At 72.3% G+C, this 52577-nt stretch carries 51 protein-coding genes; 30 read left to right on the top strand and 21 right to left on the bottom strand.

Annotated elements, in window-relative coordinates; all coding sequences use genetic code 11:
- Nucleotides 1-273: 273 nt before the first annotated feature.
- Nucleotides 274-1203, bottom strand: a complete 930-nt coding sequence (locus VK611_07390; GenBank protein ID HMG41138.1) for a DUF4349 domain-containing protein — start codon at nt 1201-1203, stop codon at nt 274-276.
- 82 nt (nt 1204-1285) lie between these two features.
- Here VK611_07390 and VK611_07385 point away from each other — a divergent pair, with 82 nt between their 5' ends.
- Nucleotides 1286-2302 (top strand): M48 family metallopeptidase, encoded by a 1017-nt coding sequence (locus VK611_07385; protein HMG41137.1) that lies wholly within the window; start codon nt 1286-1288, stop codon nt 2300-2302.
- A gap of 79 nt (nt 2303-2381) precedes the next feature.
- Here VK611_07385 and VK611_07380 read toward each other — a convergent pair whose 3' ends face one another.
- From VK611_07380 to VK611_07365, 4 genes are read right to left on the bottom strand one after another with little or no spacing between them, the layout of a single operon-like run.
- Nucleotides 2382-3416 carry an ATP-binding protein gene (locus VK611_07380; GenBank protein ID HMG41136.1) on the bottom strand — a complete coding sequence of 345 codons (1035 nt, stop codon included), beginning with the start codon at nt 3414-3416 and terminating at the stop codon, nt 2382-2384.
- Nucleotides 3417-3429: 13 nt separating this feature from the next.
- Nucleotides 3430-4098: a response regulator transcription factor gene (locus VK611_07375; GenBank protein ID HMG41135.1), complete on the bottom strand. Its 669-nt coding sequence runs from the start codon at nt 4096-4098 to the stop codon at nt 3430-3432.
- 52 nt (nt 4099-4150) lie between these two features.
- Nucleotides 4151-5695 (bottom strand): hypothetical protein, encoded by a 1545-nt coding sequence (locus VK611_07370; protein HMG41134.1) that lies wholly within the window; start codon nt 5693-5695, stop codon nt 4151-4153.
- Entirely contained in the window at nt 5692-6204 is a 513-nt protein-coding gene (locus tag VK611_07365) for a sigma-70 family RNA polymerase sigma factor (GenBank protein ID HMG41133.1), read from the bottom strand. The genes VK611_07370 and VK611_07365 overlap by 4 nt, the downstream gene beginning before the upstream one ends.
- 98 nt (nt 6205-6302) lie before the next feature.
- On the opposite strand from VK611_07365, the gene VK611_07360 reads away from it, so the two are divergent.
- Nucleotides 6303-6974, top strand: a complete 672-nt coding sequence (locus tag VK611_07360) for a DUF2461 domain-containing protein (protein ID HMG41132.1) — start codon at nt 6303-6305, stop codon at nt 6972-6974.
- 100 nt (nt 6975-7074) lie between these two features.
- Here VK611_07360 and VK611_07355 read toward each other — a convergent pair whose 3' ends face one another.
- Nucleotides 7075-8772: a DUF885 domain-containing protein gene (locus tag VK611_07355; protein HMG41131.1), complete on the bottom strand. Its 1698-nt coding sequence runs from the start codon at nt 8770-8772 to the stop codon at nt 7075-7077.
- Between the two features lie 95 nt (nt 8773-8867).
- Here VK611_07355 and VK611_07350 point away from each other — a divergent pair, with 95 nt between their 5' ends.
- From VK611_07350 to VK611_07335, 4 genes are all read left to right on the top strand, one after another.
- Complete coding sequence (locus VK611_07350) at nt 8868-9110, top strand: DUF2630 family protein (protein ID HMG41130.1); 243 nt, start codon at nt 8868-8870, stop codon at nt 9108-9110.
- Between the two features lie 200 nt (nt 9111-9310).
- A complete protein-coding gene (locus VK611_07345) occupies nt 9311-11206 on the top strand; it encodes an acyltransferase (GenBank protein ID HMG41129.1) in 1896 nt (631 codons plus the stop codon).
- Between the two features lie 23 nt (nt 11207-11229).
- A complete protein-coding gene (locus VK611_07340) occupies nt 11230-11634 on the top strand; it encodes a gamma-glutamylcyclotransferase family protein (GenBank protein HMG41128.1) in 405 nt (134 codons plus the stop codon).
- A gap of 46 nt (nt 11635-11680) precedes the next feature.
- The gene (locus VK611_07335; GenBank protein ID HMG41127.1) at nt 11681-13165 is read left to right on the top strand and encodes a class I adenylate-forming enzyme family protein; all 1485 of its coding nucleotides are present in this window, start codon (nt 11681-11683) and stop codon (nt 13163-13165) included.
- A 37-nt stretch (nt 13166-13202) separates the two neighbouring features.
- On the opposite strand, the gene VK611_07330 is transcribed toward VK611_07335, so the two are convergent.
- Genes VK611_07330 through VK611_07315 form a run of 4 tightly spaced genes read right to left on the bottom strand, consistent with a single transcriptional unit; the run spans nt 13203 to nt 18133 of the window.
- Complete coding sequence (locus VK611_07330) at nt 13203-13838, bottom strand: hypothetical protein (protein HMG41126.1); 636 nt, start codon at nt 13836-13838, stop codon at nt 13203-13205.
- 18 nt (nt 13839-13856) lie between these two features.
- Nucleotides 13857-14546, bottom strand: coding sequence for a response regulator transcription factor (locus tag VK611_07325; GenBank protein ID HMG41125.1), 690 nt, complete (start codon nt 14544-14546; stop codon nt 13857-13859).
- Between the two features lie 49 nt (nt 14547-14595).
- Nucleotides 14596-15690, bottom strand: a complete 1095-nt coding sequence (locus VK611_07320; GenBank protein HMG41124.1) for an ATP-binding protein — start codon at nt 15688-15690, stop codon at nt 14596-14598.
- A 22-nt stretch (nt 15691-15712) separates the two neighbouring features.
- The gene (locus VK611_07315) at nt 15713-18133 is read right to left on the bottom strand and encodes an amino acid permease (GenBank protein ID HMG41123.1); all 2421 of its coding nucleotides are present in this window, start codon (nt 18131-18133) and stop codon (nt 15713-15715) included.
- 210 nt (nt 18134-18343) lie between these two features.
- On the opposite strand from VK611_07315, the gene VK611_07310 reads away from it, so the two are divergent.
- The 3 genes from VK611_07310 to VK611_07300 are packed head-to-tail and all read left to right on the top strand — an operon-like array spanning nt 18344 to nt 21261.
- On the top strand, nt 18344-19744 hold the full coding sequence (locus VK611_07310) for an alkaline phosphatase PhoX (protein HMG41122.1): 1401 nt from the start codon (nt 18344-18346) through the stop codon (nt 19742-19744).
- Nucleotides 19745-19802: 58 nt separating this feature from the next.
- Nucleotides 19803-20486, top strand: a complete 684-nt coding sequence (locus tag VK611_07305) for a hypothetical protein (GenBank protein HMG41121.1) — start codon at nt 19803-19805, stop codon at nt 20484-20486.
- A gap of 22 nt (nt 20487-20508) precedes the next feature.
- Nucleotides 20509-21261, top strand: a complete 753-nt coding sequence (locus VK611_07300) for an SOS response-associated peptidase (protein ID HMG41120.1) — start codon at nt 20509-20511, stop codon at nt 21259-21261.
- On the opposite strand, the gene VK611_07295 is transcribed toward VK611_07300, so the two are convergent.
- Nucleotides 21258-21686 (bottom strand): HIT family protein, encoded by a 429-nt coding sequence (locus VK611_07295; GenBank protein ID HMG41119.1) that lies wholly within the window; start codon nt 21684-21686, stop codon nt 21258-21260. The two genes, VK611_07300 and VK611_07295, sit on opposite strands and share 4 nt — an antisense overlap.
- 36 nt (nt 21687-21722) lie before the next feature.
- Between VK611_07295 and VK611_07290 the strand changes: the two genes are divergently transcribed.
- From VK611_07290 to VK611_07250, 9 genes are all read left to right on the top strand, one after another.
- A complete protein-coding gene (locus tag VK611_07290; GenBank protein ID HMG41118.1) occupies nt 21723-22337 on the top strand; it encodes a CDP-alcohol phosphatidyltransferase family protein in 615 nt (204 codons plus the stop codon).
- Between the two features lie 10 nt (nt 22338-22347).
- Nucleotides 22348-24837 (top strand): sugar phosphate nucleotidyltransferase, encoded by a 2490-nt coding sequence (locus VK611_07285; GenBank protein ID HMG41117.1) that lies wholly within the window; start codon nt 22348-22350, stop codon nt 24835-24837.
- Between the two features lie 152 nt (nt 24838-24989).
- Entirely contained in the window at nt 24990-25370 is a 381-nt protein-coding gene (gcvH, locus tag VK611_07280) for a glycine cleavage system protein GcvH (protein HMG41116.1), read from the top strand.
- Between the two features lie 3 nt (nt 25371-25373).
- The gene (locus tag VK611_07275; GenBank protein ID HMG41115.1) at nt 25374-25862 is read left to right on the top strand and encodes an FHA domain-containing protein; all 489 of its coding nucleotides are present in this window, start codon (nt 25374-25376) and stop codon (nt 25860-25862) included.
- Nucleotides 25859-27148, top strand: a complete 1290-nt coding sequence (locus VK611_07270) for a MerR family transcriptional regulator (GenBank protein ID HMG41114.1) — start codon at nt 25859-25861, stop codon at nt 27146-27148. Before VK611_07275 ends, VK611_07270 begins: the two co-directional genes overlap by 4 nt.
- A 190-nt stretch (nt 27149-27338) precedes the next feature.
- Nucleotides 27339-27830 (top strand): bifunctional nuclease family protein, encoded by a 492-nt coding sequence (locus tag VK611_07265; protein HMG41113.1) that lies wholly within the window; start codon nt 27339-27341, stop codon nt 27828-27830.
- A gap of 99 nt (nt 27831-27929) precedes the next feature.
- On the top strand, nt 27930-28415 hold the full coding sequence (locus VK611_07260; GenBank protein HMG41112.1) for a MerR family transcriptional regulator: 486 nt from the start codon (nt 27930-27932) through the stop codon (nt 28413-28415).
- Nucleotides 28416-28503: 88 nt separating this feature from the next.
- Nucleotides 28504-29556 (top strand): glycine cleavage system aminomethyltransferase GcvT, encoded by a 1053-nt coding sequence (gcvT, locus tag VK611_07255; protein HMG41111.1) that lies wholly within the window; start codon nt 28504-28506, stop codon nt 29554-29556.
- A gap of 107 nt (nt 29557-29663) precedes the next feature.
- Nucleotides 29664-30902: a class I SAM-dependent methyltransferase gene (locus VK611_07250; protein HMG41110.1), complete on the top strand. Its 1239-nt coding sequence runs from the start codon at nt 29664-29666 to the stop codon at nt 30900-30902.
- 69 nt (nt 30903-30971) lie between these two features.
- Here the strand turns inward: VK611_07250 and VK611_07245 are convergent, their stop codons facing one another.
- Nucleotides 30972-31883 carry an LLM class flavin-dependent oxidoreductase gene (locus VK611_07245; GenBank protein HMG41109.1) on the bottom strand — a complete coding sequence of 304 codons (912 nt, stop codon included), beginning with the start codon at nt 31881-31883 and terminating at the stop codon, nt 30972-30974.
- Nucleotides 31884-31931: 48 nt separating this feature from the next.
- Between VK611_07245 and VK611_07240 the strand changes: the two genes are divergently transcribed.
- Together VK611_07240 and VK611_07235 are read left to right on the top strand one after the other, a co-directional pair.
- Complete coding sequence (locus tag VK611_07240; GenBank protein HMG41108.1) at nt 31932-32327, top strand: helix-turn-helix domain-containing protein; 396 nt, start codon at nt 31932-31934, stop codon at nt 32325-32327.
- A gap of 26 nt (nt 32328-32353) precedes the next feature.
- Entirely contained in the window at nt 32354-33175 is an 822-nt protein-coding gene (locus tag VK611_07235) for a 5'/3'-nucleotidase SurE (GenBank protein ID HMG41107.1), read from the top strand.
- 57 nt (nt 33176-33232) lie between these two features.
- Here VK611_07235 and VK611_07230 read toward each other — a convergent pair whose 3' ends face one another.
- From VK611_07230 to VK611_07215, 4 genes are all read right to left on the bottom strand, one after another.
- A complete protein-coding gene (locus VK611_07230; GenBank protein ID HMG41106.1) occupies nt 33233-33943 on the bottom strand; it encodes an acetoacetate decarboxylase family protein in 711 nt (236 codons plus the stop codon).
- A 13-nt stretch (nt 33944-33956) separates the two neighbouring features.
- Entirely contained in the window at nt 33957-34376 is a 420-nt protein-coding gene (locus VK611_07225) for an ester cyclase (protein HMG41105.1), read from the bottom strand.
- Between the two features lie 198 nt (nt 34377-34574).
- Entirely contained in the window at nt 34575-35336 is a 762-nt protein-coding gene (locus tag VK611_07220; protein HMG41104.1) for a class II aldolase/adducin family protein, read from the bottom strand.
- A complete protein-coding gene (locus VK611_07215; GenBank protein ID HMG41103.1) occupies nt 35333-36859 on the bottom strand; it encodes a carboxylesterase/lipase family protein in 1527 nt (508 codons plus the stop codon). Before VK611_07215 ends, VK611_07220 begins: the two co-directional genes overlap by 4 nt.
- A 140-nt stretch (nt 36860-36999) precedes the next feature.
- Between VK611_07215 and VK611_07210 the strand changes: the two genes are divergently transcribed.
- On the top strand, nt 37000-38103 hold the full coding sequence (locus VK611_07210; GenBank protein ID HMG41102.1) for a winged helix DNA-binding domain-containing protein: 1104 nt from the start codon (nt 37000-37002) through the stop codon (nt 38101-38103).
- Here VK611_07210 and VK611_07205 read toward each other — a convergent pair.
- From VK611_07205 to VK611_07195, 3 genes are all read right to left on the bottom strand, one after another.
- Entirely contained in the window at nt 38100-39374 is a 1275-nt protein-coding gene (locus VK611_07205; GenBank protein HMG41101.1) for a threonine/serine exporter family protein, read from the bottom strand. The two genes, VK611_07210 and VK611_07205, sit on opposite strands and share 4 nt — an antisense overlap.
- A 127-nt stretch (nt 39375-39501) precedes the next feature.
- The gene (locus tag VK611_07200) at nt 39502-40125 is read right to left on the bottom strand and encodes a DUF1772 domain-containing protein (protein HMG41100.1); all 624 of its coding nucleotides are present in this window, start codon (nt 40123-40125) and stop codon (nt 39502-39504) included.
- Nucleotides 40122-40970, bottom strand: a complete 849-nt coding sequence (locus VK611_07195; GenBank protein HMG41099.1) for an NmrA family NAD(P)-binding protein — start codon at nt 40968-40970, stop codon at nt 40122-40124. Before VK611_07195 ends, VK611_07200 begins: the two co-directional genes overlap by 4 nt.
- 149 nt (nt 40971-41119) lie before the next feature.
- Here VK611_07195 and VK611_07190 point away from each other — a divergent pair, with 149 nt between their 5' ends.
- On the top strand, nt 41120-42115 hold the full coding sequence (locus VK611_07190; GenBank protein HMG41098.1) for an AraC family transcriptional regulator: 996 nt from the start codon (nt 41120-41122) through the stop codon (nt 42113-42115).
- Here VK611_07190 and VK611_07185 read toward each other — a convergent pair.
- Nucleotides 42068-43291 carry a low temperature requirement protein A gene (locus VK611_07185; GenBank protein HMG41097.1) on the bottom strand — a complete coding sequence of 408 codons (1224 nt, stop codon included), beginning with the start codon at nt 43289-43291 and terminating at the stop codon, nt 42068-42070. The two genes, VK611_07190 and VK611_07185, sit on opposite strands and share 48 nt — an antisense overlap.
- 86 nt (nt 43292-43377) lie before the next feature.
- Between VK611_07185 and VK611_07180 the strand changes: the two genes are divergently transcribed.
- The 3 genes from VK611_07180 to VK611_07170 are packed head-to-tail and all read left to right on the top strand — an operon-like array spanning nt 43378 to nt 46369.
- Nucleotides 43378-44988, top strand: coding sequence for an MFS transporter (locus VK611_07180; protein ID HMG41096.1), 1611 nt, complete (start codon nt 43378-43380; stop codon nt 44986-44988).
- A gap of 15 nt (nt 44989-45003) precedes the next feature.
- Nucleotides 45004-45606 (top strand): TetR/AcrR family transcriptional regulator, encoded by a 603-nt coding sequence (locus tag VK611_07175; GenBank protein HMG41095.1) that lies wholly within the window; start codon nt 45004-45006, stop codon nt 45604-45606.
- Between the two features lie 10 nt (nt 45607-45616).
- Nucleotides 45617-46369, top strand: coding sequence for a maleylpyruvate isomerase family mycothiol-dependent enzyme (locus tag VK611_07170; protein ID HMG41094.1), 753 nt, complete (start codon nt 45617-45619; stop codon nt 46367-46369).
- 175 nt (nt 46370-46544) lie between these two features.
- On the opposite strand, the gene VK611_07165 is transcribed toward VK611_07170, so the two are convergent.
- The gene (locus VK611_07165; protein ID HMG41093.1) at nt 46545-46925 is read right to left on the bottom strand and encodes a hypothetical protein; all 381 of its coding nucleotides are present in this window, start codon (nt 46923-46925) and stop codon (nt 46545-46547) included.
- Between the two features lie 288 nt (nt 46926-47213).
- On the opposite strand from VK611_07165, the gene VK611_07160 reads away from it, so the two are divergent.
- The 5 genes from VK611_07160 to VK611_07140 all read left to right on the top strand — a co-directional run.
- Entirely contained in the window at nt 47214-48158 is a 945-nt protein-coding gene (locus tag VK611_07160) for an ABC transporter ATP-binding protein (GenBank protein ID HMG41092.1), read from the top strand.
- Between the two features lie 2 nt (nt 48159-48160).
- Entirely contained in the window at nt 48161-49090 is a 930-nt protein-coding gene (locus VK611_07155) for a hypothetical protein (protein ID HMG41091.1), read from the top strand.
- On the top strand, nt 49087-50073 hold the full coding sequence (locus tag VK611_07150; GenBank protein HMG41090.1) for an ABC transporter ATP-binding protein: 987 nt from the start codon (nt 49087-49089) through the stop codon (nt 50071-50073). Before VK611_07155 ends, VK611_07150 begins: the two co-directional genes overlap by 4 nt.
- The gene (locus VK611_07145) at nt 50070-50843 is read left to right on the top strand and encodes a hypothetical protein (protein ID HMG41089.1); all 774 of its coding nucleotides are present in this window, start codon (nt 50070-50072) and stop codon (nt 50841-50843) included. Before VK611_07150 ends, VK611_07145 begins: the two co-directional genes overlap by 4 nt.
- A gap of 135 nt (nt 50844-50978) precedes the next feature.
- Nucleotides 50979-52577, top strand: a 1599-nt coding sequence (locus VK611_07140; GenBank protein HMG41088.1) for a glycine dehydrogenase (aminomethyl-transferring), incomplete at its 3' end; no start/stop codon positions are given.

Genomic DNA, 52577 nt, shown 5'->3' with positions numbered 1-52577 from the left:
CGACGTCACCGACCGCGACGTCCTCTTCAAGGCCCACCGCCGGGCGGTGCGGGCGGCCGAGACGGCGATGCGCGAGGAGTTCGGGCTGGTCCCGACGTTGCCCTAGCCGTAGCCGGCTGGTTCCCCGGCAGGCTGGCGAGTTGTCTGTGGTCGTTCGGTTGCTCTCGAGTCGCTTGTGGTCGGTCTCCGACGACGAATGACTCGACTGTTGGTTTGTGACCACAGATGACTCGGGACGGGACGGTCCGGAAGCCCTGCCCGAGCCCCGCCACGTCAAGCGTCGGCGGGCGCTGGGGGAGGGGCGGGTGTGGGGCGGCGGCGGACGACCCACCAGCGCAGCGGGATGCCGACCAGCAGGGCCGGCAGCGCGAACGGCAGCAGGAAGCCGAGGACGGCCAGCGCCGCCCGGCCGCCGTCGACGAACGTGACCCAGCCCTGCCGCATCCCGTCGCGGAAGCCGGCGGCGTCGTCGTCGGGCGTGGGGGCCTCGTCCTCGGACAGCTGGACGGTCAGCGTCGCCAGGCTGACCTGGTCCTGCAGCAGCCGCTGCTGACCCAGCATCGCCTCGAGCTCCTGCTCCCGCCGTGCCAGCTCGCCCTCGACCGTCGACAGCTGGATCACGTCGCCGGCCGCGCCGAGCATCCCCTGCAGTCGGTCCACGGACTTCTGCAGCGACTCGATGCGGGTCTCGACGTCGACCATCTCGGCGGTCACGTCCTGGGCCTCGACCGTCTGCTCCACGACGTCGCCCAGGTCGGCGATCTGGGCCCGCACGCCGTCGAAGTCGTCGGTCGGCACCCGCACGGTGATCGACACCTCGGCGTCGGCGGCGTGCTGCTGCTCGTCGGCGACGAACCCCTCGGCAGCGCCGGCGATGCGACGGACCTCGGTGGCGGCGTCGGCGACGTCGTCGACGCTCAGGTTCAGCACGCCGGTGCGGATCACCTCCCGGTCCTGCGCCAGCGCCACCGTGTCGACGGCCAGCTCGGCCCCGTCTCCGGTGCCCTCGCCCGCACCGCCGGCCTCCTCGGCCCGCGCCGCCTGGTCGTCGCCGAGCTCCAGTGCGCCGCCGTCCGCGCCGCCCGACGACGCCTCGCTCGAGCTCTCGTCGGAGTTGGAGCTGCACCCCACCACCAGCGCCACCGGCACCACCATCGTCGCGAGCAGCGACCAGCGGGCCCGCCCACCTCGTCGTCGTATCATGCCCGTGAGACGCTCGTCACCCGCCCCGGAGTTCCCACGAGCCGCGGTCCCCACGCCGGCGAGGGCGCCTACGTTGGGGACCGTGACGGATGACCAGCTGGCGCGCACCCGCGTCGCCCTCACGGAGATCAGCTCCCGAGCCTGGGAGCACCCGGCCGACCGGGGCGCGCTCAACGCCCTCCGCCAGCTCCGGGGCTTCGACTTCGTGGTCAAGAAGCTGTTCGCCCTCTGGAACGAGCGGGCGCTGCGGCTCGTCTACGTCGGCTCGGCCGTGCGGGTCGACCACCGGCAGTTCGCCGGCGTCTACCAGCGCTACCTGGAAGCTGCGGCGGCGCTCGACGTGCGCGACCTCCCCGACCTCTACGTCTACGCCGACCCCAACCCGCAGGGCATGACGATCGGCCTCGACAAGCCGTTCATCGTGATCACCAGCGGCATGGTCGACCTGCTCGACGACGACGAGCTGCGCTTCGTGCTCGGCCACGAGCTGGGCCATGCCGTGTCGGGCCACGCCCTCTACACGACGATGCTGCTGCGGCTGCTCAACATGTCGGGCGCCTGGTCGTGGATCCCGTTCGGGGCGCTGGGGCTGCGGGCGATCGTCGCGGCGCTGTTCGAGTGGCAGCGGAAGGCCGAGCTGTCGGGCGACCGGGCCGGCCTGCTGGCGACGCAGGACCCCGCGGCGGCGCTGCGCTGGCACATGAAGCGGGCCGGCGGCGGGCACCTCGACGACCTCGACATCACCGCCTTCCGGGCCCAGGGCGACGAGTACCTGGCGTCACCCGACGTGCGTGACAGCGTCCTCAAGCTGCTCCTCCTGGAGGCCCGCAGCCACCCGTTCATGGTGGTGCGGGCCGCCGAGCTGCAGCGCTGGGTCGACGACGGGGACTACACCCGCATCCTCGGCGGCGACTACCCGCGCCGCGGCGACGACGGCCAGCCGACCATCACCCAGGACGTGAAGGACGCCACCGACCACTACTCGTCGGCGTTCGCCCGCTCGCAGGACGCCCTGGCGTCGCTGCTGCGCGACGTCGGCGGCGGGCTCGCCAGCGTGCGCGACTGGGCCACCGGCATCTTCACCGGCCGCTCGAGCTGAAGCGGGGTCAGTCGAGCCGAAACTTGCACGGAAACGCACGGAATCCGTGCGCCACGGTGCACATTTCGCCGGGGTGGGCTCAGTGGCGGGGGAGGCGGCAGACCACGCTGCAGCCCGACGGGGCGTTGGCGCGGGCGCGGATGTCGCCGCCGTGCAGGTCGACGATCCAGCGGGCGATCGACAGCCCCAGCCCCGCGCCGCCCGACGACCCGGGGCGCACCGAGTCGGCCCGGTAGAACCGCTCGAACACCCGCTCGGCCTCGGCGTCGGGGATGCCCGGCCCCTCGTCGCTCACGGTCAGCACCACGTGGCGGTCGGCGGACGCGGCCGCCAGGCGCACCGGACGGTCGGCGGGGCCGTGGCGCAGGGCGTTGTCGGTGAGGTTGGCCAGCACCTGGTGGACCCGGTCGGGGTCGGCCAGCACCCACAGGTCCGCCGGATGGACGGTGGTCTCGATCGCCCGGCCCGGCGCCTGCAGGCGGGCCTCGGCGGCCACGGCGTCGAGCAGCGGCGCCACCTCCAGCAGCTCCCGCCGCAACGGCACCGCCCCGGACTCCAGGCGCGACAGGTCCAGCAGCTGCGCCACCAGGCGACCCAGCCGCTCGGTCTGGTCGAGCATCGACCGCAGCAGGTCCTCGTCCGGGGCCTCGACGCCGTCGACCATGTTCTCCAGCCGGGCCTGCAGCGCCGAGATCGGGGTGCGCAGCTCGTGGGAGACGTTGGCGATCAGGTCCTTGCGCATGCGGTCGACCACGGCCAGCTCGGCGGCCATGGCGTTGAAGGCCCGGGCCAGCTCGCCCACCTCGTCGGCCGACGTGTCGGTGACCCGGCCGCGCCAGTTGCCCTCGGCCATGTTGCGGGCGGCGGCCGCCATCTCCCGCAGCGGCGACGTCATGCCCCGGGTCAGCACCTGGACCAGGGCGAGGGCGATCACCATCGAGATCGACAGGCGCACCCACACCGGCCAGTGCCAGCGCAGGCCGACCACCGACACCGCGCTGCTCACGAACACGCCCAGCGCGATGGTGAGGCCCAGCTTGAGCTTGATCGACCCGATGCGGTCGAGTGGGCGGAAGTCGGCCCAGGCCTGGCGGGCCCGGTTCCACCGGGTCACGGGCGCCACCCGGTCACCGGTCGACGGAGCCCAGCGAGTAGCCCACGCCGTGGACGGTGCGCACGATCCCGTCGCCGAGCTTGCGGCGCAGCGACCGCACGTGCGAGTCGACCGTGCGAGGGCCGGCGCCGTCGGCGTAGCCCCACACGTCGAACAGCAGCTTGTCCCGGGAGAACACCACGCTGGGGCGGGCCAGCAGGTGGGCCAGCAGGTCGAACTCGATCGGCGTCAGGTGAACCTCGGCGCCGGCCCGCTGCACCCGGCGGCTGGCGTGGTTGAGCTCCAGGTCGCCGTGGCGCAGGAGGGTGCCCTCGGCGGCGTCGGCCACCCGGCGCAGCACCGCCCGGATGCGGGCCACCAGCACCCGGGGGCTGAAGGGCTTGGTGACGTAGTCGTCGGCGCCGACCGAGAGGCCCACCACCAGGTCGGTCTCCTCGTCACGGGCGGTCAGCATCACGACCGGCACCCGGCGGTCGGCCTGGATGCGGCGGCACACCTCGAGGCCGTCGAGGCTGGGGAGCATCAGGTCGAGGACGACCAGGTCGGGGCGCAGCTGGCGGCACAGCTCGACGGCCCGCAGCCCGTCGCCGACCGACCGCGCCTCGAAGCCCTCGCTCCGGAGCCGCTGCACCACCGCGTCGGCGATCGCCGGCTCGTCCTCCGCCACCAGCACTGTTGCCACCCCGCCACCGTAGAGACGATCGCGCCGCTGTGCTCGGCAGGTGTGCGTCAGGTCACGGGACGGTGCCGGGGATGGTGTCCTGGGTGGGCCCCGACCCGGCCGCCACCCGGCCGACCTCCTGGCCCGCAGCGTCGACGAAGACCGCCTCGGTGGGCACGGGACCTCCGTCGAGCGTGATCGCGTAGACGGTGGTGGTGCCGTCGTTCGACTGGCTGGTGGACACTCCGGACGCTCCGCTCGGGACCTGGACGTCCGTGGCGCCGTCGGGGAGGGCGCCGTAGACGACGAGCGGCGTGCCGTCGTCGTCGGTGAGGATCTCGGCACCACCGGGCGGCGACCCCGGCGAGCCGCACGAGGACGTGCCCGACGAGTCGGCATTGATGCCCGCGCACAGCGACCCCTCGGCGTCGACGTACACCGCCCAGGTGCCGCCGTCGTACTCGCCCTCGATGACGGCCGAGGCGTCGGGCTCGGCCGCCGAGTCGGCCCGGTCGCCCAGGGCACCCCACTCGGCCTCGCTGGCGGGCCGCAGGCTGTCGGCCGCGGCCCGCAGCTCGTCGACTCCGAAGCCGTCACCGTCGCCCGTGCCCCGCAGCACCACGTAGACCCCCGGCGCCTCCTCCCACACCAGGGTGCGGGTCGTGCTGGTGAAGGTCTCCTCCTGGGTGCCGCCGTCGCTCGATCCGCTGCCGGAGCTGCCGCTGGTGAACTCCTGCGCTCCCGTCCACCCGGCGTGGCTGCGCACCTCGACGGGCTCCTGCGCCCCGGTCATCCAGCGGACGACCTCGGCGTCGTCGTCCGAGCCCGCGAAGGTGGTGAGCATCACCGTGCGCATGCCGTCGTCGCTGTCGGACTGGTAGCCGACGGTGTGACCGACAGTGGAGGTCGGCACCGGGATGCCGCTCCACATGTCGACGTCGTCGACCGCGGCCCGAAGGCTCGGCGGGTCGACGCCTGCCCCGGTCGGGCCCGGCGCGAACCCGTCCGACGATGCCGTCCCGGCGTTCGCCGTCGCCAGCAGCTCCTCGCGGGCGCCGGTGTCACGCGTGGCGAGCACGTACGACCGGCCATCCTCGTCCTGCCAGCCGACCGACAGACCGAGCAGCGGGTCTTCCGTGACCCGACCGGACACCCCCTGCACGGTCACCGGGTCACCTTCGGACACCTCCATCGTGGCCCCGTCCTCGGCCGCCGGCAACGTGAGGAGCAGCACGTCCAGCGAGCCGCCCGGCCGGGTCGGCGCGGGGGCGTCGAAGAGGGCGAGGTCGGCGGCACTGCCGAGGCCGCCCTCGTCGGAGGCGAGGGGCAGGTCGATTGCGCCGGTCGCCGGTAGGCCGACCACCGCTTCGTCGAGCACCAGCCGGGGCACGACCTCCGGGTCGGTGGTGACGTCGGAGTCGCTGTCGTCGCGGAGCGCCAGGGCGACGGCGGCGAGTGAGACGACCAGCAGGACGGCGGCCGCGGCCGCCAGGAGAGGCCTCCGGTCGGGGCGGCCGGCACCCGACGGAGCCGCGCCGGGGTCGAGCGGATCGACCGCCCGGTGCAGCGAGGTGCCGGCGGACCGCAGGCGGGTGTCGAGATCGCTCGTGCCGCTCATCGGGAGGCCTCCTCGTCGTCGGCGACGGATAGGTCGAGGGTCTTGGCGAGGGTCTGGCGGGCCTTGTGGAGCTGCGCCCGCACGGTCCCCTCGGCGCAGCCGAGGACGGCGGCGATGTCGGCCGTGGAACGGTCGTCGACGTAGTAGAGGGCCACGACCTGGGCCTGGCGGTGGGGCAGCGCCCGGACGGCCCGCCACACCGCCTCGTCGGGCTCGGGCAGCTCGTCGGGGAGGGCCCGCTGGCCGCCCAGCCGGGTCAGCGCCCGGCGCTCGGCCGCCCGGCGCCGCAACGCCGACACCGACCGGTTGAGGACCACCCGGCGCAGCCAGGCCGACGGGTTGTCGTAGCCCCCGATCTTCCGCCAGTCGCGGTGGGCGGCCACGAAGGCCTCCTGCACCAGCTCCTCGGCCGCCGCCCGGTTGCCCGACAGGCCGTACGCCAGTGCCACCAGCGGGTGGAACTCGCGTCGGTACAGCTCGTCGAACCGGGATGCCTCGTCCGCTCCCATGTCCGGCCCTCTCGTCGCCAGCGTGTCGACCACGCCTGTCTACTCGCAGCACCGGCCTCCGCCGCTTACCGGGACGACGACCCCGTAGAGTCGGCGTCATGGCCTTCACCGGGTTCGGGCCGGGCGCCGCCACCTTCTTCGACGACCTGGCCGCCGACAACACGCGGGTGTGGTGGCTCGCCAACAAGGCCCGCTACGAGGCCGAGGTCCGGGCGCCGCTGGAGCACCTCCTGGCCGACCTGGCCGACGAGTTCGGCGAGGCCAAGGTGTTCCGCCCCAACCGCGACACCCGCTTCTCGGCCGACAAGTCGCCCTACAAGACGGCGGCCGCGGCGTCGATCGGGTTCGGCACCTCTGGTGGTCTGCTCTACGTGCAGATCGCCGCCGACGGCCTGCTGCTCGGCGGCGGTGTGTACCACCCGGCGAAGGACCAGCTCGGCCGCCTGCGGGAGGTCATCGCCGACGACACGACGGGCGCCCGCCTGGAGCGCATCGCCGCCGACCTCGAAGGCGCCGGCGGCAGCATCGAGACCCGCGACGCGCTCAAGACCGCTCCACGGGGCTACCCGGCCGACCACCCCCGCATCGAGCTGCTCCGCATGAAGGGCATCATCGGCACGTTCTCGTACCCGCCCGAGCCGTGGCTGCAGACCGACAAGGCCCGCGACGTGGTCGCCGACGGCTGGCGCCACCTCGGCCCGCTCAACGCCTGGCTCGAGCAGCACGTCGGCCCGAGCCACCTCCCACCCGAGACCCGCGGCCGCCGCTAGTCGTCACTCCGGCGCGGTCCGAGCCCGCGCCCGAGCCCGAGCCGAAACTTCGACAGAACTGGTCGCCATGGCGCCAGCTGTGTCGAAGTTTCGGGCGGGGTCACTCCGGCGTGGTCCAGGTGGCGACGACCTCGCGGAGGACCGGGAGGCTCAGCGAACCGGAGCCGAGGACGACGTCGTGGAAGCCCTTCAGGTCGAACCCGCCGTTCGACGCCGACGCCGCCTCGGCCGACGCCCGCAACCGCTGGATCTCCAGCTGGCCGACCTTGTAGCTCAGCGCCTGGCCCGGCATGGCGATGTAGCGGTCGACCTCCACCTCGATGTGATCGATCCCGGCGGGCACGTTGGCGACCATGAAGTCGATCGCCTGCCCGCGGCTCCAGCCCAGGGCGTGGAGGCCGGTGTCGACCACCAGCCGGCACGACCGCCACGAGTCGCCCGCGAGCAGGCCGAGGCGGTCGAGGTCGTCGTCGTAGAGGCCCATCTCGTCGGCCAGCCGCTCGGTGTAGAGGGCCCAGCCCTCCTCGAACGCCGTGTTCGAGAACGAGAAGCGCTGGAAGCTCGGCAGGTGGGTCAGCTCGCTGGCGATGGTGAGCTGCAGGTGGTGACCGGGGATGGCCTCGTGGTAGGCCAACGAGGCGGTCTCGTAGCGGCCCCGCTCCTGGGGTGCGTGCAGGTTGACGCAGTAGGCACCGGGCCGGGAGCCGTCGGCCGCGGGCGGGAAGTAGTAGGCGGCCGGGGCGTCGGCGGCCAGGAACTCGGGCACCGGCTGGATGTCGCAGGGGGCCTCGGGCAGGCGGCCGAACCAGTCGCCCATCAGCGACCAGGCGCTGTCGACGCAGTGGTGGACGTAGGACAGGATCTGGTCGGCGTCGTCGTAGCGCAGCGCCGGATCGCCCAGCAGGCGGGCGAAGACGTCGGTCTGGTCGGTGGTGCCGAACAGCCGCCCGCCCACTTCGGCGTACTCGTCGGCCAGGCGTTCGACCTCGGCGAGGCCGATCCGGTGGATCTCCTCGGGGCCGAGGTCGGGGAGGGTGGTGTGCTGGCGGACCGCGGCGTCGTAGAGGCTCCCGCCGTCGTCGCCCAGCCACGAGAGGCCGGCACGGTCGTCGGGCCGGGCCACCGGGAGCAGCTCGTTCTCCAGCACGTCGCGGTACCGCCGGAAGCCGGGCCGGATGACGTCGCGGGCCACCTCGGTGAGCTGCTCACGCCAGGCCGCCTCGCCGTCCCAGCCGCCGGGCGGGCCGGCCAGCGCCACGAACGGATCCGTGCCGAGGTCGGACGCCAGGTAGTTGTCGAGCTGGTTGATCGACCGGTCGATGACGATCCTCGCGGGCGTGCGTCCGGCGGCGAGCCCGGCCCGAAACCGCTCGACGGCCTGGTCGAGCATCCCGCCGATCTGCCGGTGCCTCGCCACCAGCGCCGTGGCGCTCCCGGGCGTCGGGGCCGTGACCTGGGGAGCGCGGGTGAGCAGGCCGGCGTGGACGCCCTCCATCTGGTCGGACGCCAGCTCCAAGCGCCGCAACCCCAGCTGCTCGACGCCCAGCTCCAGCTCGGTGCGGAGGAGGCCGTGGGTGACCCGCCCGTCGGCGTCGAGCCCTGCGACGTCGAGCGCCTCGACCCGGGTGAGCAACTCCTGCCAGGTGGCCCGGAGCCGGTCCTCGGCCTCGACGGAGACGTCCTCGATGCGGTCGTCGAAGCGGTGGTCGCCCAGCAGCGTGGCGAACGTGGGGAAGGTGGTGAGCACGCCCTCCCAGTACTCGGCGGCCAGGTCGTGCAGCTCGGGGCGGGGCGTCACCCGCAGAATGATGCCGCGGAAGCCGGCCGATCCGGTGGCAGGATGCGAGGGACACGAGGGCGGGTGGCCCGCAGACGCAGACCCGAGGACGAGCCATGAACGACGAGACCCTGATCGAACGCATCGGCGCCCTGGTCGAGGAGGAGCACGCCCTCGAGCGGACGCTGGCGCAGGACCCCGAGACGCCCGAGGCCGACAAGCGCCTGCAGGAGCTCGAGGTCGCCCTCGACCAGTGCTGGGACCTGCTGCGCCAGCGCCGCGCCCGCCGCAACGCCGGCGTCGACCCCGACGAGGCGCAGGCCCGCCCGGGCGACGTGGTGGAGCACTACCAGCAATAGCGGCCCGGGGTGGGCACGGCCCCTGGACGTCAGCACGGGCCACCCCGTCCGGTTCACCGGCGCCGGACGAGCGAGAAAAGTTACTAAGGGACATTTAATGGCAGAGTAGGGGAATGGCGGGGGTTGCCGGGGTAGGCGTCGCGGAGCGGGGGGCTCCGGAGGATGGCGATGGCGGTGCGCCCGCGACCCGGTCCCCGCTGGTGCACGAACCGGCGCTCGACGGGCTGCGGGGCGTCGCCGTCATGGCGGTGGTCGTGTTCCACATGAACCGCCTGCCGGGCGGGTTCCTGGGCGTCGACCTCTTCTTCGTCCTCTCCGGCTTCCTGATCACCTCGCTGCTGCTGCACGACAGGATCGCCCTCGGCGCCTTCTGGGCCCGGCGCGCCCGCCGGCTGCTCCCGGCCCTGTGGCTGCTGCTGGTCGGGGTGTCGGTGCTGCTGCTCCTCTACACGCCCGACGCGGAGCGCAGCCTGTTCCGCGACGACGCCCTCGCCACCCTCGGCTACGTCACCAACTGGCAGCGCATCACGGCCACCACCTCCTACTGGGACCTCTTCAGCCAGAAGTCGCCGCTGGAGCACATGTGGAGCCTGGCGATCGAGGAGCAGTTCTACGTGGTGTGGCCGCTGGTCGCCGCGCTGCTGCTGCGTCGTCACCGAAGGATCGACCGGGTCCGCAACGTGGCGCTCGGCGGCGCCGCCGTGTCCCTCGCCTGGATGGCCCTCACCTACAACGAGAGCGACACCAACTGGGCCTACTTCTCGACGCCGACCCGCCTCGGCCCGACGCTGCTGGGCGCGGCCCTCGCCACCTTCACGCTGAACCGCACCCGCCGCACGCAGCGCCGGGCCCCCGAACGGGACATCCTCGCCCTGGCGGCGCTGTTCGTGATGACGATGCTGGTGCTCTCGCTCGACGGCACGGAGGGCCTCTACTACCGGGGCGGCCTCGCCGTGTTCGCGCTGGCGTCGTGCGCGGTGATCTGGGCCGCCACCGGCGGGCCGCCCGGCCTGGTCGCCCGAGCGCTGTCACTCCCGCCGCTGCGCTGGCTCGGGCTGATCAGCTACGGCATCTACCTGTGGCACTGGCCGATCTTCGTGTACATCTCGACCGACCGCCTGCGCCTCGACCGCTGGGAGGCCGACGCCCTGCGGCTCGCCACCACGCTGGCCGTCGCCGCGGCGTCGTACGTCGGGCTGGAGCGTCCGATCCGCCGTGGCGCCCTGCCCGGCCGCCGGGCCTGGGTGGCGTCCGGCGTGGCCGTGGCCGTGACCCTGGGAGCGGTGCTGATCGCCACCGACGGCCCCACCCGGTCGGCCACGCTCGACGACGCCGCCGAGCTGGCGGACGACCTCGAGGACCAGGCGCGGCAGCAGGCGATCGACAGCCCGATCCTCTACCTGCCGGCGCCGCGCGACATCCCGGACGACGCCGCGCGGCTGCTGCTCGTGGGCGACAGCGGCCCCGGCGCCTGGGGCCCGGAGCTGGTCGACGTGGCCGAGCGCGACGGTGGCGCACCGCCGATCGACGTCGCCTGGGCGTCGCAGTACGGGTGCTCGATCGTCAACGCCGACGGCCCAACCGTGGCGCCCGACGAGACCGTCATCGAGGACGAGCCGTGCCACGGGGTGCGCCGCCGCATGTGGCGCCAGCTCGTCGAGCGGTACGACCCCGACGTGGTCGTCTACTACCTGGCCAACGCCGGCTTCACCCACGACCACCTGGTGGACGGCCGGTGGGTGCCCGAGTGCGACCCCCGCTACGACGCCTACCTCGAGCAGGCCCTCCGCGACGAGGCCGAGCTGCTCACCGCCGGGGGCGCCGCGCTGGCGTACGCCACCAGCCCCTACACGGCCACGTTGCTGCCGGGCACCCGGGAGGCCGTCGACTGCCGCAACGCCACCAACGTCCGGGCCGCGGCGACCGTGCCCGGCGCCCGGGTGCTCGACCTGAACGCCTACGTCGAGTCGCTCCCCGACGACGGGACCGTGTTCGCCGACTCGGTCCACCTCGCCCCCTCCGGCGGCCGGCGCGCCGCCCGCTGGCTGCTGCCCCAGGTGCGGGACTGGCTCCGCGCCGCCGCACCCGCGCCCTGACCGAGGAACGGGAGAATGCGGCCGTGCTGTTCGTGTACGGGACGCTGCTGTTCCCCGACGTGCTGCAGGCCGTGCTGGGCCGGGTGCCGATCATGACCCCGGCGTCGCTCCCGGGCTGGCGGGCGGCGGCGCTGCCCGGGCGGGTGTACCCGGGGCTGGTGCCGGCGACCGATGGCTCCGGCCGAGGGGCGGCGGGCCAGGTGCTGACGGGGCTGTCGGCGGGGGAGTGGGCCGTGCTCGACGCCTTCGAGGGCGACGCCTACGACCGCCGTGAACTGGTCCTGGGCGACGATCGGCAGGTCTGGACCTACGTCTGGTGCGACGGCGCCGCCGTCGCCGCCCACGACTGGGACCCGGCGTGGTTCGCCCGCACGGAGCTGCCCACGTACGTGGACGGCTGCGTGTCGTGGCGTGACGACTTAACCTGACGGAGTACGTCAGGGGCACGGCGGCCCGGGCGACAGGGAGCGGGCAATGAACGACCGGACCAACCTGGCGCGGTATCTCCTGGCGGAGGGATCCGACGACGCTCCGGTGCTGGTGTCGCCCACCGAGGGAACCCAGAGCCGGGGGGAGCTGCGGGCGGCCGTGGCCGGGCTGACGAGGGCGTTCGCCGCCGAGGGCCTCACCGGCACCCGGGTCGGCCTCGACATCGGCCCCCGCTTCGGTGCCGTGGCCTCCTACCTGGCGATCCTCGCCGCCGGCAACACCGCCGTGCTGGCCCGCCGCATCGACCAGCCGCCCTGGCCCGCCTACCTCGACGCCGCCGACCTCTCGGCGATCGTGCAGGCCGGCGACGGCGTCGTCGTGGTCCGCCGGGGTCGCGACGAGACGACGATCGCCCTCCCGACCGGGCCCGCCGACCCCGACGGCGGCCCCAACGGCATCGACTTCGCCGACCCGACCCGGCCCGCGGTCGACCTCTTCACCTCCGGCACCACCGGCCGCCCCAAGATGGTGGAGCTGAGCCACTCGGCGCTGGTGCACAGCGCCGAGGCCATCCTCGACCGGGTGCCCGTGCGCCCCGACCACCGCACCGCCCTGGTGCTCTCGCTGGCCCACAGCTTCGGCCTGTCGGTGCTCAACACCCACCTGCGGGTGGGCGCGTCGCTCTACTGCGTCGAGCGCGCCGAGTTCCCCGGCGACGTGCTGCGGGCCTTCACCGAGGGCGGGGCCAACGCCATGGCGGGAGTGCCCACCCAGCTGCGGTCGCTCACCGCCAGCCTCGCCCGCACCCCGGGACGCACCCTCGCCGTCGACCTGGTGCTCCAGGCCGGCGGGCGCCTCGAACCGGACGACGCCGCGGCCCTGGTGGCGACCCTGCCCCCCGACTGCCGCCTGTTCCCGATGTACGGCCAGACCGAGGCCGCGGCCCGCATCGCGATCCTCCCGGCCGACGCCTACGAGAAGGCCCCCACCTCCGTCGGCACGCCGATCCAGGGGCTGACGGTGCGGATCCTCGACGACGCCGGCGCCGAGGTGCCCGCCGGCCACGAGGGCGAGATCGTGGTGCGGGGGACCACCCTGATGGACGGCTACTACGGCGACCCGGCCGCCACCGCCGAGGTGCTGCGGGACGGCTGGCTGTTCACCGGCGACTTCGGCCACGTCGACGAGGACGGCTACCTCTACATCAGCGGCCGCCGCTCCACGTTCGTGAAGCTCGACGGCGAGCGGGTCTCGCTGGAGGCGGTGGAGCACGCCGTGCTCGCCGCGCACCGCGACGAGATCGCCGACGCCCTGGCCCGCCCGGTGAAGACCGACCGCGGCTGGGCCATCGCCCTCGACGTGCTGCCCGCCCCCGGTGTCGACCTCGCCGCCACCGGCCTCCCGCGTCAGCTCAAGGAGGCGGTGCGCCTGGCGGTCGGCAAGAAGGCCGTCCCCGCCGCCGTCCGGGCCGTCGACGCCATCCCCTACACCGACAACGGCAAGAAGTCCCGCCCCGACATCGTCTACTGAGCGTCGCCACCCACCGAAACCTCGACAGAAACGGTCGCTAGAGCGCCACCTGTGTCGAAGTTTCGGGTCCGGATCCCTCGGCGGCGTCGGCGATCGGGCGCCCGACCGTGAGGACGTCGCGCAGCTGCGGGTCGAGCGACCGGAAGGCGCTGTCGGCGAGCGAGCCGGTGGCGTCGAGCACCTTGCTGAAGAAGCAGCGCAGCGACGCGGCGAGGATCACGTCGAGGATGTCGGTGTCGCTGCAGCCCAGGTCGCGGAGCCGCTGGATGTCGCCCTCGGTCACCGAGGCGGCGTCGGCGGCGACCTTGCCGGCGAGGTCCATCACCGCCACGTCCACCTCGGCGAGGCCCGAGCCGGCGGGATCGACCACCGCCGCCCGCGCCGCGTCCGGGCCGTCGAACACCTGCTCGGCGAGGATCTTCCCGTGCGCCAACGAGCAGTAGCTCGACCGCAGCTGCTGCGCCGCGGCCACGGTGGCCAGCTCGTAGGCCCGCAGCTCCATGCCCGACCGCACGGCACCGGCCAGCCCGTCCCAGGCCTGCATCACGTTCGGCCGCAGCGAGAACGCCTTCGTGTAGTTGGCGACGTACCCGAGGTTCGAGCGGTCGGTCTCGTACATCTCGGCGACCTCACCGTCGGCCGCGTCCTCGGGAACGGTATGAATGAAGGCCATTCACGGTTCCTAGCAGGGTCAGACGGGCGTGTCGCGATCGATGAGGCGGTAGCCGACGCCCGGTTCGGTGACCAGACGGGGGCGGGCCGGGTCCTCCTCCAGCTTCTTGCGCAGCTGGCTGGCGTAGACCCGCAGGTACTCGCTCTCGGTGCCGTACTCGGGCCCCCACACGTCCTGGAGGATCATGCGGTGGGTGAGCACCTTGCCGGCGTGGCGGGCCAGCACGGCGAGGAACCCGAACTCCTTCGGCGTCAGGTCGAGCCGCCGCCCCGCGACCGAGGCCGTGTGGTGCGGGAGGTCGACCCGGACGTCGCCCACCTCGAGGATCGGGGGATCACCGGGGTCCGCGTCACCCGACGCCCGCCGCCGGTGCCGCAGCGCCACCCGCAGCCGGGCCAGCAACTCGGGGGTGGAGAAGGGCTTGGTGACGTAGTCGTCGGCGCCGTCGTCGAGCGCCTCGATCTTGCGGTCCTCGGCGCCCTCGGCGGTGAGCACCACCACCGGCACCTCCGACCAGCCCCGGATGCGCCGCAGCACCTCGATGCCGTCGATGTCGGGCAGGCCGAGGTCGAGCACCACCACGTCGGGCGACACGAGGGCCGTGCGCTCCAGCGCCTCCTGGCCGCTGGTCGCCACCTCGACCCGGAACGCTCGGGCCTTCAACGCCGTGCTCAAGGCCCGCAGGATGGCCGGCTCGTCGTCGACCACCAGGACCAATGGCCCGGGAGCTCCCGCCGGCCCCGACGGCCTCGACGGCTCAGCCATCGGCGGGCTCCGGCCGGGCCCAGTGGACGGGCAGGGTGAAGGCGAAGCGGGCGCCCTTGCCGTCGACGCTGTCGCCCACCGTGATGTGCCCGCCGTGCGCCTCGACGATCGCCTTGCAGATCGCCAGGCCGATGCCGCTGGTGTGGCTGCTCTTGCCGCTGCGGAACGGCTCGAAGATCCACTGGCGGTCGGCCGGCCGGACGCCACCGCCCTGGTCGCTCACGGCCACCTCGACGCTGTCGTCGCCGCGTAGCTCCCGCACGTCGATGCGGATGGTGCTGTGGGCGGGGGCATGGCGGGCGGCGTTCTCCAGGAGGTTGGTGAGGACCTGGTCGAGCAGGGTGTAGTCGGCATCGACCAGGGGGAGCACCTCGGGGGCGTGGGTCTCCACCTTCACGTCCTTCAGGATGCGCGGCAGGCGCCGCACCCGGTCGGCGAGCAGCTCGTCGAGGTCGACGGCCTGCAGGTCGGGCGCCAGGGCCCCTGCCTCCACGCGGCTGAGGCTCAAGAGGTTGGCGACCAGGCGGTCGAGGCGCTCGGCCTCGTCGCTGACCATGTCGAGCAGCTCATGACGGGTGGTCTCGTCGTAGGCGGCGGAGTCGTCGCGCAGGTCGGTGGTGACGGCCCGGATGGCGGCGAGCGGCGTGCGCAGGTCGTGCGACACCGACCGGAGCAGCGCCTTCTGGGCGTCGCCCGCCTGCTCCATGGCGACGAGCTCGGCGGCGTGGCGCTCGGCGAGGCGACGCCGCTCCGTGGCCATGGTCAGCAGCGTGGCGACCGTGAGCGCCACCGCCACGAACGTCACCAGGGCCACCACGTCGTCGACGACGTGGACGTCGAGGGTCCCGTAGGGCTCGATGAAGGTCAGGTCGAGGGCGAGGGCCGCGGCCGTGGACGTGACCAGCGCCGCCAGCCGCCCGCCCAGCAGCCCGGCCACGATGCCCGGCACCACCAGCAGCAGCGCGGGGGTGGCGACGCTGACGTCCTCCCGGACGGGCAGCAACGCCGCGGTGAGCAGCCCGACCAGCGCCAGCCCGGCGAGCGCGGCCAGCACCCGGCGGGCGGGGGGCGGCGAGTCGGCGAGCACTCCAGGAGTCTGCCTCCCGGGGTCACTCCTGCCGATGCACGAGGAGCGCGTAGGCCGGGTTGAGGATGGCGAGCTTGCCCTTCCACTCGGCGGCGGTGCCTTGGGCCCGGATGCGGGTGCCGACCTCGAGGCCGCCGATGTGGCGCCGGCCGACGAACACGATCGACATGGCGCCCGTGCCGTCCTCGACGACGCACTCCACGGTGCTGCTGCCCGCGCTGGGCTTCACCCGCAGGGTCTGCACCCGACCCTCGATCGTCACCCGCTGCCGCCAGCGCACGTCGACGATCGGGGTGATGCCCTCGGCCGGCGCCGTCCGCCGGGGGGCCGGCGACGACGGCTCCGACCGCTCCGGGACCTCCGCCACCGGCGGCACGCCCGGGTGCTTGGGGCCGGCGGCGGCCGACCCACCGTTGCGCGACACCGGCAGCGCGTCACGGCTCGTCCGGAAGCCACCCACCGGCTGTCCGTCCGGGCCGAAGTGGAACGGCACGGTGGTGACGTTGGCGTGCGGCAGCTGCGACACGTCGCGCTCGATGGCCTCGGCGGTGCGGTCGTGCAGGATGCGGTTCCAGAAGCCCTTGAACTTCCGGTCCGGCAGCAGGACCGACACCTCGGTCTCGCCGTCGGCCAGGTCGCGGGCCACCAGCTCGACCGCGGCCCGGGTCAGGCGCCGGTCGGGGCACGCCACCAGGTCGAGGGGCACCCGTGACATGCCCGCCTCGGCCCAGCGCTCGCCCAGCTCCTCGGCCGCCTGGGGGTCGAGGGCGAAGTGGACCGCCCGCAGCTCGTCGGGCGTCAGCGTGCGGGCGTACTGGATGGCCCGCGCCGTCGCCGCGTCGAGCTTGTCGACGAACACGAGCACCACGTGGCGCCGCATGATCGGGACGTTGATCGCCAGCGGCACGTCGTGCTCGAGCTGGGCGTCCTCGGCCATGTACTGGCGGTGCACCCGCAGGAAGATGAGCACGAGCACCGGCAGGATCACGAGGATCAGCCAGGCGCCGTGGCTGAACTTGGTGACGGCGATGATCACCAGCACCACGGCCGACAGGAAGCAGCCGAACCCGTTGATGGCGATGCCCCGCTTCCAGCCCTCCTCGCGCAGCCGCCAGTGGTGCTTGGTCATGCCCGCCTGCGACAGCGTGAACCCGGTGAACACGCCCACCGCGTAGAGGGGGATGAGCTGGGTCACCTTGGCACCGGTGGCGACGACCAGCACCGCGGCCGCCGCGCCCAGGGCGACGATGCCGTTGGAGTAGACGAGCCGGTGGCCCCGCTTGGTGAGCTGGCGGGGCAGGAACCGGTCCTCGGCCTGGAAGCTGGCGAGCCGGGGGAAGTCGGCGAAGCCGGTGTTGGCCGCCAGGATCAGGATCAGCATGGTGCCGGCCTGCAGCGAGTAGAAGAGCACGTCGCCCAGCAGGCCGCCGCCGAACACCGCCTCGCCGATCTGGGCGATCACGGTCGGGGTGCCCGACTCGTAGGGGGCGACCTTGATCTGGGATGCCAGGAACGACAGGCCCAGGAACATGGCCCCGAGGCTGACGCCCATCACCACCAGGGTCTGGCGGGCGTTGCGCCACTCCGGCTTCTGGAAGGCGGGCACGCCGTTGGAGATCGCCTCGACGCCGGTCACCGCGGCGCCACCGGAGGCGTAGGCGGTCAGGACCTTGTAGAGCGAGGCGCCCATCAGCAGGCCCATTCCCTGGTCGCCGAACTCGATCATCCCGGGGAGGTGACCGCCACCCTCGGGGAGGTCGCCCAGCAGGTGGCGGACGACGCCCACGACCAGCAGCAGCACCATGTTGGCCATGAAGAAGTAGGTGGGCACGGCGAAGATCCGGCCCGACTCGCGCACCCCCCGCAGGTTCCCGAGGGCGACGACGGCGATGAACACGAGTGAGATCGGCACCCGGTATGGCGCCAGCGCCGGGAACGCCGAGACCAGCGCCGCCGTGCCCGCCGACATCGACACGGCGACGGTCAGCACGTAGTCGGTCAGCAGCGACGCCCCCGCCACCTGGGCGAGGCCCTCGCCGAAGTTGTCGCGGGTCACCAGGTAGGCGCCGCCGGCCGACGGATAGGCCTTGATGGTCTCCCGGTACGAGAGGATCAGGAACGCCAGCACCACCAGCAGCGCCAGCGTGATCGGGACGACCAGCGAGAACGCGGCGATGCCGACCGCCGGCACCAGGATGTGGAGGATCTCCTCGGTGGCGTACGCCGACGACGACAGGTTGTCGGAGGCGAACACCGCGAGGGCCGTCGGCTTGCCCAGCCGCTCGTGCTCGAGCTGCTCGGAGTGCATGGGCTTGCCCAGCAGCCGACGCTTCAGCCGGTAGCCGACGCTGTCGGGCGGCAGCAGCTCGACCGGCGGCTCCGCGGGGAGCGGGGCCGGCGCCTCGAAGGTGGTGGCGAAGTCGGAGGAGGCGGGAGCCGTCATCGCTCGGGACGGTACGGGTGGGCCTGCAAAGGGCACGTAAAGAAGCCCAGGTCAGGGGCAAAGAACTCATAAAGATCGTGATCGGGGCCAGGTCACCGAGCGTTCATCTGCCGGCGGCCCGACCGTCTTCCCGTCCTTCCCGGGAGGTCGATCGGGCCCCGTACGGTCGCCTCCGGAGTTGGGTGGAAACCGACCTGGAGGAGACGGGGAATGACTGAGTTGACATCGACCGGCGTGGGGCGCCGGTCGCTCCTGAAGGGCGCGTCCGCACTGGCCGCGGCCGGTGTGACCACGGGTCTGGGCATCGACGTGCTGGGGGCGACAGGCGCCGGCGCCAGCACCCGCGGCGGGTCGCACCGCCCGGTGTCGCCGCCCGAGCTGGTGCCGGTGAAGGACCGCGCCACCGGCCTGGAGCTCATCAAGCTGCCGAGGGGCTTCGACTACACCACCTACGGCTGGACCGGCGACCCGATGGGTGACGGCATCGCCACGCCGTCGGCCCACGACGGGATGGCGGCGTTCCGGGTCCGCAACGGGCGGGGTGGTCACGACCGCCGGCGCGGCCGCGACCGCGAGCTGGTGCACATCGTCCGCAACCACGAGCAGGGCAGCCTCAGCGGCGCGTTCGCCGAGGGCATGACCTACGACCCGATGGCCAACGGCGGCACCAGCACACTGGTGTTCGACACCGACGACGGCGAGTTCGTCGACTCCTGGGCCAGCCTGTCCGGCACCATCCGCAACTGCGCCGGTGGCCCGACGCCGTGGGGCTCGTGGCTGTCGTGCGAGGAGACCACGCTGGTCAACGGCGCGGTGCGCCACGGCTACGTGTTCGACGTGCCCGCCGACGGCACGGCGACCGGTGAGCCGCTCCGGCAGATGGGCCGCTTCTCGCACGAGGCGACCGCGACCGACCCGGAGACGAACATCACCTACCTGACCGAGGACTCCACGCCCTCGGGCCTGTACCGGTTCGTCCCCAAGTACCGCCACCGGCCCACCGGCGACGGGAAGCTGCAGATGCTGGCCATCGGCGATACCTCGTACGTCACCTACGCCGATGCCGGCCCCCGCGACTACGGCCGGGTGCACTGGGTCGACGTCGACCAGCCGGACCCGGGCCCGGGTGAGACCTCGACGGTCCAGCAGGGCATCGTCGCGGGCGGCGCCCAGTTCGAGCGGCTCGAGGGCATCTGGTACCACGACCGGAAGATGTACTTCGTCACCACGTCGGGCGGCCCGTTCAACGGCCAGGTGTTCAGCCTGTCGCTGCGCACCGGCCGGTTGGAGCTGATCTTCTCCAGCCCCGGCCCCGAGGTGCTCGACGCGCCGGACAACATCTGCCTCAGCCCCCGCGGCGGGATGATCCTCTGCGAGGACGGCAGCGGTGTCGAGTACCTGCACGGCCTGACCCAGCGGGGCCAGATCTTCCGCTTCGCGGAGAACGCCGCGGTGCTGAACGGCGAGCGCGGCTTCGTCGGCGACTTCTCCGGCTCCGAGTGGTGCGGCGCCACGTTCGAGCCGAAGCACGGCCAGTGGCTGTTCGTGAACCTGCAGAGCCCGGGGATCACGTTCGCCATCACCGGTCCCTGGCACAAGCTGGGACTCTGACCCGACGTGCGCCGGTCGCGCCGAACGGTCGGCGCGACCGGCACTACCGTCGGCTGCCATGTCGACGAGAAGATCACGACCGGTCCGGTTCTCGCTGCTGGTGGCACTCACGGTGGCACTGGCGGGCGTGGCGTGCTCCGGTGACGACGACGACAGCGGCGGGCGCGTCGACGAGCCGGACGGCGCCAGCCTCGTCGAGCCCTTCAACGCTGCGGCCGAGGAGGCCTACGAGGCAGCCGGCAGCGACCGGCAGGAGGACTTCACGCGGGGCGTGGCGGAGACGGGCTGCTTCGTGCTCGACGAGGCGGGGGCCGTCGCCGTCGCCGACGCCCTGGGTGTCGACGATCCCGACGGCGCCGAGCTGGCCGGCGACGGCTTCATCAGTGGTCCGCCCGACGACCGTGAGCTGCTCGTCTGCCCCATCAGCCTTGCCGGCGTCGACGAGAACGTCGGCGTGAACGCCGGCACCCTCGACGGCGACCGGGCCGAGGTGCTCCAGGACATGCGCCGGGGCGCCGAGCTGAACGACGACGAGATCGAGGAGGTCGACGGCGAGGCGCCGGGCCTCGACGGCGATCACGTGCTCGCCGTCGCCCGCGACGGTGCCACCCAGCTCGTCTGGGTCGACGGCGGCTTCGGGGTGTCCCTGACCGTGCCCGACGACGTGGCCGACGCGGAGGCCGGCTTCCGGGCGCTCCCCGTGCTGGTCGACGCCGTGGCCGCGTCGCTCGCCGGTTCCTGACGGCCCGGTAGGGTCCGGAGCCATGTGTGGCCGCTTCGTCTCCGCCTCGCCGCCCGACGAGATCGCCCGGTACTTCGACGCCGAGGGGCCGGACATCGACCTGGAGGCGTCGTTCAACGTGGCGCCCACCAACGACATCTACGCGGTCACCGAGGACGGCGGCATCCGCAAGGTCGAGGCCTTCCACTGGGGCCTGGTGCCCAGCTGGGCGAAGGACCCGAAGATCGGCTCCAAGATGATCAACGCCCGGGCCGAGGGCATCGCCACCAAGAACGCCTACCGGGCGGCGTTCAAGCGGCGGCGCTGCATCATCCCGGTCGACGGCTTCTACGAGTGGCAGAAGATCGAGGGGCAGAAGCGCAAGCAGCCCCACTACATCCACAACCCCAACGACGAGCCCCTGGCCTTCGCCGGCCTGTGGGAGGTGTGGCGGCCCAAGCGCGAGAAGGTCGAGGGCGACGCCGCCCCGCCGACGACCACCGAGGCGGACGAGTCGCCGCTGCGGTCGGCCACCATCATCACCACCACGCCCAACGAGACGATGGCGAAGATCCACGACCGGATGCCGGTGATCCTGCCGGCGTCGAAGTGGGCGGAGTGGCTCGACCCGGCCAACGACGACGTCGAGACGCTGGGCCAGCTGCTGGTGCCGGCCCCGACGTCGATCATCACGATGCACCCGGTCTCCACCGAGGTGAACTCGGTGCGCAACAAGGGCCCGGAGCTGATCGACCCCTACGAGCCCTCGGCCGACGACGACCCGCCGCTACTCTAGGCGTCCGGCACGTGCTCGCCCCGGCCGGCGGTGCGGAGCGACTCCCGCAGCCGCGCGGCCGCGTCGTCGAGCGCCTCCGGGGCGGGGGAGTGGTCAGCCTTGGCGAACGACAGGTCGGCCTCGGAGTCGATCGGCACCAGGTGGAGGTGGCAGTGCGGCACCTCCAGGCCGGCGACGATGAGCCCCACTCGCTTGGGGGAGAACGCCGCCATCTGCGCCTGGCCCACCACCTGGGCCACCTGCATGAGGTGCGCGGCCAGGTCGGGCGACAGGTCGAGCCAGTGGTCGACCTCCTCGCGCGGCACCACCAGCACGTGGCCGGGCGTGATCGGGGCGATGGTCAGGAACCCGACCGCCGCCTCGTCCTTCCACACGAAGCGCCCGGGGATCTCGCCGTCGATGATGCGCGTGAACAGGGTCGGCATGGTTGGACACGTTATTCCTGCGTAGTCTCCCGCCCGATGCAGGACGGGCCCGCCATCGAGCCGACGGAGTCGACCGAGTCGACCGATCGTCTGATGACGCTGCCCAACGTCGTCACCGTGGTGCGCCTGGTCTGCCTGCCGGTGTTCCTCTGGCTGCTGTTCGGCGCCGAGGACCGGCTGGCCGCCGCCCTGCTCCTGGCTGCGCTCGGCATCACCGACTGGGTGGACGGCTACCTGGCCCGCCACCTGCACCAGACCAGCGAGCTGGGCAAGGTCCTCGATCCCGTGGCCGACCGCCTGCTGTTCTTCCTGGGCGCGGGCGGGATCCTGATCGACGGGTCGGTGCCCACGTGGTTCGCCGTGGTGGTCCTCACCCGCGAGCTCCTCGTCGGCGGAGCCACGATTCTTCTCGCCGCGCTGGGCGCGAAACGCATCGACGTGACCTGGTTCGGCAAGGCCGGGACCTTCGGGCTGATGGTCGCGTTCCCGCTCTTCCTCGCGTCCGAGTCGACCGTCTCGTGGGCCGACACCGCCTTCGACCTGGCCTGGGTCGCCGGGATCCCGGGTTTGGCGTTCAGCCTCTACGCCGCCGCCCTGTACGTCCCGCTCGCGCGGAGCGCGCTCTCGGAGGGAAGGGCAGCAAGGGGGTAGGTTCCTTCCCATGAAGGCCGTGATCATGGCCGGAGGTGAGGGCACCAGGCTCAGGCCCCTCACCTCGAACGCGCCCAAACCGATGATGCCCGTGGCGAACCGCCCGATGATGGAGCACATCGTCAACCTGCTCAAGGAGCACGGGGTCGACGAGATCGTCGTGACGGTCGCCTTCCTGGCGAACCACATCCGCAACTACTTCGGCGACGGCTCCGAGCTGGGCGTGCGCATGTCGTACGCCACCGAGGAGACGCCGCTGGGCACGGCCGGGTCGGTCCGCAACGCCATGGACGTGCTGACCGAGCGCTTCCTGGTGATCTCCGGCGACGTCGTCACCGACATCGACCTGGGCTCGATCATGGCGTTCCACGAGGAGAAGGGTGCGCTCGCGACCATCGGGCTGACCCCGGTGGAGAACCCGCTCGAGTTCGGCATCGTCATCACCCGCGAGGACGGCAGCATCGAGCGCTTCCTGGAGAAGCCCACGTGGGGCCAGGTGTTCAGCGACACCATCAACACCGGGATCTTCGTGCTGGAGCCGGAGGTCTTCGACTACATCGCGCCCGACCGCTCGGTCGACTTCTCCTCCGAGGTGTTCCCCAAGATCCTGGAGGCCGGCAAGCCGCTGTTCGGCGCCGTCGCCGAGGGCTACTGGGAGGACGTCGGCACCCTCGAGGCCTACCAGCGGGCCCACAAGGACGTGCTCGACGGCAAGGTGACGATCGACGTCCCCGGCTTCGAGATCAGCGACGGCGTGTACATCGGCGAGGGCGCCGAGATCCACCCGGACGCCGAGGTCGTCGGCCCCGCCATCATCGGCGACTACTGCCGGATCGAGGCCACCGCCCGGCTGGGGGAGTACACGGTGCTCGGCACCAACGTGCGCGTCCGGGGCGGGGCCGACCTCCAGCGCAGCATCGTCCACGACAACACCTACATCGGCGAGGGCGTGCGCCTGCGGGGCGCCACCGTCGGCCGGGCCTGCGACCTGCGCAACGGCGTGCGGGCCGAGGAGGGCGTGGTCCTGGGCGACGAGTGCTTCGTCGGCGACCAGGCCGTGCTCAGCGCCGGGGTGAAGGTGTACCCCTTCAAGACCGTCGAGGCGCGGGCGATCATCAACTCGTCGATCGTGTGGGAGTCGCGGGGCGCCCGCAGCCTGTTCGGCCGCTTCGGCGTGGCCGGCCTCTCCAACGTCGACGTCACCCCCGAGCTGGCCACCAGGGTGGCGATGGCCTACGCCACCACCCTGAAGAAGGACGCCACGGTGGTGACCTCCCGCGACTCCAGCCGGTCGTCGCGGATGCTGAAGCGGGCCGCCATGGCGGGCCTCAACGCCGCGGGGGTCAACGCCCGCGACCTCGAGGTCGCCTCGGTGCCGGTCACCCGCTTCGCCGCCCGCAGCCCCGACGCCGCCGGCGCCCTGACCATCCGGCTGGTGGAGAGCGACCCGCAGTCGGTGGTCATCCGCTTCTTCGACACCAACGGCGCCGACATCACCGAGGCCGGCCAGCGCAAGATCGAGCGCCTGTTCCTGCGGGAGGACTTCCGCCGGGTGTTCCCCGGCGAGATCGGCGACATCGGCTTCCCGCCCCGCCACCTGGAGCACTACAGCGCCGCCATCGAGGCCACCGTCGACGTCGAGCGCATCAGCCGCGCCGGGTTCAAGGTGGTGCTCGACTACGCCTACGGCGCCACGTCGTTCGTGATGCCCAACGTGCTGGCCCGGCTGAACGCCGACGTCCTGGCGGTCAACCCCTATGCCTCCACTAGCGGCGCCATGGACTGGAAGCGCGACGAGCACGCCGCCTACGTCGCCCGGCTGGTGCGGGCGTCGGGCGCCCACCTCGGGGCGGTGATCGACCCCGACGGCGAGCACCTGATGCTGATCGACGACACCGGCCGCGTCCTCGACGACGTCCAGTCGCTGCTGGCGTTCGTGTCGCTCATGTCGGGCTCGCTGGAGCCGGGGACCGCGATCGCCCTGCCCCTGGTGGCGACCATGCGCGCCGAGGAGCTGGCCCGGGAGCACGGCGTCGAGGTGATCCGCACCAAGCTGTCGAACTCGGCGCTGATGGCCGCGGCGGCCAAGAAGGGCGTGGCCTTCGCGGCCAGCACCAACGGCGGCTTCATCCTGCCGGCGTTCCTGCCCTCGTTCGACGCCGCCGCCGCCCTGGTGAAGCTGCTGGAGCTGCTGGCGAGCGACGGCATCGCCCTCTCGAAGGTGGTGGGCAGCCTGCCGGCGGTCCACATCGCCCACGAGACCGTGGTGACGCCGTGGGAGCAGAAGGGCGCGGTCATGCGCTCGCTGGTGGAGCTGTCGAAGGACCGGCAGGTGGAGTTGGTCGACGGCGTGCGGGTGCTCCACGACGACGGCTGGGCGCTGGCCCTGCCCGACCCGGAGGAGCCGGTGACCCACGTGTGGGCCGAGGCGCTCGACGAAGCGGGCGCCCGCCGGCTGGTCCAGGAGTACGCCCGGCGCATTCGCCAGCTGCTCCGCTGAGCTCGCGGAGGGCGAGCGCAACCCCGCTGCGTCCAGATAACCGTTGATTTTGCGATGTTTTTGCGCGGGTGCCGCGAAGGTGCGACCCCATGCCCGCCACGACGCCCGCCGAGTCCCTGGTGACTTGCACCCATTCGCTAGCCTGCGCACCCATGGACATCCCCGACGATCTCCGGTACTCGACCGATCACGAGTGGGCGCGCACCGAAGACGGACGGGTACGTGTGGGAATCACCGACTACGCGCAGGACGCCCTGGGCGACGTGGTGTTCGTCGATCTCCCCGAGGTCGGCAGCCACGTCGACAAGGGGCAATCCTGCAGCGAGGTGGAGTCCACCAAGTCGGTGTCCGAGATCTATGCGCCGGTGTCGGGCACGGTGGTCGAGGTCAACGGGGACCTGTCGGACAATCCCGATCGGCTGAACGAGGATCCATATGGGGAGGGCTGGATCTTCGTGATCGAGCTCGACAACCCGGATCAAGTGGGGGAGCTCGTCGATGCCGAGGGCTATCGTGCGCTGATCGAGGGGTGATTCGTGGCCGAGGATCTTTTCTGCAACCAGTGTGGCCACCGGAACCCGCCAGGCTCGAACTTCTGCTCGTCGTGTGGGGCGGCGCTGCTTCCGCCGTCGGGTGCCGACCGCACGACATCCACCATCGTCTTCGCTCCGGAGATCGAGGGTGACGAGGAGCTGGCGCTCGAGCTGGGTGAGGTCCCGGCAGGCGTGGGCTTCCTCGTGGTCAAGCGGGGCCCGAACGTCGGATCGCGGTTCGCCCTCGACAAGGACGTCGTCCAGGCCGGCCGCCATCCCGAGAGCGACATCTTCCTCGACGACATCACCGTCTCGCGTCGCCACGTGGAGATCCGCCGCGAGGGCGGCCAGTACGTCGTCTACGACGCCGGGTCGCTGAACGGCACCTACGTCAACCGCGAGCGGGTCGACTCCTCGCCGCTGGAGAACGGCGACGAGCTGCAGATCGGCACGTTCAAGCTGGTGTTCCTCACCGGGAGGGGAGCGGGGTGAACCGGCCGTCGATCGGCCGGGCCCATCTCTCGATCGGCGAGGTGCTCTCGCTCCTGCAGGACGAGTTCCCCGACGTCACGATCTCGAAGATCCGCTTCCTCGAGAGCCAGGGGCTGCTCGACCCGGAGCGCACGCCGTCGGGCTACCGCAAGTTCTACGAGTACGACATCGAGCGCCTGCGCTGGATCCTGCGGCTGCAGAAGGACCACTACCTCCCGCTCAAGGTGATCAAGGACCGGCTCGACGAGGCCGGCGGCATCCCACCCGCCGACATGGCCGAGATGGGCCTGGGGGCCGACGGTGCAGACGCCGCGGCCGCGGCGTCTGCCGAGGCGACCGAGGCGGCCGGGGCCAAGGACGGCAAGGGGAAGGCCGCCGAGTCGAACGGGGCCGCCACGCTGTTCTCCAGCGCGGACGGCGCCGGGTCGGGTTCGGGTCGGGTCGCCGTCACCGAGCGGGCGGTGCGGGTGGCCCCGTCGCCCTCGTCACCCTCGTCGCCTCCTCCGTCCTCCGGCGGCTCGGGGTCCGGGTCACGGTCGGCCAGCGCGCCGGCCCCGGCTCCTTCGGCGCGCTCCGACGCCGCTGCCACCGAACCTCGTGCCCGTCCTCCGGCCGCCCGGGCCCGCAACGCCGCCCCGGCTTCCCCACGTGCCGCGTCGCCCGCTCCGGCACCCGCGCCCGCTGCCCGCCAACCGGGCGGGCGGGCCCCGGTCCGCCGTGCCCCACAGCCGTCCGCCAACGCCCCCCGGGCCGGGGCCTCGACACGGGCGCGCCAGGGCCAACGTCCCGGCGACCGCAACGCCGCCCCGTCGTCGCCCCGGGCCGAGCCGCCGCCCCGCGCCGACGGCACCGGTCCCGACAACCGTCCGCTCGCCGGCGTGGGCTTCGACGCCGGTGCCGACGCCGTCAACCTCACCCTCGAGGAGTTGGCCGAAGCCAGTGGCCTGACCGTCCGCGACATCCGCGACCTGGAGCGCTTCGGCCTGATCGAGGCCCGCGACAGCGAGGGCCCCAGCCACTACGACGGCGACGCCCTCATCATCTCCCGGACCGCCGCCGGGTTCCTCCAGCACGGCATCGAAGCCCGCCACATGCGCAGCTACAAGGTGGCGGTCGACCGGGAGGCGGGGCTGTTCGAGCAGATCGTCTCGCCGCTCCTCAAGCAGCGGAACCCCGAGGCCCGGACCCGTGCCACGCGCACCGTCACCGAGCTGATCCGCCTCGGCGAGGTGATGCGAGGGGTGCTCCTGCGCCGCGAGCTGCGGGACCACATCGGCGGACCGTGAAGAGCCGAGCGATGGCGAGGCGTGGCCCGAGCGGCCCGGCGCCGCAGGCGCCAAGAGCGGGAAGTCCGCCGCATGGTTTGACCCCTCGGCGGCGAAGCGCCGAGACAAGGAAACGTGACCTGTCCGCGCAGCTCCTGACTGAGTCGGATGGCGGACGAAAAGCAGACCTCGGCGAGTAGGGTGATTTCCGATGGCCGTCGAGATGGAACTGGTGAGCGTCGAGGCACCAGAGCTGCCGGCACGAACGCCGGTGGTCATCCTTCGCGAGCGTTCGGGGCGGCGGCGGTTGCTCCCGATCTTCATCGGCACCCCTGAGGCCCAGGCGATCGCCCTGGCGATGCAGCGGATCGAGACCCCTCGTCCGATGACCCACGACCTGATGCGCTCCCTGCTCGACGAGCTGGGCGCGCAGGTCGAGCGGATCGTCGTCACCGAGCTGCGGGAGGGCACGTTCTACGCCGACATCCTGCTGCGCGCCGACGGTCAGGTGCGGGCGGTCTCGAGCCGTCCGTCCGACGCGATCGCCCTCGCCATCCGGATCGGGTCACCGATCTTCGCGGAGGAGGAGGTGCTCGACGAGGCGGGTCGCACCGAGCAGCCCGACTCCGAGGAGGCCGAGCAGATGGTCGAGGAGTTCCGCACCTTCATCGACCACGTCAACCCCGAGGACTTCGCCCAGTAGGTCCCTGCGTTGACCTTCGCAGCGGGGCGACCTAGCCTCGGTGAGTGACATCGACGTAATTCCGTCCGTGTCACCAGTCACAGGCAGGGAGCGTCGATTGTGAAGGACACCTCGGGCACACCGGTCGACAGTTACAGCGGCAAGCGGGCGGCGGAGATCGTGGGGATCTCGTACCGGCAGCTCGACTACTGGGCGCGCACCGATCTGATCCGGCCGAGCCTGGCCGACGCCCACGGCAGCGGCAGCAGGCGTCGCTACAGCTACCGCGACCTGATCGAGCTGAAGCTCATCAAGACGTTCCTCGACAACGGCACCAAGCTCGAGAACATCCGGCAGGCCTTCGAGTACGTGCGCGACCAGCTGGGTGAGGACCTCACGTCGGCGAGGCTCGTCCTGTCGGGCAACTCGGCCGTCCTGGTGCGCGAGAACGAAGAGCTCATCGACGTCATGAGCAAGTACAAGGGCCAGGGCGTCCTCAACTTCCTCGACCTCGACGACGTCACGAAGGAGGTCGACAGCGCGATCGTCGACCTCTTTCCCGAGACCGAGAAGCCAGGACGCGTAGCCCGCGCCGCCAACTCCTGAGCCACGCGGCGGCGCGTCGGCCCCGCCGACCACCCCGCCGGCGGGCCAAGGGGTCTCGGGCTGCGCCGGGGCAAGTAGCTTCGATGCCGTGACCACCCTGCATCACTCGCCACTCGATGCCGCCCACCGGGAGCTGGGAGCGAAGCTCGTCCCGTTCGGTGGGTGGGACATGCCGCTGCAGTATCCGTCCGGGACGCTGGCGGAGCACCGGGCCTGCCGCACGGGTGCGGTGGCGTTCGACGTCAGCCACCTCGGCACCGTGCGGATCGACGGGCCCAAGGCGTTCGACCTGCTGCAGTCGGCGCTGACCAACGACCTGCAGAAGATCGCCCCCGGCCGGGCCCAGTACACCCACCTGCTCGACGAGGCCGACGCCTCGGTCCTCGACGACATCATCGTGTGGTGGGTCAACGACGACCGCTTCGACGTGATGCCCAACGCCTCGAACACCAGCCGGGTGATCGACGCCATCGGTGGCAAGGACGTGACGCCCACCCGGGCGATCATCGCCGTGCAGGGGCCGGCCGCCCGGGCGAGGCTGGCGACGGTCTACCCGTCGGCGGCGGGGGTCGGGCGCTTCCGGGTCGAGGAGATGAGGGTCGACGGCGCCACGTGGGTGGTCGCCGGCACCGGCTACACCGGTGAGGACGGCGTGGAGCTGGCGGTGCCGGCCGACGTCGCCCCGGCGGTGTGGGAGCGGGTCCTCTCCGCCGGCATCCGACCGGCCGGCCTCGGCGCCCGCGACACCCTGCGACTGGAGGCCGCCCTGCCGCTGCACGGCCACGAGCTGGGCCCGGGGATCACCCCGCTGCAGGCCGGCCTGGGCTGGGTCGTCGCCTGGGACAAAGGCGACTTCCGGGGCCGCGCCGCCCTGGCCGCCGAGAAGGAGCGTGGCGTCACCCGCCGCCTCCGGGGCTTCGAGGTGGAGGGCCGCCGCCCGCCCCGGGCCGAGTGCAAGGTCATCCTCGACGGCGAGGTCGTCGGCGAGCTGACCAGCGGGAACTTCTCCCCGACCCTCGAACGGGGCATCGCTCTCGGTTTCATGCCACCGGGAGTGACCGAGGGGACGCCCGTGGCGATCGACGTCCGCGGCACCCCCATCCCCGCCACCATCGTCCCTACCCCCTTCTACAAGGCCTGATCTCCCGAAATACATCCCGAAGTTGCGAGGAATTCGCGTCGCGACGCGAGAAGATTTTCCCCAGGAGCGGACGCAGACCGTGGCACGTCCCAAAAGGGGGTCGCATCATGACGCTGGCAACGCTGGTCGAGGAGGTGCTTGGGGAGGATCTCCCCGTGGGCGTCACCGCCTACGACGGCAGCACCGCCGGGCCGCCGAACCCACTGGCGACGCTGGTGATCCGCACACCGGACGCACTGCGCCGCATCGTCACGTCGCCGGGTGAGCTGGGCATGTCCCGGGCCTACGTCGCCGGCGACCTCGACGTCGAGGGCGACATCTTCGCCCTGCTCGACCTGCGCGAGCGGATGCCGAGCTTCCGCCTGTCCGCCAGCGTGATGCGCGGGATCGTGAAGGAGCTCGGCGGGTTGAAGGGGGTCCGGCCCGTCCCGCCTCCGCTCGAGGAGGTGCGGCTGCACGGCCGCCGGCACTCGCTCGCCCGCGACCGGGCCGCGGTCAGCTACCACTACGACGTCTCCAACGCCTTCTACGAGATGGTCCTCGGGCCGAGCCTCACCTACTCGTGCGCGGTGTTCGAGACGCCCAGGTCCACGCTGGAGCAGGCCCAGGCCGCCAAGCACGAGCTGGTGTGCCGCAAGCTCCACCTGTCGCCCGGCGACCGGCTGCTCGACGTCGGCTGCGGCTGGGGGAGCCTGGTGATGCACGCGGCCGAGCACCACGGCGTCCACGCGGTCGGGGTGACCATCTCCCAGCGCCAGTACGAGATGGCGAAGAAGCGGGTGAGCGACGCCGGCCTGTCCGACCGGGTGGAGATCCGCCTGCAGGACTACCGCGAGGTCGACGACGGCCCGTACGACGCGGTCAGCTCGATCGGCATGTTCGAGCACGTCGGCGAAGCCCGGATCGCCGAGTACTTCGGCCGGCTCCGGCAGCTGGTCCGGCCCGGCGGCCGGTTCCTCAACCACGGCATCTCCCGGAGTCCCGGCGGAAGGGCCCGCCTGGCGCCCCGCAGCTTCGTCAACCGCTACGTGTTCCCCGACGGCGAGCTGCACGAGGTGGGGCGCGTGGTGTCGTACATCCAGGAGGCCGGGTTCGAGGTGCGCCACGTCGAATCGCTACGGGAGCACTACGCGATGACGCTGCGCCAGTGGGTGGCCAACCTGGAGAGCCGCTGGGACGACGCGGTGGCCGAGGTCGGTGTCGGCCGGGCCCGGGTGTGGCGGCTCTACATGGCGGGCTCGGCGGTCAACTTCACCGCCGGCCGCAACCAGATCTACCAGGTGCTCTCGGTGGTGCCCGACGGCAACGGCGACGGCGGGACCGACCTGCGCGAGAGCTACTTCTGACGGTCGTCCTGATCGAAATTGCGTGGCTGGCGGCCCTAGAGCGACCACCAGCCACGCAATTTCGGTCGGTTAGCCGACCAGAGCGACGGCCTCGGCCAGCAGCTCGGCCTGGCGCGACCAGGTGCCGGCGGCGAGGGTGACCACCACCCGCTCGGCGCCCAGCGCCTGCAGCGCCGCGATGCGCTCCGCGACCACCTCCGGGCCCGCGGTCACGATCATGTCGGGCACCGCCTCGGCGGGCATGCCGTAGACCCCGTCGGGATCGCCGAGCAGGCGGACGAGGCCGGCGGCGTCGGGGACCGTCGGGTCGCCGTCGATCGCCACCATGACGCTGCCGGTGATCGACGGCCGCGGGCGACCGATGTCCGCCGCCAGCTCCCCGAGCCGATCGACCAGCGGGACGAGCTGCGGCGGCGGCAGGGGGAGGGCGAACCAGCCGTCGTGGCGGGCCGCCCGGGCCAGCGCCGCGTCGGCCATGCCGCCCACGAGGATCGGCGGCACGGCGACGGCGGGGGAGAGCTGCACGGTGGTGCCGTCGAGGTCGACCGCCTTGCCGGCGATCAGGTCGGGCAGCACCTCGAGGGCGGCGTCGGTGCGCCGGCCCCGTTCGCGGCGGGGCACACCGGCCGCGAGCCACGAGAGGTCGTGGCGGTCGCCGCCGACGCCGACCCCGAACAGCACCCGGCCGCCCGACACGTGCTGCAGCGAGCCGACCTGCTTGGCGGCCCACACCACCGGTCGCAACGGCAGGATCATCACGCCGTAGGCGATCCGGATGCGCTCGGTCGCCCCGGCCGCCGCGGCCAGAGCCACCGTGCTGTCGAGGAACGGCACGCCGGTGCCGCCGACGAGCTGGTCGACGACCCACACCGACTCGAAGCCGAGGTCCTCGGCCTGCCGGGCCGCAGCGACGACGTCGAGCAGCGGTTCGTTCTGCGGGCTCATCGTCGGGAGGAAGACGCCGATCGCCGGAGCTGTCATGCGGCTCATCCTGCGCCATGCTGATGGGCGATGGAAGAAGGTACTCCGATGTCACCAGGGCACAGCGAGGGAACCGACTGCCCGTCCACGAAGGTGGAGGAGACCCAGGCCTGCGAGCTGCGCGACCTGCTCGACCGGCTGGCCGACAAGTGGTCGCTGCTGGTCGTCGAGCTGCTGGGGGAGCGGACCCACCGCTTCACCGAGCTACGGCGCGCCATCGACGACATCAGCCAGCGGATGCTCACCCTCACGCTCCGCCGGCTGGAGCGCGACGGCCTCGTGCACCGCACGGTCCACCCGGTGGTCCCCCCGAGGGTCGACTACGAGCTGACCCCGCTGGGGGCCGCGCTGCTCGACGCCGTCGGCCCGCTGGTGACCTGGAGCCGGCGGCACCCCGGCGAGATCGCCCGCGCCCGGGCCGCCTACGACGAACAGGTCGCCTGACTGCAACCTGTTCTAGGGTGCCGCCCGTGATCGCACGACGGCCCTGGGCACCGCTTCTCCTCGTCCTCACCTTCCTCACCTTCGTCGCCTGTGGTGGTGACGACGACGACAGCGCCGAGCCCACATCGACCCCCACGCCCACCGCCGCGGCCGTGGAGCCGCTGCGGATCCTCGTGACCAACGACGACGGTGTCGGGGGCGAGGGCATCTCGCTGCTGGTCGACGCCCTCCTGGAGCTGGACGACGTGGAGGTCACCGTGGTCGCCCCGCTCGAGGACCAGAGCGGCACCGGCGGTCAGACCACGCCGACGCCCCTCACCGCCACCGACGCCGAGCTGATCGGCGGCGCCCCGGCCGTGGCCGTGGACGGCTTCCCGGCCGACAGCGTGGTGTACGCCCTGGCGGAGGTGCTCGACGAGCCGCCCCACGTGGTGGTGTCGGGCATCAACGCCGGGCAGAACATGGGGCCGATCGTCGAGCTGTCGGGGACCGTCGGTGCCGCCCGCAAGGCGGTGAGCGAGGGAATCCCGGCGCTGGCCGTGAGCCAGGGCCTGGCCGACCCGATCGACTACCCGACGGGGGTCGAGCTGGCGATCGACTGGGTGGAGGAGCACCGCGACGCCCTGTTGGCGGGCGAGGTCGAGGCCGACGCCGTCGCCAACCTCAACGTCCCCAGCTGCGCCACGGGCGAGGTGCGCGGCGTGGTGGAGGTCCCCACCGCCACCGACGTCGGCAGCCGCAACCCCGTCACCGACCCCTCCGACTGCACCTCCACCGCCACCGACCCCGCCGACGACATCGCCGCCTTCCTCACCGGCTACGCCCCCCTCGCCGAGGTCGCCCCCTGATCGAAATTGCGTGCGTGGCGGCCCTATGGCGACCGCCAGCCACGCAATTTCGCTCCGTCAGAGCGGGACGGGGGTGCCGAAGGTGCCGCGCATGTGCTCCGTCCAGGTGGACATGACGGGGGTCTGGGTGGGGAGGCCGAGGGCGGCGAGCTCGTCGGCGACCGGATGGGTGCCCAGCTCCAGCTCGACGCCCGTGCCGCCGACCAGCACCTGGGAGCCGGCGCCGCCCTGGCTGAACGGCGTGGCGTGGGGGACGCCGTCGATGTAGGTGTAGGTGGTCATCGGCATCTGGGGCATCACGTCGGCACCGCCCCGGGGGAGCGTCAACCGCAGCACCAGCTCGCCGTCGATCCGCAGGGTCGTCACCGCCGAGTCCTCCTTGTGGACCACGGTGATGTCCTCCACGGTCTTGGGGAAGCCCCAGATCGTGCGGCCTGCCACGCAGGTGAACTCCTGGTTCACCGGCAGCCGGGTGATGAACGTACCTGGTTCCCTGTCAGCCGACCCCGAGCCCGAGCCCGAACGGGGCGTGACGAACATCGTGATGCCCACCTCGAGGTAGTCGCCCAGGTCGTTGTCGCGGTAGTCGATGGTGGCCAGCACCAGCTGGGCCCGCCCCGGCGACGACTCGACGACCGTGAACGCATCGCCCGGGGGCAGCAGCGCGGCGGCCGCCCCGGCGTCCACGTCGAACATGGCGGTGCCGGCGCAGGCGTCGCGCACCTCCACCGGCATCGTGACGGTGCGACCGGCGATGTCGTACTGCATGAGGTCCCCCAGTTCAGGCCAGTTGGCGGGCGATCGTCCCCGTGTCGTAGTACACCCGGGCGCAGGTTACGAGGTCGTCGGCGAAGGTGAAGATCACCGCCGTGCGGCAGCGGAAGCGCTTGCCGCTCGCCTCGAAGTCCGGGCCCGATCCCAGGTGCGTGCCCGACATCCACAGCTCGGCGACCACCGCGTCGGCCGCGTGGTGCACCTCGATCACCTCGAAGTGCAGGTCGGGGAAGTAGTGGCGGGTCATCTCGTAGTAGCGCCGGACGTCGTCGTCGCCGTCGTAGACCCGGGAGTTGCCGATCAGCTCGTAGCGCGGGTGGGTGAAGCAGTCGAGCGCGGCCGTCACGTCGCCGGCGTTCTGGGCCTCCAGCAGCTGCTGCAGCACCTCGTCGCGCCGGCGCCGCAGCGCGATCCCGATCGGCGTCACGTCCACCGCACTACCCGGTCCCGGGGGAGCCACGCGTAGGGCGTGTCCTGCAAGTCATGGCGCACGCCTCTCCGGCCAGATGACGTCGCTCGCCGCACCATGCCGACATTGAAACCCTGGTGGGTTCCTGCGTCGGGATGGCACGCCGAGCGACGCCCCTGACTCGGAGATCCGCACACCGGACTCACAGGACACGCCCTAGTCGAGGAGGTCCGGCTGGTCGGCGACGATCTTGTCGTACAGCGGCTGGAAGCTGTACCACCCGGCCACCGGCTGCCCCACCTGCGAAGCGGTGAGCGCGGCGTTCTCGGGGTCGATCGGCACCGGCGTCCCGGCCGCCTCGGCCATCAGCTGCACCTGGCAGGTGCGCTCCATGGTGATGAACCACCAGGCGGCCTCGTCGACCGTGGTGCCCGCGGTGAGCAGCCCGTGGTTGCGCAGGATGCACGCCTTGTTGTCGGCGAGGGCGTGGGCGATGCGCTTGCCCTCCTCCACGTCGAGCACGACGCCGGTGAAGTCGTCGAACAGGGAGTGGTCCTCGTAGAAGGCGCAGGCGTCCTGGGTCAGCGGGTCGAGCAGGCGACCCAGCGTCGACCAGGTCCGCCCGTAGGTGGAGTGGGTGTGGGCCGCGGCCTTCACGTCGGGCCGGGCCTGGTGGACCTGGCTGTGGATGGCGAACGCGGCCTGGTTCACCGGCCAGTCGCCCTCCACGACCTTGCCTTCGTGGTTGACGAGGATCAGGTCCGACACCGAGATCAGCCCGAACGAGAGGCCGAACGGGTTCACCCAGAACAGGTCGGGATCGGCGGGGTCGCGGGCGGTGAGGTGGCCGGCCACGCCCTCGCTGAAGCCGAACCGGTCGAACAGCCGGAACGCCGCCGCCATCCGCTGCTTGATGTGCGTCCGCTCCTCGTCGACCGACGAGAACGTGGGGGGCCTGTGGGGCTTGAGCTTGGTCACGGCAGGGCTCCTTCGGAGTTCCAGAACGCTCGGACGTCGCCTTCCGGGTCGTCGAGGACGGTGGGTTCGCGGTCGAGCACGCAGGTGGCGCGTCGCGACAGGTCGTAGGCGGGCCAGTCGAGGTCGTCGTGGGCGGGGCGGCGACCGGTGCGGGCGAACGTCGCCCACGCGGCCGAGCAGCGGCGGGCCAGGCGGCGGGTCCCGTCGTCGATGCCGCCGAGCAGCGTCTGCACGCCCTGGTGCTCCACGGTGTCGAACACGAACGGGATCTCGATGGCGTGGCAGGCGCCGGCCACCCCGCCGAAGGCCGTGGAGCGGTAGTCGAAGCGGTACATCGACACGTCCGGCGTGTGCGCCAGCTGCGCGTCGGCCAGGCGGACCGCGGGCATGCGGAACACCCGGTCGGTGAGCATGGCGCACCACAGCTTGCTGCTGTGCGCCGTCGGGCGGGCCGCCCGGTACAGCTCGACGGCCACGTCGGCGCGATCGTCGCCCAGCATCCGGACCAGCCGGCGCCGCAGCCGCTCGGGCCCGATGTCGCCGAGGCTGTCCTGGATGGCGAAGAGGTTCCACTCGTCGGCCGTGGTGCCGACCACCAGCGGGATGCCGGCGGCGCTGCCGGCGCGGACGGCGTCGAGCGGTGGCCGGGTGAGCAGCCCGCCGTCGACCACCGGCGCGAACGGGAGCTGCAGGTAGCCGGAGCTGGGGCGCCGCGGGTCGGGCCGGCTGGTGAGGGCCGCCGCCATGGCGGTCGACTGGGCGGTGAGGATCTCGTGGACCGGCAGGTCGAGCAGCTGTTCGACGTCGGCCGGGGTGAGCTCGAGGTGGGCCAGCACCTGCTCGGTGACGCGCATCGCGGTCTCGGGCGCCAGCACGTTCTCGCCCGCGCCCGACTGGAGGGCCGCGGCGTGGAACAGCCCGGCCGCCTCGGGAGCCGCCAGCAACGTGCCGACGCTCATGGCTCCCGCCGACTCGCCGAAGATCGTCACCCGGCCGGGGTCGCCGCCGAAGCCGGCGATGTTGTCGCGCACCCAGCGCAGCGCCTCGATCTGGTCGCGGATGCCGTTGACGCCCGAGCCGGTGAGGTCGCCGGCGAGGTGGTCGAGGTAGAGGAAGCCGAGAGCGCCGAGCCGGTAGTTGACGGTGACCACCACCACGTCGCCGTCGAGCGCCAGGCGGGTGGCGTTGTAGTAGGGCGAGCGGCCGCTGCCGTTGGTGAAGCCGCCGCCGTGGATCCACACCATCACGGGGCGGGCGGTGTCGTCGGCGGCCGGGGTGACCACGTTGACCACCAGGCAGTCCTCGCCGTACTCCTGGGCCTCCACGCCGAAGAGGGCGTCGGTGGCCGACGGCTCCTGCGGGGCGGAGGGCCCGAAGCTGGTGGCGTCGAGCACGCCGGCCCACGGCAGCGCCGGCTCCGGCGGACGGAAGCGGTCGGCGTAGGCGTACGGGATCCCCCGGAACTGGAGGACGCCGTCCCGCTCCAACCCCTCGACCTTGCCCGCGACTGTCTCGACGATCACGGGTACCAGTTAATCGTGTCGGCGCAGCCGAGGCCGCTCGGGGCGGCGGCGGGGTGGTTGGATGGGCTTCCCAGTCAGTTCCACGCACATCGTGGCGCCGCCGCTACGGCGGTGGGGGAGTGACCCATACTTGGCGGCCCATGTCGCCGCTGTCCCTCCGCGCCCTCAACCGCGCCACGCTGTCCCGGCAGCTCCTGCTGCGCCGGGAGCGACGGACAGCCGAGGCGACGATCGCCCACCTCGGCGGCATGCAGGCGCAGGCGCCGCTGTCGCCCTACGTCGGCCTGTGGACCCGGCTCGTCGGCTTCCGCCCCGACGAGCTGGCCACGCTCATCACCGAGCGACGGGCCGTGCGGGGCACGCTGATGCGGTCCACCGTCCACCTCGCCACGGCCGACGACTTCCTGGCGTTCCGCCCGCTCATCCAGCCGGTGCTGGCCCGGGCGTTCAGAGGCCAGCAGTTCGCGAAGAGCCTGGCCGGCGTCGACCTCGACGAGGTGTGCGCCGCCGCCCGGGCGCTGCTGGCGGAGCGGCCCCACACCCGTGCCGAACTGACCCGGCACCTCGCCCCGCTCTGGCCCGAACGTGACGCCGACTCGTTGGCCTTCGCGGTCACCTACCTGGAGCCGCTCGTGCAGGCGCCGCCGCGCGGCATCTGGGGCACCAACGGCCCGGCCACGTGGGCTTCGGCCCGCCGGTGGCTCGGCCGCCCGCTCGACGCCGACCCGTCGCCCGACGAGCTCGTGCTGCGCTACCTGGGGGCCTTCGGTCCGGCGACCGTGAAGGACGTGCAGCAGTGGTCGGGCCTCACCCGGCTGCGCGAGGTCGTCGACCGCCTGCGGCCCGGACTCGTCGAGCTGCGGGACGAGCACGGCCGTGAGCTGTTCGACCTGCCCGACGCCCCACGCCCCGACGCCGACACACCCGCGCCGGTCCGCTTCCTGCCCGAGTACGACAACCTGCTGCTGTCGCACGCCGACCGCTCGCGGGTGATCCCCGACGGTCGCCGGGTGCCGCTCCCGCCCGGCCTCGGCGGGAGCCAGGGCACGGTCCTGGTCGACGGCACGTGGTCCGCCGACTGGAGGGTCACCCGGCACGACGACACGGCGACCCTCACCGTCACCTCCTTCGCCCCGCTCAGCCCGGATGACCACGAGGCCCTCCACGAGGAGGGCGACGAGCTGCTCGCCTTCACCGCCCCGGACCACCCCGGCCGGGAGATCCGGATCGTCGCCGAGGGCTAGGGCTGACGCCGGCGGGGGACGTCGCCGCGGGGGACCGGGACGTCGAGCCAGCGGGGGACCGGCACCGTCGACGACACCACCTGCACGCTGGTGGCCACCGTGCGGTACGCGGCGGTGCCGATGAGCACGCCGAGGGCGATCGACATGATGGTGATCACCGCCGACACGAACGTCTGCAGGCCCACCTGTTGGTCGGACCCGACGATCTCGGTGAGGCCCAGCAGCCCGCCGGCGCCGGGCACCAGTAGCCAGAAGCTGGGCAGGAACGTCACCAGCGACGGCGGCCCGTGGTTGGTCGCGTCGAGCCACAGCACCACCGGCGTCATGGCCAGAGCCCCGAAGAACCCGCTGATCTGGGCGTCGAACACCGTGGCCCCGACCGTCTGACCCAGATAGGCCAGCAGCAGCACCCCGGTGATGAACGGCAGCGCCCGCGCCGGTGCCGAGTAGTGCAGGAAGTAGCCGGCCGCCAGCACCAGCACGCCCAGCCACCGACCCCACCAGCCGAAGCCCGACTCGGCCGTGTACACGAGCTCGTTCGTCTCGGTGTTCAGCAGGGCCGCGGCGGCCAGGATGCCGAAGGCGAGCAGCAGGAGCTGCATGCCGCCGTACACGAGCCGGCCGGCGCCGCTGATCATCTGGCCGGCGGCCAGCTCCACCACGCCGGTGGTGAGCGCCGCGCCCGGCAGCAGGGTGATGAGCGGCGGGATGAGGGTGCCGAGCGGGTCGTCGATCCGGTCGAACAGGGCTAGCACGATCGCCGCCACCGTGAACGACGACACCACCGGGAACACCAGCTCGAGGGTGGGCCGGTGCGGCAGCTTCAGCAGGCCGACCACGAGTCCCAACAGTGCGGCGGCCACCAGGCCCTCCACGGTCGGCTGGAACAGCAGCGCCAGCCCCGCGCTCAGCACACCGTGACCCAGCACCCGCACGGACCACGGCAGCCGGGCCCGCATCGCCTGGATGGCGTCGAGCCGCTCGATGCCGTCGGCCGGCGTCAGGCGGTCCGCCTCGGCGTCCTTGAGCACCTCGTAGAGCTCGGCCACCTGGTCGAGGCGCAGCGACCGCCCGGTCTGCGAGCTCAGGTGCACCTGGGCGGTCTCGCCCTGGCCGGTCTCGATGAGCAGCATCGTGGGGAACACCGCTACCTCGAGGTCGCCGAGCCCGAAGGCCCGCCCGACGGCCAGGAGGCGGGCCCGGATCCGGTCGACCGACTCGCCCGCCAGGGCCATGTCCCCACCGAGCCGCACCAGGAACTCGCCCGCCATGGCTCGGTTCACTCGATCCGGGACGGCCACGGCGCGTGACCCTAGCGGCGCCCCCCGGGACGGCCGGTGACCGGAGGGTCCGCGATCGGGGTCGAGGCTCCCCGACCCGATCGCGGACCCTGCCGTGTCAAGGGCCGGAGGGCGGTGTCGGCCACTGCTGGTGCTGGCCCCCGGTGCTCGCTCGTGCCGCCGCGCCGGCTTTGCCGCGTCCGTGCAGGAGGAGGGCACGGGCGAGGGCGGCGACCGCCGCGGTGCAGAGCAGGGTGCGCACGTGGTTGCCGGCCACCCACGGTCCTTCGAACTGGTCGCGGACGTGGGCGAGGTCGGCGATGCGGTCGGGGTCCCCGGCCTCGTCGATCTCCGCGTTGAGCGGGAGGTGGAGAGCGGAGGTCACGGCGAGGACGACGGCGTAGAGCCCGAGACCCACGACGGTCCAGCGCGTGGCGAGGGCAGGGCTGTGGCGTCGCTGCAGCACCGCGGCCAGCGGGATCAGCACCAGCGCCGCGGTGAAGGTGAGCGGGAACGCCGGGTTCGTGTTGAACCGCTGCATGGTCGCCACGAAGGTGTGGTCGTCGGCGCCGGCGAGGTTGGGCATGACGGCAACCGAGAAGGTGAAGTTCAGTCCGGCGACGAGGGCCATCGACACCAGCGCGGCGCCGAGCACCCAACCGGTCCAGCTGTCACCGTCGAAGCTGTGGGGGGCCGGCCGGACCGGCTCGGCCACCGGGTAGCGGACGTCGTGGTCGGTCATCGGTCCACTCCCTGGGTCCAGGTGCCGGTGGCGGCGGTACGGGTGGCGTAGTCCGTGAAGTCCCTCGGCGGGCGGCCCAGGCTTCGCTGCACGCCGTCGGCCACGTGGGGGTTGTTGCCGAGGACGTCGCTGAACAGGTAGGTCAGGAACTTGACGAGCTCGGCGGGGACGCCCTGCTCGGCGGCGCCGGCGGCGTAGTCGTCCACCGACACCGGCACGTAGTTGATGTCCCGGCCGCTCGCCTTGGCGATCTCGACGACGGCCTCGGGGAAGCTCAGCAACCGTGGGCCGGTCAGCTCGTAGACCTGGCCGGCGTGGCCGGGCTCGGCGAGCGCCGCCACCGCGACGTCGGCGATGTCGTCGGCGTCGACGAACGGGTCGAGCTGGCCCTCGTCGGCCGGGAGCACCACCTCGCCGGCCCGGATCGGGTCCAGCAGGTAGTCCTCGCTGAAGTTCTGCATGAACCAGGAGCAGCGCACGACGGTCACGTCGGCGCCGGTGTCCTGGACCTCACGCTCGGCCCGCTGGGCCTCGTCCTCGCCTCGGCCGGTCAGCAGCACCAGCCGGGTGACGCCCTGGTCGATCGCGAGCTCGGCGAACGCCCGGGTGGCCTTCGTCGCCTCGGGGATGACCAGGTCGGGGTAGGGGATGTAGGCCGCCCGCACGCCCTGCAGCACCGGCGTCCAGGTGGACTGGTCGGCCCAGTCGAAGGGCGGCTGTCCCGAACGGGAGCCCACCCGCACGGGGAGACCGCGTGCGGCGAGCCGATCGGCGACCCGCCGACCCGTCTTGCCCGTGCCGCCGAGGACCAGTGTCGGCCTCTCGTCTCGCATGATCTCGGTCATGGTGGATCCTCTCCCTTGGTTTGATCGGTGTACCTGACGTCCACTCTGAGGGAGCCGAGCCGGTGGAACAATGCTCACACGTCGCTCATTCATGCCCGTTCGTCCAGCGGTGGTGGACGAACGGCGTCGAGGGCGACACACTGGGGCTCATGCGAGGCGACGATCCCTGGACCACACCCGATCCGCTCGGTGAGGCACTCCACGTGCTGCGCATGTCGGGCACCTTCTACTGCCGGTCCGAGCTGACCGCTCCCTGGGGGCTGGACCTGCCGCCCGAGCCCGACTCGATGTGGTTCCACGTCGTGAACACCGGGCGCTGCTGGCTCGAGGTCGACGGCGTCGAGCCCCGGCAGCTGCAGCCCGGCGACTTCGCCCTGGTGCCCCACGGCCAGGGCCACGTGCTGCGCAGCGAGCCCGGGGCTCCGGCTCCCCGGGTCGACGGGCTGGACTACGACTACGCCAGCGACCGCTACGCGATCCTGCGTCACGGCGGCGGTGGGGCGCCGACGAGCATCGTGTGCGGCACCGTCCGCTTCGGACACCCGGCGGCCCGCAACCTGGTGGCGCTGCTGCCCCGCACGATCGTCGTCGAGGGGGCGCCGGGGTCGCCCTCACCCGAGGCCGACTGGATGCACAGCACGCTCCGGCTCATCGCCGCCGAGGGGCGGGGGCTGCGGCCGGGCGGCGAGGCCGTGATCACGCGGCTGTCGGACATCCTGGTCATCCAGGCCATCCGCTCGTGGATCGCCGGTGACCCGGTGGGGCAGACCGGCTGGCTGGGTGCACTGCAGGATCCCCGCATCGGGCGGGCCATGTCGCTCGTGCACCGCGACCCGGCCAAGCCCTGGGCGGTGGCGTCGCTGGCGCGGGAGACCGCCATGTCGCGGTCGGCGTTCGCGGCCCGGTTCACCGACCTGATGGGTGAGCCGGTGATGCAGTACGTCACCCGCTGGCGGATGCAGGTGGCGCTCGACTGGCTGCAGCACGACGACGTCCCCGTCGCCGACCTGGCCGCCCGTCTGGGCTACGAGTCGGAAGCGGCGTTCAGCCGGGCGTTCAAGCGCACGGTCGGCATCTCGCCCGGTGCCGCCCGCCGGTCACCGCCCGACACCCTCGCCCAGTCCCCCCTCCTCGCCACGGCCTGAGGGCCGAGCCGGTGGGGGACCGGACAGGACCATCGTCGTTGTGAGGACGACCATCACCACGGCGCACGCCACGACGGCGGGTGACAGGGGAGCGGTGGCCCCGATCGCCACCAGCACCGCGGCGCCGCCGAGCTTGGGGAACACCCGCTCGTCGGTCACGGCGATGCCGGCGCTGGTCATCACCAGGGCGAGGCCGAGCAGGTAGCCGGCGGTCGGCAGCGCCACTGCGAGGGCCGCCACGCGCTCGTCGGCGTGGCCCGACGACGCCTCGCTGGCCAGGTGGAGGCCCGCGCCCATGGCCGCCAGCGAGGCGAAGATCCCCACGTGGGCGTAGCCCCAGCGGAACGCCATGTCGGGCGTGGGGGAGAGGTGGCCCGGGTGGTCGAAGTAGATCCACCACGCCGCGAACGCCAGCACCAGGCCCGAGATACCGATCGTCAGCAGCTGGCTGGTGAGCCCGGTCTCGTCGAGCGCCGCCTGGATGCCCATCGTCGCCGAGAGGATCGACTCGCCCAGCACGATGATCGTGAACAGCCCGTAGCGCTCCTCGATGTGGCCGGAGTGGAACACCGGACGGCCGGTGGCCCGCTCCGCCCACAGGGGTACCAGCAGCTCGCAGCCGGCCAGCACCAGGAACCCCGGCACCTGCAGGTCCTCCGGCAGGGCGAGCCGCAGGAACCACAGCACCTGCAGCACGGTGATGCCGAGGGCGTAGCGCTGGGCCCGCAGTCGCATCGTCGGCTCGTCCCGGGCGACCCGCAGCCAGCCGGGGACCAGGCCCAGCCGCATGATGGCGTAGCCGACGGTGACGGCCAGGAACTCGCCGTCCTCGCTGGCGGAGGTGACCCCGGCGGCCAGCACCAGCACGCCGGCCATCTGCACCAGCGTGAGGAGCCGGTAGGGGACGTCGTCGGAGTCGTGGGCCGAGGCGAACCAGGTGAAGTTCATCCAGGCCCACCACACGGCGAAGAACACGGTGGAGTAGCCGATGAGCGCCTGGCCGATGTGGTCGGCGGCCAGCTCGTGGTGCAGCGACGACGCCGCCCGCGCGACGCCGACCACGGCGGTCAGGTCGTAGAGGAGCTCCAGCGGCGTGGAGGTGCGGTGGCCCTCGTCGGGATCACGGACGAGAGCCCGCCCCCGCAACCTCGCCGGCGTCGATCGCATGGACCGCATGGACACGCTCGGGAGGATACGACGGGTCCGAGGTGTGACATACGCTACGTTGCCGTAGCGCTGCGCTACGACTACGTTTCACATCTATGTCCGCTACGTCGTCCGCCCTCTGGGAAGACCCTGCCATCTACCGCCGGCGCTGGGCGCTGCTCGGCGTCATGTGCCTGTCGCTCGTCCTCGTCGTGATGGCGGTGTCGTCGCTCAACGTGGCCACGCCCTCCATGCAACAGGCGTTGAACGCCACATCCACCCAACTCCACTGGATGATCGACGCCTACGCCATCGTGTTCGCCGGCCTGTTGCTGCCGGCCGGCGCCATCGGCGACCGCTACGGCCGCAAGGGCGCCCTGCTCGCCGGTCTGGGGGTGTTCGCCGTCGGCCTGGCCGTCGCGGGCGTCGCCGACGCTCCGGGCCAGGTCATCGTGGGCCGGGGGATCATGGGCGCCGGCTCGGCGCTGGTCATGCCGGCCACGCTGTCGATGCTCACCGCCATCTTCCCGCCGCAGGAGCGCACCAAGGCGATCGCCATGTGGAGCGGGTTCGCCGGCGGCGGTGCTGCGATCGGGCCCATCATGTCGGGTGCGTTGCTGGAGCAGTTCTGGTGGGGCTCCACGGTGCTCGTGAACCTGCCGATCGTGCTGCTGGCCGCCGTCGCCATCGCCGCCCTCTCGCCCCGCTCGCGCGACAGCCAGTCCACGCCGCTCGACCTGGGCGGCGCCGTCCTGTCCGTGGGCGGCATGGTCAGCCTGCTCTACGGGATCATCGAGAGCGCCGAGTACGGCTGGACCTCCCCCCGGGTGCTGGGCGCGTTCGTCGCCGCGGTCGTGCTGCTCGTCGGCTTCGTGCTGTGGGAGCGCCGGGCCGAGCACCCGATGCTGCCGATGTCGCTGTTCGCCGACCGCCGCTTCAGCGTGGGCAGCGGCGTCATCATGCTCGGGTTCTTCTGCGCCTTCGGCGTGTTCTTCCTGAGCACGCTCTACATGCAGTACGTGCTCGGCTACTCGACGCTGGCCACCGGCTTCGCCACGCTGCCCTGGGCCGGCGCCCTCATCCTGACGGCGCCCCGCAGCGCGGCGCTGAGCGAGCGCTTCGGCCTCGCCCGCACGATGGCTTTCGGGTTCGTGATGGTCGCGGTGGCGTTCGCCATCCTCGCCCAGCTCGACGTCGGCTCGCCCTACGCCGTGCTCGGCATCGCCTTCGCCCTGCAGGGTGCCGGCATGGGCGCGGTGTTCGCCCCCGCCACCGGCAGCATCATGGCGGCGGTGCCGCTCGACAAGGCCGGCGTCGGCTCGGCCGTCAACGACACCACCCGGGAGCTGGGCGCCGCCCTCGGCATCGCAGTGCTCGGCACCATCATCGGCTCGGCCTACCGCTCGTCGATCGACCTGTCGGGCGCCGACCTGAGCCCGGAGGCCCGCGAGGTCGCCCGGGAGTCGATCGGCGGCGCGGTCTCGGTCGCCCGCGACCTGCCCGGCGGAGGTGCGCCGGTGCTGGCCCAGGCCCAGGAGGCGTTCGTCGACGCCTTCCGGGTCACCAACACGCTGTCGATCGCCATGACGCTGGGGGCCGCGGCGATGGTGCTGTTCGCGCTGCGCCGTCGTCCCGGCGACGACGACAACCTCGCCCCGGCCACCGACGACGAGCTGGAGCTGGAGTACGAGGCCGGCGGGCTCGACCTGCAGCCGGCCGAGGCCTAGGGCACACTGGTCACCATGACCGTGCAGGACGTCTCCACCACGAAGGTCGACATCGACCCTCGGGTGGAGCGTTCTCGCGTGCAGGTGCTGCACGCCACGCTCGAGCTGCTGGGCGAGGTCGGCTACGGCGACCTGACCATCGAGGCCGTCGCCGCCCGCTCCGGCGTCGCCAAGAGCACCATCTACCGGCACTGGAAGGGCAAGCTCGAGCTGGTGACCGATGCGTTCCACGAGATGAAGGTGGCCGAGCCCCCGCCGGCCCCCGGTCCGGTGGCGCAGCGGGTCACCGACCTTCTGATGGACATCGCCCGCAACGTCATCGGGACCGACTGGCGGGTCAACTGCCTGCCCGCGCTGATCGAGGCGTCGGCCCGGTGCCCCGAGGTGGCCGACGTGTCGCGCGACCTGGCGGAGGCCGGCATGTCCCGTGTCAAGGCCGTGCTCGACGACGGGGTCGCCGTCGGCGAGCTGCCGGCGGAGCTCGACACGATGCTGCTGGCCGACGCCCTGACAGGACCGATCTTCCTGCGGGGCCTCTTCCACCGGCGCCCGGTGCAGCCCGACGAGGTGCCGGGCCTGGTGGCTCTCCTGCTGCCTTCGCCGCCGTCGTCGCCGTAATCTTCCGGCGGTGGAGGTCGCAGAGCACATCGACGCCCTGGCGGGGGAGGGGCGCCTCCTCGCCGACGCCGCCGAGGCTGCCGGGGTCGACGCCCCGGTGCCCACCTGCCCCGAGTGGGTCGTCCGGGACCTGGTGCGCCACACCGGGGGAGTCCACCGGTGGGCGGCGACGTACGTGTGCGACGCCGTGGTCGACGTCATCGACCAGGACCTGGAGCCGCTCGTCGGCGGCTGGCCATCCGACGACGAGCTGGTGCCGTGGTTCCGGGAGGGGCACGGGCTGCTGGTCGACGCCTTGCGGGCCGCTCCGGCCGACCTCGAGTGCTTCACGTTCCTGCGGGCGCCGTCGCCGCTGCAGATGTGGGCCCGGCGCCAGGCCCACGAGACCGCGATCCACCGGGTCGACGCCGAGGCGGCGGCCGGCTACCTGACCCCGCCGGCGCCCGACCTGGCGTCCGACGGGATCGACGAGCTGCTCACGTGCTTCATCACCCGACCGAAGACCCGCCTCCGGCTCGACCCGCCTCGCACGATCGCCGTCGCCGCCACCGACACCGGCTCGGCGTGGACCGTCGAGATCGGCCCCGAGCGCATCACGACGGAGCGCTCGTCGTCCCCGGCACCCGACCTGACCGTCACCGGTGAGGCCCCGTCGCTCTACCTCTGGCTCTGGAACCGCACCGACGCCTCGAACCTCACCTACGAGGGCGACGAGTCGCTGCTGGCCGCCTGGCGCGACAACGTCCAAGTCCGCTGGTCCTGACCCGGCGCACTGGAGGCTGAGTGGATTCTCGGCTGGTCTTCGACCGCCGAGAATCCACGTTCTGTCAAGTTGCCGTGAGGAGCCTCTCCCCTCAGGGGTTGGCGCAGAGTGCCGGGAATCGACCAGCACCTTTCGCTGCCCACCCCCGCAGAGGGCGAACCCGCCGGAGCGGTTGTTAGGACGACGCTTCTCTCCCGTAACGATCCTCGAGCCTGACGACATCCGCTAGCTCGGTCGTGCTCGCCTCCAGCACTACCGTGTCGACGATCGCCGTCATCCGGTGGCACATACCCGGTCGAATGTGGACAGCCTCGCCAGGAACCAGTTCGAAGCTGTCCAACGGCTCGCCGAGCATGCCGATCTCGAGCCACAGCCTGCCGGACTGGACGGCGATGGTTTCCTCCTTGCGCTCGTGATACTGCAACGACAGCGCCTCTCCCTCACGTATGTGGAGCGTCTTGCCGCAGTACTTGCCTGACACAACGGCGAAATGGGTCTCGAAGCCCCAGGGCTTGTCCACTCGGCCGACGGTGGTCACCCAGGTTTCCTTGGTCACATTCGCTCCCGTTCTTCCGCCGTCGAACGTAATGGCCCTCGTTCGTGAAGTCCGGGTCCACGCGTTGGCAACGCGGCCAGAGGCGACCGTCCCGTGCCGAGTCATCTGTAGTCGCCCGAAACCACAGTCGAGTCGTTCGTCGTCGGAGACCGATCACAGACGACTCGAGAACAACCAAACGACCACAAACGACTCACCAACTCCGCCGCCATCGGCCAGCAGCTCGGCTGATGGCACAGGCGACGCCCTGACGCGGGAACCTCGTGACGGCGTGCCAGACTCGGTTCGATGTTCGTGGAGCCCGTGTCGTCGTCGCTGCTCAGGACGGCTGACCTGACCCTGACGTACCCGAGCGGCACGACCGCGCTCGCGGGGCTGAACGTCGACGTACCCCGGGGCTCCGTCGGGCTGGTCGGCGCCAACGGGGCCGGCAAGACCACGCTGTTCCGCCTCATGCTCGGTCTCATGTTCCCCACCTCCGGGGCGATCGAGGTGACCGGCCGGCTCGTGAGCGAGGATCCCATCGGCATCCGCAGCCGCCTCGGCTACATGCCCGAGCACGACTGCCTGCCCCCCGACCAGTCGGCGTCCGACCTGGTGGCGACGTTCGGCGAGCTGGCCGGACTCCCCGCCCGGGCCTCCCGCCAGCGGGCCTCCGACGTGCTCGACCTGGTCGGCCTCGACGAGGCCCGGTTCCGCCCCATCGGCGGCTTCTCCACCGGCATGCGCCAGCGCACCAAGCTCGCCCAGGCCCTCGTCGCCGACCCCGAGCTGCTGCTGCTCGACGAGCCCACCGCCGGCCTCGACCCCATGGGCCGCGAGGAGATGCTGCAGCTGGTGGAGCGCCTGGCGAGCTTCGGCATCTCGGTGCTCTTCGCCACCCACCTGCTCGACGACGTGCAGCGGGTGTGCGACCACGTGGTGATGATCGACGGCGGCCGGCTGGTGCTGACCGGCCCAATCGACCAGCTGGTGGAGCGCACCGGCGTGCTGCGGGTGGAGGTGGGCGGCCGGCCCGACTGCGTGGCGGCGCTGGGGGCTCAGCTGTACGAGCGAGGCCTGGCCAGCCGGGCGATCGACATCCACACGCTCGACGTCGACACGTCGGTGCAGGGCGAGGACGCCTTCGACGTCGTGCGCGACACGATCGCCGACCTGAACCTGCGCCTCTACTCGCTGTCGAGCCGGCACCGCTCCCTCGACGACCTGTTCCTCCAAGAGGCTTCGCACTAGCGATGAGCCTCATCGGTGCGACCAGTGCGACCATCGGACGGGCCGTCGGCGGCGCCGTCTACGACCGGGGCTACCGGCCCTACGAAGGTCAGCGGGGCGGACGCTCGGCGGCCCGCTGGGCCCTGTGGCGGCTGTCGGTGCGCCGCACGCTGGGCCTGCGCCGCTCGTGGCGCCAGAAGGTGCTGCCCTGGACGCTGCTCGGCATCGCCACCCTGCCCGCCATCATCAACGTGGGCGCCGAGTACATCTCCCGCCAGCAGGAGCAGAGCTTCATCCCCGAGTTCTTCACGTTCCGTGAGTACACGGACGTGTCGACGGTGCTGCTGCTGTTCGTGGCCGTGGCGGCGCCCGACGTCATCTGCCCCGACCGCCACGACCGGGTGCTACCGCTGATCTTCTCCCGGCAGCTCACCGGGATCGACTACGTGGTCGCCAAGGTGGGCGCGGTCGCCACGGTGCTGTTCGGGTTCGCCTTCCTGCCCCAGGTCGTGCTGTTCGTCGGACAGATGTTCGTGAGCCGCGACGGGGCACTCGACTACTACCTCGACCACGACGAGGTGATCTGGCAGGCCGCCGTGTCGGTGGCGATCTTCGCCTTCTACTACGCGGTGATCAGCGTGGCGCTGGCCTCGCTGACCGACCGCCGCATCGTCGGCGCCATCGCCTTCCTGGGCGTGGTGCTGGTCAGCGCGGCCGTGAGCGGAACGCTGGTGGCGGCCACCGGCAGCGGCGACCAGTCGGCGTTCGACCTGCTGAGCGTCCTCAGTCCCCCACGGGCCCTGCGCGACATCGTCTTCCTCGGCCACATCCACTGGTCGGAGCCGCTGTCGGGCGTCGCCGGCGCCGGGGTCATGGCGCTCCTGGTGTACGTCGCCATCGTGGCCGCCAGCTCGGCAGTGCTCGTGTGGCGCTACCGGGAGGTTCAATTGTGAGCAACCCGGCGGTCCCCCTGCCGTCTCCACCCCTCCCCCCTCCCCCGCCCGACCAGCTCGACCCGGCGTTCGTGAACGACGCCACCGTCATCGCCTCGGGCGTGTCGATCTGGTTCGGGCACAAGGTGGCGGTGACCGAGCTGTCCTGCTCGTTCGGCCCGGGCGTGACCGGCCTCCTGGGGCCCAACGGCGCCGGCAAGACCACCTTCATGCGCACGATCTGCGGGCTGCTGCCGCCCAACCAGGGCACGATCCGGGTGCTGGGCCGCGACCCCCGCACCGACCGGGCCGCCCAGCACGACATCGCGCTCGTCCCCGAGGACGACGCCGTCCCCAACGCCCTCACCGCCCGCCAGCTGGTGCGCTACACCGCCGCGCTGCACCGCATCGCCGACCGCAACGCCCCCGAGCAGTGCCTCCACGGCGTGGGGCTGCTCGACGTCGCCGACCGGAAGGTGGCGGGCTTCTCGAAGGGCATGCGTCAGCGGGCCAAGGTGGCCGCCGCGCTGGTGACCAACCCCAGCGTGCTGGTGCTCGACGAGCCCCTCAACGGCGCCGACCCGGTGCAGCGGGTGGCGCTCATCGAGCTGTTCCAGCGCCTCGGCAGCGAGGGGCGCACGGTGATCGTCAGCTCGCACGTGCTGCACGAGGTGGAGCGGCTGGCCACCCGCCAGATCGTGATCATCCGGGGGCGGCTGGCCGCCGCGGGTGAGCACCGGGCGATCCGCGACTCGCTGGCCGACCGCCCCCGCTCGGTGCTGATCCGCACCCCCGACCCCCGCCGGCTCGCCGCCGACCTGCTGGCCCTCGAGTCCGTGCAGGGCGTGACGATCGACGGCGCCGGCCTCGTCGTGACGTCGCCCCGGGCCGGCGATCTGGCCGAGGCCCTCCCGGTGGTGGCACGGAAGGCTGGCGCCCGCCTCCGCGAGGTCCGCCCCCTCGACGACTCCCTCGAGAGCGTCTTCCGGGAGCTGCTCCGATGAGCGTCGCGACGCCGCCGGTGCAAGGGGCGGCGATCCCCTCCCCCTTCGTCGCCGTGGTGGGCTACACGCTGCGGGCGTGCCTGCCGGCCAAGCGCTGGTTCGGCGTGCTGCTCCCCTGCGTCGGCGCCCTGCTGTTCGCCTGGATCACCCAGGCCGTCGACAGCGAGGACCAGGTCGAGGCCTTCGCCGAGATCTCCCGACAGGGGCTCTTCGGCCTCATCCTTCCGCTGGCCTGCCTGGTGATCGGCGACGCCGTCCTCGGTGCCGACGCCCGCGCCGGCACCTTCCAGCTCACCTGGCTGTCGCCGGTCCACTTCGGCACTATCGCCGTGGGCCGCTGGTTGGGCGGCTGGATCGTCGCCCTGGTCACCGTGGTGCCCGCCTTCGCCCTCGGCGCCGTGATCGCCGGCATGCCCGAGGCCGTCGGTCCGATGGCGCTCGCCGCGGCCGGTGGCTCGGCCGCCTACATCGCCCTGTTCCTGCTGCTCGGGGTCCTGGTGAAGCGGTCGACGGTGTGGTCGCTGGCCGTGGTGCTGGTCGGCGAGCGGCTGGTCGGCGGCGAGCTGTCGGGCATCGGCCAGATCTCGCCGATGTGGCAGGCCCAGCAGACGTTCGCCGGCCTGTGGGACGAGGGCGGCCACTACATCCTGCGTGACGGCATGCCCGACAGCTGGGCCGCCATCGTCCGCCTGGCCATCGTCGCCGTGGTGTGCCTGGCGGTCGCCAACTGGCGGCTGGCCCGGATGCGCCCGCTCAGCGGCGACGACTGACCGCCGACCGCCGCACATCACCCGAAACTTCGACACAGCTGGCGCTATGGCCACCACTTCTGTCGAGATTTCGGGTGGTCAGTCCCGCGACAGCAGACTCTCTCGGGGATGTGACGGCCGGGTAGCTTGGCCGCCGTGACCGAGCCGTCCCGCCGTACCGAGTCGTTCACCACCCGCCACATCGGACCGACGCCGGCCGACCTGGAGAAGATGCTCGCCACCCTGGGGCTGTCGAGCCTCGACGAGCTGATCGACCAGGCCGTTCCCGCCTCGATCCGCACCGACAAGCCGCTCGCCCTCGACGACGCGGTGAGCGAGCCCCAGGCCCTCGCCTGGCTGCGGGAGCTGGCCGACCGCAACACCGTCGCCACCTCGCTGATCGGGCAGGGCTACTACGGCACCCACACGCCCGGCGTGATCCTGCGCAACGTGATGGAGAGCCCCGCCTGGTACACGGCCTACACGCCCTACCAGCCGGAGATCAGCCAGGGCCGCCTCGAGGCGCTGCTCAACTTCCAGACGATGGTGTGCGACCTCACCGGGCTCGACATCACCAACGCCTCGATGCTCGACGAGGGCACCGCCGCCGCCGAGGCCATGACGCTGTGCCGGCGGTCCACCAAGCACTCGGGCGCCACGTTCTTCGTCGACGCCGAGTGCCACCCGCAGACGATCGCCGTGGTCGCCACCCGGGCCGAGGCGCTGGGCATCCCGGTGGTCGTGGGCGACCCGTTCTCGGCGGCCTACTCGGCCGAGGACTGCTTCGGCGTGCTGCTGCAGCACCCGGGCACCTCGGGCGTGGTCCGCGACCTGCGGCCGGTGGTCGAGGAGGCGCACGGCACCGGGGCGCTGGTCACCGTCGCCACCGACCTGCTCGCGTGCTGCCTGCTGGTGCCGCCGGGCGACCTGGGTGCCGATGCCGCGGTCGGGTCGACGCAGCGCTTCGGCGTGCCGCTCGGCTTCGGCGGCCCCCACGCCGGCTTCCTGGCCACCCGCGACACCTTCAAGCGCTCGCTGCCGGGTCGGCTGGTGGGCGTGTCGGTCGACGCCGCCGGGCGCCTCGCCTACCGCCTGGCGCTGCAGACCCGGGAGCAGCACATCCGCCGCGAGAAGGCGACGTCGAACATCTGCACCGCCCAGGTGCTGCTGGCGGTGATGGCGTCGATGTACGCCGTCTACCACGGCCCCGACGGCCTGCGGGCCATCGCCGCCCGGACCCACGGTCTGACCTCCGATCTGGCTGCCCGCCTGGACCTGGTCAACGACACCTGGTTCGACACGCTGACGGTCCGGGTCACCGATGCCGCGGCCGTCCACGCCCGGGCCGTGGCCGCCGGCATCAACCTGCGGCACGTCGACGACCACACCGTCGGCCTCTCCCTCGACGAGACGACCGACGAGTCGGTGCTCGCCAAGGTCGCCGGCGTGTTCGGCCTGCCGGCCGCCTCGCCGGCGAGGGCCCAGGGCATCCCCGAGGGCGAGCGCCGGACCACCGAGTACCTCACCCACCCGGTCTTCCACGAGCACCACAGCGAGACGGAGATGCTGCGGTACCTGCGGCGGCTGGCGGACCGCGACGTGGCGCTGGACCGGGCGATGATCCCCCTCGGGTCGTGCACGATGAAGCTCAACGCCACCACCGAGATGGAGCCGATCACCTGGCCCGAGTTCGGTGCCATCCATCCCTACGCGCCCGACGACCAGGTCGCCGGTTATCTCGACCTGATCAAGGGG

It is taken from the genome of Acidimicrobiales bacterium, assembly GCA_035316325.1.
Classification (GTDB): domain Bacteria; phylum Actinomycetota; class Acidimicrobiia; order Acidimicrobiales; family VFJN01; genus DASXTK01.
The sequence above is the reverse complement of the archived record's forward strand: the minus strand, read 5'-3'. Positions and strand labels throughout refer to the sequence as shown.

Excerpts from the sequence above, each read along its gene's own strand:
- VK611_07245 (HMG41109.1), bottom strand. The coding sequence starts at position 31,883 with ATGACAGCTCCGGCGATCGGCGTCTTCCTCCCGACGATGAGCCCGCAG.
- VK611_07335 (HMG41127.1), top strand. The coding sequence starts at position 11,681 with ATGAACGACCGGACCAACCTGGCGCGGTATCTCCTGGCGGAGGGATCC.
- VK611_07265 (HMG41113.1), top strand. The coding sequence starts at position 27,339 with ATGGCCGTCGAGATGGAACTGGTGAGCGTCGAGGCACCAGAGCTGCCG.
- VK611_07295 (HMG41119.1), bottom strand. The coding sequence starts at position 21,686 with ATGCCGACCCTGTTCACGCGCATCATCGACGGCGAGATCCCCGGGCGC.
- gcvH (HMG41116.1), top strand. The coding sequence starts at position 24,990 with ATGGACATCCCCGACGATCTCCGGTACTCGACCGATCACGAGTGGGCG.
- VK611_07285 (HMG41117.1), top strand. The coding sequence starts at position 22,348 with ATGAAGGCCGTGATCATGGCCGGAGGTGAGGGCACCAGGCTCAGGCCC.
- VK611_07330 (HMG41126.1), bottom strand. The coding sequence starts at position 13,838 with ATGGCCTTCATTCATACCGTTCCCGAGGACGCGGCCGACGGTGAGGTC.
- VK611_07190 (HMG41098.1), top strand. The coding sequence starts at position 41,120 with ATGCGAGGCGACGATCCCTGGACCACACCCGATCCGCTCGGTGAGGCA.
- VK611_07160 (HMG41092.1), top strand. The coding sequence starts at position 47,214 with ATGTTCGTGGAGCCCGTGTCGTCGTCGCTGCTCAGGACGGCTGACCTG.
- VK611_07300 (HMG41120.1), top strand. The coding sequence starts at position 20,509 with ATGTGTGGCCGCTTCGTCTCCGCCTCGCCGCCCGACGAGATCGCCCGG.
- VK611_07250 (HMG41110.1), top strand. The coding sequence starts at position 29,664 with ATGACGCTGGCAACGCTGGTCGAGGAGGTGCTTGGGGAGGATCTCCCC.
- VK611_07185 (HMG41097.1), bottom strand. The coding sequence starts at position 43,291 with ATGCGGTCCATGCGATCGACGCCGGCGAGGTTGCGGGGGCGGGCTCTC.
- VK611_07205 (HMG41101.1), bottom strand. The coding sequence starts at position 39,374 with ATGGCGGGCGAGTTCCTGGTGCGGCTCGGTGGGGACATGGCCCTGGCG.
- VK611_07180 (HMG41096.1), top strand. The coding sequence starts at position 43,378 with ATGTCCGCTACGTCGTCCGCCCTCTGGGAAGACCCTGCCATCTACCGC.
- VK611_07210 (HMG41102.1), top strand. The coding sequence starts at position 37,000 with ATGTCGCCGCTGTCCCTCCGCGCCCTCAACCGCGCCACGCTGTCCCGG.
- VK611_07365 (HMG41133.1), bottom strand. The coding sequence starts at position 6,204 with ATGGGAGCGGACGAGGCATCCCGGTTCGACGAGCTGTACCGACGCGAG.
- VK611_07290 (HMG41118.1), top strand. The coding sequence starts at position 21,723 with ATGCAGGACGGGCCCGCCATCGAGCCGACGGAGTCGACCGAGTCGACC.
- VK611_07200 (HMG41100.1), bottom strand. The coding sequence starts at position 40,125 with ATGACCGACCACGACGTCCGCTACCCGGTGGCCGAGCCGGTCCGGCCG.
- VK611_07310 (HMG41122.1), top strand. The coding sequence starts at position 18,344 with ATGACTGAGTTGACATCGACCGGCGTGGGGCGCCGGTCGCTCCTGAAG.
- VK611_07390 (HMG41138.1), bottom strand. The coding sequence starts at position 1,203 with ATGATACGACGACGAGGTGGGCGGGCCCGCTGGTCGCTGCTCGCGACG.
- VK611_07240 (HMG41108.1), top strand. The coding sequence starts at position 31,932 with ATGTCACCAGGGCACAGCGAGGGAACCGACTGCCCGTCCACGAAGGTG.
- VK611_07175 (HMG41095.1), top strand. The coding sequence starts at position 45,004 with ATGACCGTGCAGGACGTCTCCACCACGAAGGTCGACATCGACCCTCGG.
- VK611_07350 (HMG41130.1), top strand. The coding sequence starts at position 8,868 with ATGAACGACGAGACCCTGATCGAACGCATCGGCGCCCTGGTCGAGGAG.
- VK611_07315 (HMG41123.1), bottom strand. The coding sequence starts at position 18,133 with ATGACGGCTCCCGCCTCCTCCGACTTCGCCACCACCTTCGAGGCGCCG.
- VK611_07155 (HMG41091.1), top strand. The coding sequence starts at position 48,161 with ATGAGCCTCATCGGTGCGACCAGTGCGACCATCGGACGGGCCGTCGGC.
- VK611_07195 (HMG41099.1), bottom strand. The coding sequence starts at position 40,970 with ATGACCGAGATCATGCGAGACGAGAGGCCGACACTGGTCCTCGGCGGC.
- VK611_07145 (HMG41089.1), top strand. The coding sequence starts at position 50,070 with ATGAGCGTCGCGACGCCGCCGGTGCAAGGGGCGGCGATCCCCTCCCCC.
- VK611_07230 (HMG41106.1), bottom strand. The coding sequence starts at position 33,943 with ATGCAGTACGACATCGCCGGTCGCACCGTCACGATGCCGGTGGAGGTG.
- VK611_07370 (HMG41134.1), bottom strand. The coding sequence starts at position 5,695 with ATGAGCGGCACGAGCGATCTCGACACCCGCCTGCGGTCCGCCGGCACC.
- VK611_07305 (HMG41121.1), top strand. The coding sequence starts at position 19,803 with ATGTCGACGAGAAGATCACGACCGGTCCGGTTCTCGCTGCTGGTGGCA.
- VK611_07360 (HMG41132.1), top strand. The coding sequence starts at position 6,303 with ATGGCCTTCACCGGGTTCGGGCCGGGCGCCGCCACCTTCTTCGACGAC.